The organism is Prauserella aidingensis (assembly GCF_024171865.1).
GTDB lineage: Bacteria > Actinomycetota > Actinomycetes > Mycobacteriales > Pseudonocardiaceae > Prauserella > Prauserella aidingensis.
On the sequence record NZ_JAMTCN010000017.1, the window covers coordinates 1 to 57,442 of the forward strand.

Annotated in this window: 54 protein-coding genes and 1 tRNA gene (1 of these 55 cut by a window edge); 30 read left to right on the plus strand and 25 right to left on the minus strand. The window is 72.4% G+C overall.

Annotated features, from left to right (window positions below; genetic code table 11):
- Positions 1-24: 24 nt before the first annotated feature.
- The 3 genes from LY13_RS16810 to LY13_RS16820 all read right to left on the minus strand — a co-directional run bounded on the left by LY13_RS16810 (position 25) and on the right by LY13_RS16820 (position 2,178).
- Positions 25-315: a transposase gene (locus LY13_RS16810; RefSeq protein WP_253829418.1), complete on the minus strand. Its 291-nt coding sequence runs from the start codon at positions 313-315 to the stop codon at positions 25-27.
- Positions 316-662: 347 nt separating this feature from the next.
- Positions 663-1,160 carry a DnaJ family domain-containing protein gene (locus LY13_RS16815; protein ID WP_253829419.1) on the minus strand — a complete coding sequence of 166 codons (498 nt, stop codon included), beginning with the start codon at positions 1,158-1,160 and terminating at the stop codon, positions 663-665.
- A gap of 52 nt (positions 1,161-1,212) precedes the next feature.
- Positions 1,213-2,178, minus strand: a complete 966-nt coding sequence (locus LY13_RS16820) for a LysR substrate-binding domain-containing protein (protein WP_253829420.1) — start codon at positions 2,176-2,178, stop codon at positions 1,213-1,215.
- Positions 2,179-2,286: 108 nt separating this feature from the next.
- Between LY13_RS16820 and LY13_RS16825 the strand changes: the two genes are divergently transcribed.
- A complete protein-coding gene (locus tag LY13_RS16825; RefSeq protein WP_253829421.1) occupies positions 2,287-2,487 on the plus strand; it encodes a PspC domain-containing protein in 201 nt (66 codons plus the stop codon).
- A gap of 58 nt (positions 2,488-2,545) precedes the next feature.
- Here the strand turns inward: LY13_RS16825 and LY13_RS16830 are convergent, their stop codons facing one another.
- Positions 2,546-3,469, minus strand: coding sequence for a LysR family transcriptional regulator (locus LY13_RS16830; protein WP_183652460.1), 924 nt, complete (start codon positions 3,467-3,469; stop codon positions 2,546-2,548).
- 342 nt (positions 3,470-3,811) lie between these two features.
- Between LY13_RS16830 and LY13_RS16835 the strand changes: the two genes are divergently transcribed.
- Entirely contained in the window at positions 3,812-5,056 is a 1,245-nt protein-coding gene (locus LY13_RS16835; RefSeq protein WP_253829422.1) for a Glu/Leu/Phe/Val dehydrogenase dimerization domain-containing protein, read from the plus strand.
- Between the two features lie 149 nt (positions 5,057-5,205).
- On the opposite strand, the gene LY13_RS16840 is transcribed toward LY13_RS16835, so the two are convergent.
- Complete coding sequence (locus tag LY13_RS16840) at positions 5,206-6,051, minus strand: acyl-CoA thioesterase (protein WP_253829423.1); 846 nt, start codon at positions 6,049-6,051, stop codon at positions 5,206-5,208.
- A 214-nt stretch (positions 6,052-6,265) separates the two neighbouring features.
- Between LY13_RS16840 and LY13_RS16845 the strand changes: the two genes are divergently transcribed.
- Positions 6,266-6,949 (plus strand): YdcF family protein, encoded by a 684-nt coding sequence (locus tag LY13_RS16845; RefSeq protein ID WP_253829424.1) that lies wholly within the window; start codon positions 6,266-6,268, stop codon positions 6,947-6,949.
- A 168-nt stretch (positions 6,950-7,117) separates the two neighbouring features.
- On the opposite strand, the gene LY13_RS16850 is transcribed toward LY13_RS16845, so the two are convergent.
- The gene (locus tag LY13_RS16850) at positions 7,118-7,585 is read right to left on the minus strand and encodes a hypothetical protein (RefSeq protein ID WP_253829425.1); all 468 of its coding nucleotides are present in this window, start codon (positions 7,583-7,585) and stop codon (positions 7,118-7,120) included.
- Positions 7,586-7,945: 360 nt separating this feature from the next.
- On the opposite strand from LY13_RS16850, the gene LY13_RS16855 reads away from it, so the two are divergent.
- Positions 7,946-8,019, plus strand: a tRNA-Pro gene (locus tag LY13_RS16855).
- Between the two features lie 184 nt (positions 8,020-8,203).
- Here LY13_RS16855 and LY13_RS16860 read toward each other — a convergent pair.
- Both LY13_RS16860 and LY13_RS16865 read right to left on the minus strand, forming a co-directional pair.
- The gene (locus LY13_RS16860; protein WP_253829426.1) at positions 8,204-8,491 is read right to left on the minus strand and encodes a hypothetical protein; all 288 of its coding nucleotides are present in this window, start codon (positions 8,489-8,491) and stop codon (positions 8,204-8,206) included.
- Positions 8,492-8,556: 65 nt separating this feature from the next.
- Positions 8,557-9,786, minus strand: coding sequence for a helix-turn-helix domain-containing protein (locus LY13_RS16865; RefSeq protein WP_253829427.1), 1,230 nt, complete (start codon positions 9,784-9,786; stop codon positions 8,557-8,559).
- 464 nt (positions 9,787-10,250) lie between these two features.
- Here LY13_RS16865 and LY13_RS16870 point away from each other — a divergent pair, with 464 nt between their 5' ends.
- On the plus strand, positions 10,251-10,565 hold the full coding sequence (locus tag LY13_RS16870) for a LapA family protein (protein WP_253829428.1): 315 nt from the start codon (positions 10,251-10,253) through the stop codon (positions 10,563-10,565).
- A 70-nt stretch (positions 10,566-10,635) separates the two neighbouring features.
- On the opposite strand, the gene mgtE is transcribed toward LY13_RS16870, so the two are convergent.
- Complete coding sequence (gene mgtE, locus LY13_RS16875) at positions 10,636-11,973, minus strand: magnesium transporter (RefSeq protein WP_253829429.1); 1,338 nt, start codon at positions 11,971-11,973, stop codon at positions 10,636-10,638.
- A gap of 167 nt (positions 11,974-12,140) precedes the next feature.
- Here mgtE and LY13_RS16880 point away from each other — a divergent pair, with 167 nt between their 5' ends.
- The 3 genes from LY13_RS16880 (at position 12,141) to LY13_RS16890 (ending at position 15,235) form a co-directional block, all read left to right on the plus strand.
- Positions 12,141-12,857, plus strand: coding sequence for a YdcF family protein (locus LY13_RS16880; RefSeq protein WP_253829430.1), 717 nt, complete (start codon positions 12,141-12,143; stop codon positions 12,855-12,857).
- Positions 12,858-13,031: 174 nt separating this feature from the next.
- Positions 13,032-13,883, plus strand: a complete 852-nt coding sequence (locus tag LY13_RS16885; RefSeq protein ID WP_253829431.1) for a hypothetical protein — start codon at positions 13,032-13,034, stop codon at positions 13,881-13,883.
- A 173-nt stretch (positions 13,884-14,056) separates the two neighbouring features.
- The gene (locus LY13_RS16890; protein ID WP_253829432.1) at positions 14,057-15,235 is read left to right on the plus strand and encodes a hypothetical protein; all 1,179 of its coding nucleotides are present in this window, start codon (positions 14,057-14,059) and stop codon (positions 15,233-15,235) included.
- Positions 15,236-15,248: 13 nt separating this feature from the next.
- On the opposite strand, the gene LY13_RS16895 is transcribed toward LY13_RS16890, so the two are convergent.
- Positions 15,249-16,475: an RNA polymerase sigma factor gene (locus LY13_RS16895; RefSeq protein ID WP_253829433.1), complete on the minus strand. Its 1,227-nt coding sequence runs from the start codon at positions 16,473-16,475 to the stop codon at positions 15,249-15,251.
- Positions 16,472-16,840, minus strand: coding sequence for a YciI family protein (locus LY13_RS16900; RefSeq protein ID WP_253829434.1), 369 nt, complete (start codon positions 16,838-16,840; stop codon positions 16,472-16,474). Before LY13_RS16900 ends, LY13_RS16895 begins: the two co-directional genes overlap by 4 nt.
- Positions 16,841-17,054: 214 nt before the next feature.
- Here LY13_RS16900 and LY13_RS16905 point away from each other — a divergent pair, with 214 nt between their 5' ends.
- From LY13_RS16905 to crcB, 3 genes are all read left to right on the plus strand, one after another.
- The gene (locus LY13_RS16905) at positions 17,055-17,699 is read left to right on the plus strand and encodes a dihydrofolate reductase family protein (RefSeq protein WP_253829435.1); all 645 of its coding nucleotides are present in this window, start codon (positions 17,055-17,057) and stop codon (positions 17,697-17,699) included.
- A 112-nt stretch (positions 17,700-17,811) separates the two neighbouring features.
- Positions 17,812-18,216 carry a fluoride efflux transporter FluC gene (locus LY13_RS16910; RefSeq protein WP_253829436.1) on the plus strand — a complete coding sequence of 135 codons (405 nt, stop codon included), beginning with the start codon at positions 17,812-17,814 and terminating at the stop codon, positions 18,214-18,216.
- Positions 18,213-18,590: a fluoride efflux transporter CrcB gene (gene crcB, locus LY13_RS16915; RefSeq protein ID WP_253829437.1), complete on the plus strand. Its 378-nt coding sequence runs from the start codon at positions 18,213-18,215 to the stop codon at positions 18,588-18,590. The genes LY13_RS16910 and crcB overlap by 4 nt, the downstream gene beginning before the upstream one ends.
- 28 nt (positions 18,591-18,618) lie before the next feature.
- On the opposite strand, the gene LY13_RS16920 is transcribed toward crcB, so the two are convergent.
- Together LY13_RS16920 and LY13_RS16925 are read right to left on the minus strand one after the other, a co-directional pair.
- Positions 18,619-19,572: an LLM class F420-dependent oxidoreductase gene (locus tag LY13_RS16920; RefSeq protein WP_253829438.1), complete on the minus strand. Its 954-nt coding sequence runs from the start codon at positions 19,570-19,572 to the stop codon at positions 18,619-18,621.
- Positions 19,569-21,665, minus strand: a complete 2,097-nt coding sequence (locus tag LY13_RS16925) for a S9 family peptidase (RefSeq protein WP_253829439.1) — start codon at positions 21,663-21,665, stop codon at positions 19,569-19,571. Before LY13_RS16925 ends, LY13_RS16920 begins: the two co-directional genes overlap by 4 nt.
- 260 nt (positions 21,666-21,925) lie before the next feature.
- On the opposite strand from LY13_RS16925, the gene rocD reads away from it, so the two are divergent.
- Positions 21,926-23,182 (plus strand): ornithine--oxo-acid transaminase, encoded by a 1,257-nt coding sequence (gene rocD, locus LY13_RS16930; RefSeq protein WP_253829440.1) that lies wholly within the window; start codon positions 21,926-21,928, stop codon positions 23,180-23,182.
- Positions 23,183-23,272: 90 nt separating this feature from the next.
- Positions 23,273-24,640: a DUF2252 domain-containing protein gene (locus LY13_RS16935; protein ID WP_253829441.1), complete on the plus strand. Its 1,368-nt coding sequence runs from the start codon at positions 23,273-23,275 to the stop codon at positions 24,638-24,640.
- A 57-nt stretch (positions 24,641-24,697) separates the two neighbouring features.
- Here LY13_RS16935 and LY13_RS16940 read toward each other — a convergent pair whose 3' ends face one another.
- Entirely contained in the window at positions 24,698-26,134 is a 1,437-nt protein-coding gene (locus LY13_RS16940) for an NAD-dependent succinate-semialdehyde dehydrogenase (protein WP_253829442.1), read from the minus strand.
- Between the two features lie 206 nt (positions 26,135-26,340).
- Here LY13_RS16940 and LY13_RS16945 point away from each other — a divergent pair, with 206 nt between their 5' ends.
- The gene (locus LY13_RS16945) at positions 26,341-26,940 is read left to right on the plus strand and encodes a phosphatase PAP2 family protein (protein ID WP_253829443.1); all 600 of its coding nucleotides are present in this window, start codon (positions 26,341-26,343) and stop codon (positions 26,938-26,940) included.
- Here the strand turns inward: LY13_RS16945 and zapE are convergent.
- Complete coding sequence (gene zapE / locus LY13_RS16950) at positions 26,888-27,940, minus strand: cell division protein ZapE (RefSeq protein WP_253829444.1); 1,053 nt, start codon at positions 27,938-27,940, stop codon at positions 26,888-26,890. The two genes, LY13_RS16945 and zapE, sit on opposite strands and share 53 nt — an antisense overlap.
- Before the next feature lie 249 nt (positions 27,941-28,189).
- Between zapE and LY13_RS16955 the strand changes: the two genes are divergently transcribed.
- The 7 genes from LY13_RS16955 (at position 28,190) to msrB (ending at position 35,257) form a co-directional block, all read left to right on the plus strand.
- The gene (locus LY13_RS16955) at positions 28,190-28,897 is read left to right on the plus strand and encodes a pyrimidine reductase family protein (RefSeq protein ID WP_253829529.1); all 708 of its coding nucleotides are present in this window, start codon (positions 28,190-28,192) and stop codon (positions 28,895-28,897) included.
- Between the two features lie 225 nt (positions 28,898-29,122).
- Entirely contained in the window at positions 29,123-30,664 is a 1,542-nt protein-coding gene (locus LY13_RS16960; RefSeq protein ID WP_253829445.1) for an alpha/beta hydrolase, read from the plus strand.
- A 134-nt stretch (positions 30,665-30,798) separates the two neighbouring features.
- Positions 30,799-32,052, plus strand: coding sequence for an AMP-binding protein (locus LY13_RS16965; protein ID WP_253829446.1), 1,254 nt, complete (start codon positions 30,799-30,801; stop codon positions 32,050-32,052).
- 30 nt (positions 32,053-32,082) lie between these two features.
- Positions 32,083-32,766 (plus strand): TVP38/TMEM64 family protein, encoded by a 684-nt coding sequence (locus LY13_RS16970; protein ID WP_253829447.1) that lies wholly within the window; start codon positions 32,083-32,085, stop codon positions 32,764-32,766.
- A gap of 172 nt (positions 32,767-32,938) precedes the next feature.
- Positions 32,939-34,450: a serine/threonine-protein kinase gene (locus tag LY13_RS16975; protein ID WP_301299204.1), complete on the plus strand. Its 1,512-nt coding sequence runs from the start codon at positions 32,939-32,941 to the stop codon at positions 34,448-34,450.
- Positions 34,451-34,509: 59 nt separating this feature from the next.
- Complete coding sequence (locus tag LY13_RS16980) at positions 34,510-34,809, plus strand: hypothetical protein (RefSeq protein WP_253829449.1); 300 nt, start codon at positions 34,510-34,512, stop codon at positions 34,807-34,809.
- Positions 34,810-34,819: 10 nt separating this feature from the next.
- On the plus strand, positions 34,820-35,257 hold the full coding sequence (gene msrB, locus LY13_RS16985) for a peptide-methionine (R)-S-oxide reductase MsrB (RefSeq protein ID WP_253829450.1): 438 nt from the start codon (positions 34,820-34,822) through the stop codon (positions 35,255-35,257).
- 44 nt (positions 35,258-35,301) lie between these two features.
- Here msrB and LY13_RS16990 read toward each other — a convergent pair whose 3' ends face one another.
- From LY13_RS16990 to hemE, 5 genes are read right to left on the minus strand one after another with little or no spacing between them, the layout of a single operon-like run.
- Complete coding sequence (locus LY13_RS16990; RefSeq protein ID WP_253829451.1) at positions 35,302-35,715, minus strand: type II toxin-antitoxin system VapC family toxin; 414 nt, start codon at positions 35,713-35,715, stop codon at positions 35,302-35,304.
- The gene (locus LY13_RS16995) at positions 35,705-35,980 is read right to left on the minus strand and encodes a FitA-like ribbon-helix-helix domain-containing protein (protein ID WP_253829452.1); all 276 of its coding nucleotides are present in this window, start codon (positions 35,978-35,980) and stop codon (positions 35,705-35,707) included. The genes LY13_RS16990 and LY13_RS16995 overlap by 11 nt, the downstream gene beginning before the upstream one ends.
- 46 nt (positions 35,981-36,026) lie before the next feature.
- Positions 36,027-36,722: a hydrogen peroxide-dependent heme synthase gene (gene hemQ / locus LY13_RS17000; RefSeq protein WP_253829453.1), complete on the minus strand. Its 696-nt coding sequence runs from the start codon at positions 36,720-36,722 to the stop codon at positions 36,027-36,029.
- A gap of 4 nt (positions 36,723-36,726) precedes the next feature.
- Positions 36,727-38,151: a protoporphyrinogen oxidase gene (gene hemG, locus LY13_RS17005; protein ID WP_253829454.1), complete on the minus strand. Its 1,425-nt coding sequence runs from the start codon at positions 38,149-38,151 to the stop codon at positions 36,727-36,729.
- A gap of 10 nt (positions 38,152-38,161) precedes the next feature.
- Complete coding sequence (hemE, locus tag LY13_RS17010; protein ID WP_253829455.1) at positions 38,162-39,277, minus strand: uroporphyrinogen decarboxylase; 1,116 nt, start codon at positions 39,275-39,277, stop codon at positions 38,162-38,164.
- Between the two features lie 98 nt (positions 39,278-39,375).
- Here hemE and LY13_RS17015 point away from each other — a divergent pair, with 98 nt between their 5' ends.
- The 5 genes from LY13_RS17015 (at position 39,376) to LY13_RS17035 (ending at position 45,987) form a co-directional block, all read left to right on the plus strand.
- Positions 39,376-39,930, plus strand: coding sequence for a DUF3000 domain-containing protein (locus tag LY13_RS17015; RefSeq protein WP_301299221.1), 555 nt, complete (start codon positions 39,376-39,378; stop codon positions 39,928-39,930).
- A 443-nt stretch (positions 39,931-40,373) separates the two neighbouring features.
- Positions 40,374-41,090 (plus strand): LuxR C-terminal-related transcriptional regulator, encoded by a 717-nt coding sequence (locus LY13_RS17020; RefSeq protein WP_253829457.1) that lies wholly within the window; start codon positions 40,374-40,376, stop codon positions 41,088-41,090.
- A gap of 145 nt (positions 41,091-41,235) precedes the next feature.
- Positions 41,236-42,426 carry a ribonuclease D gene (locus LY13_RS17025; RefSeq protein WP_253829530.1) on the plus strand — a complete coding sequence of 397 codons (1,191 nt, stop codon included), beginning with the start codon at positions 41,236-41,238 and terminating at the stop codon, positions 42,424-42,426.
- Positions 42,427-42,679: 253 nt separating this feature from the next.
- Positions 42,680-43,882, plus strand: a complete 1,203-nt coding sequence (locus LY13_RS17030; protein ID WP_253829458.1) for a thiolase family protein — start codon at positions 42,680-42,682, stop codon at positions 43,880-43,882.
- The gene (locus tag LY13_RS17035; protein WP_253829459.1) at positions 43,879-45,987 is read left to right on the plus strand and encodes a 3-hydroxyacyl-CoA dehydrogenase NAD-binding domain-containing protein; all 2,109 of its coding nucleotides are present in this window, start codon (positions 43,879-43,881) and stop codon (positions 45,985-45,987) included. Before LY13_RS17030 ends, LY13_RS17035 begins: the two co-directional genes overlap by 4 nt.
- A gap of 69 nt (positions 45,988-46,056) precedes the next feature.
- Here LY13_RS17035 and LY13_RS17040 read toward each other — a convergent pair whose 3' ends face one another.
- The 4 genes from LY13_RS17040 to LY13_RS17055 all read right to left on the minus strand — a co-directional run bounded on the left by LY13_RS17040 (position 46,057) and on the right by LY13_RS17055 (position 51,507).
- Complete coding sequence (locus LY13_RS17040; RefSeq protein ID WP_253829460.1) at positions 46,057-47,937, minus strand: C69 family dipeptidase; 1,881 nt, start codon at positions 47,935-47,937, stop codon at positions 46,057-46,059.
- Between the two features lie 112 nt (positions 47,938-48,049).
- Complete coding sequence (locus LY13_RS17045) at positions 48,050-49,186, minus strand: sensor histidine kinase (protein ID WP_372493846.1); 1,137 nt, start codon at positions 49,184-49,186, stop codon at positions 48,050-48,052.
- Positions 49,187-49,927: a response regulator transcription factor gene (locus tag LY13_RS17050; protein ID WP_253829461.1), complete on the minus strand. Its 741-nt coding sequence runs from the start codon at positions 49,925-49,927 to the stop codon at positions 49,187-49,189.
- Between the two features lie 71 nt (positions 49,928-49,998).
- Complete coding sequence (locus LY13_RS17055) at positions 49,999-51,507, minus strand: PucR family transcriptional regulator (protein WP_253829462.1); 1,509 nt, start codon at positions 51,505-51,507, stop codon at positions 49,999-50,001.
- Between the two features lie 89 nt (positions 51,508-51,596).
- On the opposite strand from LY13_RS17055, the gene LY13_RS17060 reads away from it, so the two are divergent.
- The 4 genes from LY13_RS17060 to LY13_RS17075 are packed head-to-tail and all read left to right on the plus strand — an operon-like array spanning position 51,597 to position 57,053.
- Entirely contained in the window at positions 51,597-53,036 is a 1,440-nt protein-coding gene (locus LY13_RS17060) for a sodium:solute symporter family protein (RefSeq protein ID WP_253829463.1), read from the plus strand.
- Positions 53,037-53,087: 51 nt separating this feature from the next.
- Complete coding sequence (gene speB, locus LY13_RS17065) at positions 53,088-54,032, plus strand: agmatinase (RefSeq protein WP_253829464.1); 945 nt, start codon at positions 53,088-53,090, stop codon at positions 54,030-54,032.
- Complete coding sequence (locus tag LY13_RS17070; RefSeq protein ID WP_253829465.1) at positions 54,029-55,657, plus strand: thiamine pyrophosphate-binding protein; 1,629 nt, start codon at positions 54,029-54,031, stop codon at positions 55,655-55,657. The genes speB and LY13_RS17070 overlap by 4 nt, the downstream gene beginning before the upstream one ends.
- Position 55,658: 1 nt before the next feature.
- On the plus strand, positions 55,659-57,053 hold the full coding sequence (locus LY13_RS17075; protein ID WP_253829466.1) for an aminobutyraldehyde dehydrogenase: 1,395 nt from the start codon (positions 55,659-55,661) through the stop codon (positions 57,051-57,053).
- An 87-nt stretch (positions 57,054-57,140) separates the two neighbouring features.
- Here the strand turns inward: LY13_RS17075 and dxs are convergent, their stop codons facing one another.
- On the minus strand, positions 57,141-57,442 hold the 3' portion of the coding sequence (dxs, locus tag LY13_RS17080; RefSeq protein ID WP_253829467.1) for a 1-deoxy-D-xylulose-5-phosphate synthase. It continues 1,615 nt past the right edge of the window; only the last 302 of its 1,917 coding nucleotides appear in the window; its start codon lies beyond the right edge, outside the window; it ends in the stop codon at positions 57,141-57,143.

A 57,442-nucleotide genomic window follows, 5' to 3' on the forward strand; every position in this document is an offset into this window, starting at 1 on the left:
CCTCGATCAGGGCGCAGCGCTGGCTCAGTCCTGCGTCCGGGCGAAGAAGGCCGCTGCTTTTTTCAGGAACTCATTCTCCATCCGCAGCCGCCGGACTTCGTCTTCCAACTCGCTCAACCGCGCACGCTCCACGGGACTCATCTCGGGCTCGGGTTCCGGGTTGTCCCGCCGCCAGGAATTGACCCAGTTACCCAGGGTCCCCTCGTTGATCTGCAGTTCCCGGGCCACCTCAGCCACCGGCCGACCGGTCGTGACGACCAGCTGCACCGCCTCGGCCTTGAACTGCGGACTGAACTTCCGACGCTCCTCCGGCACAGACACATCCTCTCAATCGAGAGGCCCTGTCCAAGATCCTTGGTACACCTCAATACCGATAGCAGGTGGAGATGCCGACGCCATGGGGCTGCTGAAGCAAACTGTGACAAGCGGCCCGGACGACGTCCTCACGGAACTCACGGGGATACGGCTTGGGCACAGTGGCATCCTTCCACGCCCACCTCTCAGCAAGCGAACTCAGATGTCACACATCCATTCGAGCAGCCCCGTCACTCGGAGGACTGGTCCACTCCAGACCCTCCGGCTTCCCGCCTGACACAGGCCCAGCCCTCCCTTACCGCGTCGTTCCCAGCGGTCCATCGGTGTCGACGCCTCGGCCGCGGCGCTCAGTTGCGACGGCGGCGCCACCACCGGCGACGTCGACGTGGCGCGGGCCGCGGCTGCTCCGCGCGCGACTCCTCCCCCGGCGCTTCGGACGTGTCGTCGGTCCCCGAACCGCCGCGGGCCCGGCGCCACTCGTCGAGGACGTCGTCGACGGCGACCGGTGTCAGGCGGATGTGCGGCCCCTCGCCGGAGCGGATCCACGCGGCGATACGCAGGTTCAGCTCGCGGACCAGGTCGCGCACCTCGTGCTCGCTGCGCAGCGCGGCGACCGCCGACGGCAGGTTCTCGACCTCCTTGCGCAGTCGCAACGGTTCCGGCAGCGCCGCGTCGACCGACAGGCCCTCCCGCTCGATGTAGGTGCTCAGCCAGTCGCGATCCAGCCCGGTCAGGGGTTTGCCCGCGCCCGACAACGCGTCGAAATCGCCACGTTCCTGAGCCTCGCGGATCTGCTTCTCGACCCACGACTCGAAGTCGACGCCCGGCGGTTTGCGTTCCGTCATGACCCCACCTCACCGGCGATCATCGCGCCGGACGCCCACCACCCGCAACCGGCTACCCGGACCCGCTCCCCGAGGCGTCACCGACCATGCCCTCTCCCCCGACGGCACACTGCAGCAACAACCGCGCCGCCGAGCTGAGCAGCGAACCCCGGTTCCACGCGACGACGACGCCGACCGGGTCCTGCCGAGGCTCCAGGTCGGTGCGGACGACGACGCCTGTCTCGTCACGACTCCGATCGCGGGGCCTGCTGTGACACGGCGGCGGCACCAGCAGGGTCCACCCCAGCCCGCAGGCGGCGAACGCCCGCGCCGTGGCGACGTTCTGCGTCCGGTACGCCACGCGCGGGGCGAATCCGGCCTGCCGGCACACCTCCACGGCGTGCTCGGCACTCGGCGAGACGTCAACCAGCACCATCGGTTCTTCCGCGAGATCCGCGAGGCGGAGTAGCCCGGAAACACGGGCAAGCGGGTGATCCGTGGCCAGCACCGCGGCGGGCTCGCGGGACTCCAGCGTCGCGACCCGCCAGTCCGGGGGCAGACCGAGGTCGTAGCCGACCGTCAGGTCGAGCTCACCGTCGTCGAGGCTGCTACGCAGACTGTTCCGCGTCGCCTCGTGCAGCTCGACCCGCACGTCGGGGTAACGCCGGGTGAAACCGCGCAGCAACTCCGGCAGCACGGTCGGCCCGAGCGACGAGTCGCAGCCCAGTGCCAGCGGGCCCGCCACGACGCCGTCGTCGCCCGACGGGTCCGCCTGCAGTTCACCCGCCTGCCGCAGCAACGTGCGCGCCCGGCTGAGCACGGCCTCACCCGTCGGCGTCAGCTGCACGCCCCGAGCCCGTTTCCGCACGGTGAGCCGCACGTTCAGCGCCTTCTCGAGATCGGTGACGGCCGCCGCGAGCGCGGACTGCGACAGGTGCAGCCGCTCCGCCGCGCCGCTGATCGTTCCCGTGTCCGCCACCGCCACGAACGCGCCCAGCTGGCGGATCGTGTACGTGGGCAGGTTGTCCGCACGCGACATGCACCGACCGTAGCGCCGGGCGGGCCGGTTCGTCGGACGAGCGATCTCCGGGCCCGCATCGGGGACGTCCCCGATGCCGCACGCGCGCCGCAGGCGCATGGTGGAGGTATGACAACACCGACCACCACGAAGCTCACCCGTTCGCGCCACAACCGCATGCTCGGCGGGGTGTGCGCAGGCCTGGCCCACCGGGTCGGCTGGAAACCGCGGACGATGCGCCTCGCGTTCATCGTCTCGTGCCTGCTGCCCGGACCGCAGTTCCTGCTCTACCTCGTACTCTGGATCGTCATCCCCGTCGGCGACCGCTGAACCGGCCCACACACGGCAGCACCGCGGCACGGCAGCGCCGTGTCAGGGAAGCGCCGTGTCAGGGCAGCGTGGCGCTGGCGCCGAGGCCCTTCTCGGCCGCGGCGGCACGCACCGCCTCGATGACCAACCGCAGCGACGGCCTCGGCGTGCCCTTGGCCCGGTAGGCGATCGACACCCGCCGCATGACCGGCTCGGTCAGCGCGACGATGTCTACGCCGGGCGGCAACAGTGACAGCCCGAGGTCGGACACGAGCGTGACGCCCAGTCCCGAACCGACCATCGCCAGCGCCGTGGCCTGCTCCTCCACCTCGTGCGCGATCTTCGGTTCGAAACCCCGCTGCTGACAGGCGATCCGGACGGCGCGGCCGAAATGCGACCGCGGCCCCGCCAGCACCCACGGGTGTTCCGCCAGATCGGTGAGCGACACCGCCGGCTCGGGCACGACCCCGGTCGGCGCCGCCGCGTGCAACCGCTCCACGGCGACGACCTCGCGCGCCAACGCCGGATCCCACGGCATCGGATAGTCCGAGTAGTCGATCACGAACGAGAAGTCGAGCGTGCCGTCCCGCACCGCGCCCGCCGTCTCCTCGGGCGCCAGTTCCCGCGTGCGCACCTCGATGCCCGGATGGTCGGAGGCCAGCGCCGTGAGCGCGGCCGGCAACAGACCCGACGCCACCGACGCCCACACGCCCGCCGTCAACCGCGCAGACAGGCCGTCCTGCGCGTTCTCGAGGGCGTGCGTCGCCCTGCCCACCGAGTCGAGGATCTCCTCGGCGTGTTCGGCCAGCAGCGTGCCGAGCTCGGTCAGCTGCACCCGCCGTCCCAGTCGTTCGAACAGCTGCACGCCCACGTCACGTTCCAGTTGGGCCAGTTGCTGCGAGACGGCCGACGCCGAGTAGTGCAGGGCACCGGCGGCCGCGGTCACGGTCCCCCTCCGGTGCAGTTCGCGCAGCATGCGCAGGCGGTGCAACGACAGTTCCATGGCCGTCAGCGTAGACACCTGCCCCTGTGCAGGAAGCGTGAACGTTTCCGTGCGTGATCTTTAACTGGACGCAGAGCTACCCCCGGCCCCACGCTGGACACAGCGGGCAGGAAGCGGCGACACGGCCTCACCGCAACCGAGCACCGATCCCTCATCGACGACACGGCAGACCGCCGGGTGGCGGTCGACGCTGCCCTTTTTCGGTGACGGAGCGGTTTTCGGTGGCGGGACACGGCCGGTGACCTGCCCGGTGCGAACGGTCCGGCGGGACGACCCGGCGGCAGGCAGCGACAGCAGGCGACACGAACAACAGGCGACACGATTGGTGGAGGTGGGTTCCAGGTGACCACGATGGAAAACCGTCCGGCGACCGGCGGCACCGCGGCCGGCACTCGGGGCGCGGGCGCGACCGACATCCGCACCAGCGAGCCCCTGCTGCGGCTGACCTGGACCGACCCGGTCACGGGTGCCCAGGGTTTCCTCGTGGTGCACACGCTCGCCTCCGGCCTGGCGACCGGCGGCACGCGGATGCGCGCGGGCTGCACGATGAAGGAGGTCGAGGACCTCGCCCGTGGCATGGCGGCGAAGACCGCGACGTTCGACCTGCCCGTGGGCGGGGCCAAGGGCGGCATCGACTTCGACCCGAAGGACTCCCGGGCGGTCGAGGTCCTGGAGCGGTTCTGCCAGGCGATGCGCCCGTGGCTGGACGCCCACTGGGTGACGGCCGAGGACCTCGGCGTGCCGCAACACCTCATCGACGACGTCTTCGACCGGCTGGGCCTCGAGCAGAGCTACCACGCGGCGATCAGCCGGGCCCCGCACCCGGAGCGCACCCTGCGGCGCGTGCAGGCCGGCCTGAACGCGCCCGTCCCCGGCGGACTGCTGCTCGGCGACGTGATCGGCGGGTACGGCGTGGCGCAGGCGTGCCTCGGCGCGGCGGGCGCCTGGGGCTGGGAGCACGAGACGACCACCGTCGCCATCCAGGGCATCGGCACGATGGGCGGCGGTGCCGCGTTCTACCTGCACGAGGCGGGAATGCCGGTCGTGGCCGTAGCCGACGCCGCCGGCACGCTGTACCGGCCGGAGGGCCTCGACGTGCCCGCGCTGCTCGAACTGCGGGACGCCTACGGCGAGATCGACCGGAGCAGGCTGCCGGAGGACGTACAGCAGCTGCCGCGTGACGCCGTGATCGCGACCGACGCCGACATCCTCGTGCCCGCGGCGATCTCGTATGCGGTCACGCCGGACAACGTGCCCGACGTCGCGGCCAAGGTGGTCGTCGAGGCCGCCAACTCGGCGACCACACCGGAGGCCGAGGCGATGCTGGCGGCCCGCGAGATCCCGGTCATCCCGGACTTCGTCGCCAACGCGGGTGCGGCCGCGTGGGCATGGTGGCTGCTGCTCGGTTACGTCGACGCCGACCCGGCGACGTCGTTCCACCGGCTGCGCACCGAGATGCAGTCGAAGGTCGCCATGCTGCTGGGTTCGTGGGACGTCGACGGGACGCCGCTGCGGGAGACGGCGTGGCAGCTCGCGTCGGCCAACCGGGAGGTGCTCGCCGAGTCGCCGGACGTGTCCATCCCGTAGGTTCCGGCCCCACGGTCGCCTGTCCGATCGTCGCCTGTTCGGTGGGAACCCGTCGGCAAGCGGGCTCCGCACTCGCGTCATGACGTGAGGCGGGGCCCGCTTCGCCTCGTTCGGCCCGGGCGTGGCGACCGCACGGGCCGGGGTCGAGGTCAGCCCTTGAAGTAGACGAGCTGGTGCGTGGTGGCGAGCAGGTCACCGCCGGTGCCCCACAGGCAGGCGGACTGGTCGAAATAGCCGTGTCCGAAGCGATTCGACCGGGCACGGGCCAGCACCGGGCTCGATCCCTGCGCGGCGAGTGCGTCGTCGTCCGCGTGGAAGTAGATCGTGAGCGACACCGTGCCCGCGGGCATCGCCTGGCCGCGGCGCAGGAACACGCGCGGGTAGAACACGTCGCACAACGACGTCAGCGCCGGGAAGTCGAGGGGGCGCAGCGGGGCGTCGCGGACCCACAGCGTGGTCGTCGAATCGGGCGATTCCGGGGCTCCGTCGAGCGCGGGCACGGCGCCGTCGAGGAAGCGCATCTCGTAGTTCTTGGCCCACTCCACGTACTCCGGCATGGCGGTGACGGGCGTGGCCGCGGGCGCGGGCACGTCGGGCATGGCCGTCTCGGTGTCGGCCCACGTGTCACGGCGGACGGCGTACACGGCGGTGGCGGTCGTGACGACCTGGCCGTCCTGGGTCAGCTCGAGCGACCAGTGTTGGGTGGAGCGGTTGGTGCGCGCGGGCCGGGCGGCGACGGTGAACTCGCCGTCGGCGACGGGCCCGGCGTAGTTGACGGTCAGCGACACCGGGACGCCGAGCCGTTCGGGGTGCCGCTGCACGGCCTCGAGCAGCGTGGCCGCCGTGATGCCGCCGTACGGGCCGACCATGTTGGCGTAGGCCGGGTGCGTGTGCCCGATGTACGCGCTGTCGCCGGTGTCGGCCGGTTTCAGCGCGATCGCCGTGTCGAACGGGTGCTCGCGGTTCACCCGCTCCGGGTTCTCGACCTCGCCCATGGGTGCCTCCTCGATCCGCCCGACAGGAACGTCGACATGCTTAGCACGGCGTAACAACGCCCGTCGCCTGCGGGAGTGGCCCGGGCGACGGTCCTCACAGTCCCCGGCCGACGGGACGGGGACCGGCATGACACTCGGTGTCTCCGGGTGGCCGCGAGGGCACGGTGCGTGTGAGCACGAGCGTCGCGCGCCGGTCCGCGCCTACGGTCGGGGTATGCGTGCGACGACGGTGGCCGCCGCCGCGGTGCTCGCCGTTCTGTGCTGGGGCGAGTTCGAGCACTGGCGGTCGTCACGGCGGTGGCTCGGCACGGCCCGCGGCGCCGGTGCCGGGCCCGAGGTCGTCGTCGTGCTCGGCTACGGCAACCGGGGCACGCGGGCGAACGTCGTCAACCGGTGGCGGGTGCGCGCGGGCCTGCGGTCGCGCACGCCGGGGGCACGGCTGATCCTGACGGGCGGTGCGGTCGCGGGACCGGTGCCGGAGGCGACCGTGATGGCCACGTACGCCCGTCGCGCGTGCGGCTACGCCGGGCCGCTGGCCACCGAGACGGCCAGCCGCACGACGTGGGAGAACGTCGTGAACGTCGCCCCGTTGCTGGAAGACGCCGGCCGGATCGCCGTCGTGTCGCATGCGCTGCACGCGGAGAAGGCGAGACTCTGGCTGTGGCGCCTTCGTCCCGACCTCGCCGCCCGGTTGACACGCGGGCGGGAGTACCGGTTCGGCGAGTGGATACTCGCCAAGCCCGCACTCGCCGTCCTCGGTCGGCGCGGCCTGCGAGCGATGCTGCCGCCCCCGGTGACACGCGCCGCCGGCGGTGACACACGCCGTCAGCACGGTCCGATGTGCTGTGTCCGATGTGTCCGGACCATGTGCTGTGCGCTCAGTGGCGTTCGGAGCTGAGCGGTATTCGGACCTCGTGGTGTTCGGAGCTCAGTATCGTGCGGAGTTCGGCGTGGCGTGCGGAGCTGTTTCCGCGGTTCGACGGGGCGTCCCGGGCGACTCGGACCGCTCCGCGCTTCTGTCCGGCCCGCGGCCGGTAAGGGCCGGCCACGGGCCGGGCAGGGCGGATCATTCGGCGTGTTCCTCGATGGACGGGCTCATCTGCGGGTCGCGGCCCCGCTGTCCGGGTACCGGTGCGACGACCGGGCCGGCCTGCCGCCGGGAGCGCCGCTCCCCTGCCCCGGCCCGGGCCGGGGAGTCGAGGCGTTCCTCGACGAGGACGGTTTCGTGCATGTTCGCCAGCACGGTCATCGTCACGGCGTGGGCCGCGGCCAGCAGCAGGAGGAGCACGCCCAGGTTGCCGACGGTCGCGCGGAGCACGCCGCCGCCGAAGCCGAGGTCGAGCACCGCCACCAGCGCGAGCACGCCGAGCATCAGCAGGTGGAACAGCACGCTGGCGAGGCGAGCCTGCGACCCCGCCCTGGCGTCGTCCACATCGGACAGATAGCGCTTCCCGCTGCGGTACAGGATCTGACCGTCCACCGCGATCATCAGCCCACCCAGTACGAGGAAGGCCAGAAAGGCGTCGTCAGGCATGTCGGTCTCCCTTCAGCCTGCGAGAACGGCCTTCATCGGGTAGCCGGGAGCGCTCCGCACGGAAACGGGGCGACCGCCGACTGTGGTCGAGCGCACCGCCGAGACCGCACCGCCCACCCGCGCTTCACCCGCTCGGAGTAGTCGCCGCCGCGGATCGGGACAACGGGGTGGGCCGTCGGCGCAACGGGGTGATCACGAAGGGCCGACCAGGAACACGCAACACATCGGAGCTGGCCACGGCGCCGCCACAGCCACACACCGGCACCGCGACCACCGACATCTCGATCTCGGCGACCCGCTGTCAGGCCGTCGTCGCGGACGCGGTACAGTACCGACATCGCTTCGACGCGAGGCGATGGCCGGGCTGTGGCGCAGTTTGGTAGCGCACTTGACTGGGGGTCAAGGGGTCGCAGGTTCAAATCCTGTCAGCCCGACCGGCAAAACAAGGCCGTGACCTGCACATTTGCGGGTCACGGCCTTGTTTGCGTTCGGCCATATCGCCGACTGAGTGACTATCTGAGTGACTACTCCCTCGGTTTGCGGGCGAAGATGTCGTCCATCGCCCTGGCAGCTTCCTCCATCACCGGCCGGATCTGGTGCCGGTAGATCCGAGGCGTCTTACTCATCGACGCCGAGCCATTCGTGCCAGCAGGCGTGGCAGTCGAACAGGGCCGGCGGCACGCGGCGCCGGCGGCGAGGTACGACGACCTGGCGGCCGCACAGCATCTCGGCCACGGTGTCGGCAGCCGGCGCGTCGACCGTGCCGCCGATGTGGCGCACGCCTTCGACCACCGGGCGCCAGCCCGGCACGGCGTCGAGATCAGGCGTATCGGGGTCGGCCTCGACCGGCCATCCGTCCGGTCCCACGGTCACCAGGCCGCCGTCGGCGTGCTGCACGAGCCACATGGCGGGCAGCATCGCGGGCCGCGAGAGGGGTGGCAGGTACGGCTTGTACCCCTCACCCGGTCAGGTCACGCGGCGACGCCGACCCGTTCGCACAGGTCCCGCACGTCCTCGGCCAGCCCGGTCGGCGGCCGCTTGCGCAGCCCGACGAGCATCTCGCGGGCGTGCCCGTTGTAGCGGATCGTTTCCGAGGCGGTGCGCTCGCTCGAGTTCAGCAGGGCCCACGTTGCGTGCCGGTCGCCGCGCTGCCAGTGCGCCCGCGACACCTCGATCAGGTGCCGCGACCGACGCGCCAACGAGGGGATCGCCTCGGCGTCGAACCGGTCCGCGACCTGCAACGCCTCGCCGGGCCGCTGCAAGTCGACGGCGATCGTGACCGCGTGCGCGCCCATGACCGGCTGCGAGAAACTCGACTGCACATGCCGATACCCGGTGCCCAGATCGCGGGCGATCCGGTCGGCCGTCTCCCAACGCGCCATCGCCTCGCCGTGCCGGCCCCGCCGGGCGTGCACCAGTGCGCATTCGACCTCGAGCGCGCCGGCCATGCCCCGCCAGTCGGCGTGTTGCTGGTCGTAGGGCTGTAGCTGCCGGATCGCGTCCTCGGCCAGCGCGAGCGCCTCGTCCCACCGGCCGGACTCGCGCAGCGCCTGCACCATCGCCCACGCGCCACCTGCCGCGACGAGCGGGTCATCGGCCTCCTGCCCCTCGGTGAGCGCGCGGTCAGCCACCATCCACACCAGCTCGGGCGCCGGCTGGTAGGCGACGTAGAAGTCGGCGAGCTGGTAGACGCCGGAGAGCACGCGCCGCGCCTGGCGCCGATCGTCACCACGCAACGCGCGCACGGCCGCCTGCGCATCGCGAATCAGGTCCGGCAGCACCGCGCCGAGCTGGGTGCGGTGATCCGGCGTCGAGTGGCGCACCCGCCACGCCCGTTCGAGGCGCCGCGCGAGATGCTCGACGTTCGGCGGCGCGGCAGGCATCGCCCCCGCGACGCGGTACTCGGTGATCGCGGCCTGCACCGCAGGCAGGGCGGCGTGCCGGGTGCCGGCGAACATCTCGACCGACACGGCGTCACCGTTGCCGGTCAGCTCGGCCAGGTCGTCGAGCTCGAGCGCATGCGCGAGCTTGAGCAGCATGTTCAGCCGCGGTGTCTGCAACCGCCCGTTCTCCACGGCTTTGAGCCACTCGGCGGACCGTTCCACCAGCCCGGCGAGCACCGGGCGGGACAGTCCCGCGCGCTCGCGGAAGAACTTGATGCGCTGCCCGACGGTCACCTCGTCGTGCGGCTGCGGGTACATAGCACCACACCCTTCGCGGAGTCGATGCCCTTCGCGGACGCCCACGGTGGCCAAACCCGGGGGCGTCACCTCCGCGAAGAGGACGCGGCCAGGGTAGCGCGATCACCACCCCGACAGGATCGGCCAACCGCGCGGCACCGCAAGGCCGGCGACGTCGCCGACGCGACACCCGCCGCAAACACACTCCCGTGGTTGTACAGCGCTACGAGTCCGCGAAGAAAGCGTTGTCGCGGTGCGCTCCTGCCGGACACGGGCGAGGATGAGCCCCCGCCGCTGTTGCCGTTCCCACCGGGCTCGGGCGGCGGTACGCCGTCGCAAATCCCACGCGGCCCGGCGACGCCCACCGACCAGGCATGACGACAACGCGTCGGTCGCAGCCGCACACTCCTCGCGAGTAGCGCACCGTATTCCGGGGAAGTCGACGGTGGAGCGTTCGGAACGTCTCGGTCACACGGGAGGGGACGATGACACACTCACGACCGTCGACCGGCGACCACGTCGGCGACGCCACCACCGTCGGCCGCACCCGCTCCGGCGGGCTGTGGGTCGGCCTGATCGTCGCCGCGATCGTCCTGGTACTGCTGCTGGTCTTCATCCTCCAGAACCTGCAGAGCGTGCAGATCAACCTGCTCGGATTCAACGGCCACCTGCCCTTGGCCGTCGCGATCCTCCTGGGGTTCGCGGCAGGCGCCGTCCTCATCGCCGTCCCCGGGACAGTGCGGATCATGCAGCTGCGCCGCAACGTGCGCCGCGGAGGCAACGGCACGCCCACCACCTGACGACGACCGACGAGCGCCCCGGGCGACACGGCCGCACGCGCGGGCCGGCGTCGGCGGCGCCGGCCCGCGCTCAGACGCCGAGCACGGCGTGGGCGATGAGGAAGTAGATCAACAAGCCCGTGGCGTCAACGAGCGTCGTGACGAGCGGTGCGGAGATCACCGCCGGGTCGATACCGAGCCGCTTGGCCAGCAACGGCATCGTGGCGCCGACCGTGGCGGCCCAACTGCAGATCACCACCAGCGACAGGGCGACGGTCGTGGCCACCGGCACGTCGACCAGCACACTGCCGATCACCAATCCGACCGCGCCGAGCGCCGCGCCGAGCAGCAGGCCCACCCTGCTCTCCCTCCAGGCCACCCGCAACAGATCCCGCGTGCGGACCTCTCCGACGGCGAGCGCGCGCACGGTGGCCGTCGCCGCCTGCGCACCCGCGTTCCCACCCGCACCGGTCAGCAACGGGATGAACAGGGCCAGTGCGGTGACCGCGGTCAACGACGCCTCGAAGAACTGCAACACGTTGACGGTCAGCGTCGCCGCCACGATGAGCAGCAACAGCCATACCACCCGCGACCGGGCCAGCTGCACGACGCTCGCCGACATGTAGTGGCCGCTCCACGGCGCCGCGGCAGCCTGCCTGGCGATGTCCTCGGTGTCGGCCGCCTCGATGACCTCGAACGCGTCGTCGATCGTGAGCAGCCCCAGCACCCGGTTCTCACTGTCGACCACGGGCAGCGCCAGCACGTTCGCCTCCTGCATGAGGCGTGCGGCGTCCTCCGCCTGACCGGTGGCCTCGACCACCGGATAGTCCTCTTTGAGCAGTTCGGTCACGGGCCGGTCCGGGGCGCTCAACACGACGTCGCGCAACGACACGACGCCCACGAAACGCCGCTGGTCGTCGGTGACCGGCAGGGTGTAGACGGTCTCGGCGTCGGCGCCGCGGTCGCGCACCACCTCGAGCGCCTCCCCTGCCGTCCGCCGCTGCCGCAACGCCACGGTCTCCGGACTCATGTACCGGCCGACGGACCCGTCCGGGTAGCCGAGCAGGCCGGCCGTCATCGACCGCTTCCGCGGGCTGAGCCCGGCGAGTACCTGCCTGGCGAACTTCGCCGGTGCCTCACCGAGCAGTCGCGCGCGGTCGTCGGGATCCATCTCCTCGACGACGTCCTGGAACGCCTCGCCGCGCAGTTCGGCGAGCACCTTGTGCTGGTCCGGCGGGTCGAGCTCCTCGAACACCGTCAACGCACGGTCCTTGTCGAGCAGCCGGAACAGCAGCGCGGCTCGGACCCCGTCGGCGCGGGCGAGCTCGTCGGCGACCTCGTGCGGCGGATGGTCGGCGACCCACCTCTCCAGCCCCGGCAGGTCGTGTGCGTCGAACAGGTCGTCCAGCGTGTCCGTGTCCGCGGTCATCCCGCTACTCCTCCGCTGCCTGCTGCCCGAGGCATCTCGGCGCCTGTCGCGTTCCATCATTCGCGATCCCGGCGCACATGCACGCTCGCGACGCGGGCAGGGTGCGGTGAGCCACAGCCGAACGTGTCACACCTGCCGCTCCGGCCCCGATCGGCGAGGATGAACCCGTGACCGACTCACGCCGCCGCGACACCCTCGCCGCCGGCGACGGATGGCCTGCCTCGGTGCGCGCCGACGTCGAGACACTCTGGCACTTCCACCGCATCGACGATCCGTTGCGGCCCGTCGACGTCGCCGTGGGACTCGGCAGTCACGACGCGGGCGTCGCCGTCCGCACCGCCGCGCTGTATCACCGCGGCCTGTTCCCGCTCGTCGTGTTCACCGGCGCCACCACGCCCACGACCGCCGGGCGGTTCCCGCGCGGCGAAGCCGTCCACTTCCGCGAGATCGCCCTGCGCCACGGGGTCCCCGCCGACGCCGTGCGCATTGACACCGAAGCCACCAGCACCGTCGGCAACATCGACAACACCCGCGCCCTGCTCGCAGCCGAGGGCCGCACGCCACGCAGCGTGCTGCTCGTCTCGCGCCCGTACCAGCAACGCCGGGCACGGGCCGTCGCGGCCGCCCGCTGGCCGGACGTCGACGTCCACTGCACCGGCGGCGACCAGGACCTCGACACGTATCTCGCCTCGCTCGGCGACCCGGACCGCGTGGCGACCATGCTCGTCGGCGACACCCAGCGACTCGACCTGCAAGGCCGCTCCGGCGAGATCGCACCCCAGCGCATTCCGGATCACGTCCGCCGCGCCTACGACCGCCTCGTCGCCGCCGGTTACACCGACCGCCTCATCACGCCCCACCCGGAGCTCACCGACCTGAGCTGAACGCGGCCACGGTGGAAAGGCGGCCACAGTGGAAAGGACGCGGCGCCGGAGAGAACGGTGTCCGGACGGGCGGATTCGACGGCCACGCACCCGCGGCCGTTCCCGGCTGTGACCAGTGCCCCGATGCCGACGATCAGGACATCCGGCGACGCCGCGAACACTACGCTGCCGTCCATGCCGCCGACACCGCCCGGCCCGCACGGCACCCCCGGCCCGCCCGGACCGGCGCCCCACGGACAGCCCTCGCGATCCGGACCGCAGGGGCCGCACTGGCCACCGGGACCGTGGCCCCCGAACGCAGCCGCCAACCTGTCGCCCGCACCGCGCCACGACAACCGCCACGCCCCGGCCGGCGATCCGCGATTCCAGGACCGCGTCCCGGGGTGGTGGGCCGACTTCGGCCGCGCGCTGCTGTGCGCCGTCGCCGCCATCGCCATATCCACCGGCCTTCTCGCGCTCGCGCAGACCGGCATGCTCCGCACCCGGAACCGGGACATCATCGCCGGCGGAACCGACTTCGCCGCGGTCCTCGTCACGATGCAGGGCCTGAGCTGGGGCCTGTTCCTGCTCGTACCGAGCCGCGGCGACAACGGGTACCGCACGCGGAGCCTGGCGCCGCTCCTCGTCGCCGGCATCCTCGCGTCCGCGTTCGTGCAACAGGCCATCATGCTGTTCTGGCCGGCCATCATGGGATCGAACGCGACCCCGGGCACGGTCGGCGCCACCGTGGACGGCGACCCCCTGGCCGTCGCCACCACCTTCGCCCTGCTCGTCGCGACGACCTCCTGGTTCGCGGCCACCTGGGTCGCGATGACCTGCTGGGGATGGCGTGCCGCGCTGGGCGCGGTGGTGCCGTTCCTCGGCGCGATCGGGGTGTTCGGCTGGACGGCGGTGACCACCTTCGGCGACGCGCCGACCTCGGCGTCCTTGTTCGGGTGGGCCGCGGCCGCCGCGACGGGGCTCGCGGCCGTGGCACTCACCGGCGCGCTGCTGACCTGCGCGCGCCGCACAGCCCGTCCCGGGTGACCGCGCCCTGGACGACGCCACACGACCGCACCGGCTCACGAATCCGTTTCGTCCCGATCACGGTCGCGAAACGATGCAGCGGGAACACTGTCCGTGAAAACGCGCATCCTAACCGGTGAGTCCTACCTCACCTCTCATGTTCACCAAAACGGAATGTGAGAGCCTCAGCACCCATGCGGACAGCGGAGGTGGCCCTCTGGGCCGCGGTGGGCCTGGCAGCAGTGGCGATCGTCGCCGTGTCGCTCGCCGGCTGGCAGCTCGTCGTCGCGCGCCGGCAGGTACAGCAGATCCGAAGACTGGCCGTCAAGGTCCGCGACCTGTCCGCGGAGACACAGAGTCACGCCGGGCAGGCGGCCGAGGCCGACGAGAGCGCCCGCGACCAGGCGCGCTGGGCGTGGGAACAGGTCAAGCTCGCCAGTACGCAGCTCGAACAGGCCCAGCAGGAGAACCAGGCCAGCGCCCAGGCGGAACAGTGGGAGTGGGCCTACGCCCTGACCATGGCCGCCCGTGAACTCGTCGACACCAGCACCGAACTCATCCGCATCGGCCTCGACACACAGGTGGCGCCGCACTACCGCCAGTCCGCGAACCGGCACTACCGCCAGTCCTGCCAACGCTGGCAGGACACGATGATCAAGGCGTTGTCCCGGACCTCACCGAGCCTGGAGGTGCAGCACCAGCTCATCGCGTTCGGCTATGTGCACCAACGCCTCCACGGCCACATCGACGTCCTGCTGCGCGCCACCGAAACCGGCACCGTGTCCGACAAGGATCCCGTGGCTCAGAGCGTCCACGCACTGCGCCACGAACTGGCCAACGTGCACCGGCAGTTCCAGCGCACGGTCAGCGCCAGTCTCGCCACGGCAGGTGAGACCGAGTTCCACGACAGCGGCGTCGCCGATGCGGGCACCCGCAGCATCCAGGCCGCGCCCACCGACGACCGGTCCCCGCACGTCTCCGCACCGCACACAGCCGCACCGCAGCACTCCCCCGCCCCGACGTCGTCGCCACCGACCGCAACCCCGCAGCCTGCAACCCCACAGACCCCGCCCCCACAGACCGCAGCTCCACAGACCGCAGCTCCGCAGGCCGCAGCCTCGCGGGCCCGGCCCCCGCAGGCAGGAACCCAGCAGAACGGGGTCCGGCAGAACGGCGTCCGGCAGAACGGGGCAGCACCGCCGGTCGCCCAGCGGAACGGCTCTCCGCGGACCGGGACGGACCAGAGCGCGACCCGCCAGATCGCCAACACCGCAGGCGAGTCGCAACGCACCCCGGAGGCGGTCCCCGACGCGGGACCGGCACCGCAGGGTCCGCCCGCCAAAGCCAGGACACCGCAGGCACGCACCGCCTAGCTGTACCCGGCGCTCAGCCGTCGCCGGGCGCGAGCCGCCGCAGCCGGGACCGCAGGTGCCGCTGTTCGGCGAGACCGACCGCATCGGCGATCGCGCGGCGGTAGGCTGCCACCGCCTCCTCGCCGCGGCCCGACCGTTCCAGCAGATGCGCCCGCACGGCCTCCAGCCGCGGCAGCCCGGGGCTGCGCGCCGCCAGCTCGTCGAGCGCGGCCAACCCGGCCGCGTCGCCGTGGACCATGGCCTGCGCGACGATGCGATTCAGCGTGATCGTCGGATTCGCGTGCCCGGTCACCGACTCCAGCAGCCGGTACAGCACGAGGATCTCCTCCCAGTCCGTGCGGTCGGTGTCGGGGGCCTCGGCGTGCAGCGCCGCGATGCACGCCTGCAGCAGGTACGGACCCGGCTCGGCCCCGGCCACGACCCGCTCCACCAGTGCCGTGCCCTCGGCGATCAGCGCGCGGTCCCACAGCGAGCGGTCCTGTTCGTCGAGAGGTCGCAGTGCCCCGCCCGGACCGATGCGCGCGGGCTGGCGCGCCTCCGTCAACAGCATCAGCGCCAGCAGTCCGGCCACCTCGGCCGAATCGGGCACGCTGTCCCGCAACGATCGTGCGAGCCGGATCGCCTCGGCGGCCAGGTCGGCGTCCCGCGGCGGCGCACCGCCGGTGGTGTGGTGGGCTTCGGTGAACATCAGGTACAGCACGTCCAGGACCGACGTGAGCCGCTCCGCCGCGTGTTCCGGCCTCGGCAACGCCCTCCCCGTCGCGGCCAGCGCGCGTTTGGCGCGCGTGATGCGCTGCGCGATCGTCCGCTCGGGCAGCTGGTACACCCCGGCGATCTGCGCCGTCGTCAGGCCCGCCACGGCGCGCAGCGTCAACGCGACCCGGCCCGCCCGCGGCAGCTCCGGATGGCAGCACAGCTGCAGCACCAGCAGCGAGTCGTCCCGCTCCGCCGCCTCCGGATGCACGGGCGGATGCAACCGCGCCGCCCGCTCCTCACGGTCCCTGCGCCGGGCGTCGCTGCGGACCCGGTCCACGAACCGCCTGCGCGCGGTCGCCGTCAACCAGCCCAGCGGGTCGTCCGGCGAGCCGGAGGGCCACTGCCGGTGGGCGTCGAGCAGTGCCTCCTGCACCGCGTCCTCGCACAGATCGAACCGCGCGCTGCCGTAGCCGCGCACCAGGCGGGCGAGGACCCGCGGCGCCGCCTCGCGCCACAGGTCCGCCGCCCGGTTCTCGTCGGTCACCCGTCTCCCAGGTCCGCGAACAGCACCGGCCGCACCTCCAACGCCAGGCCCGGAACGTTCGCGTCGGGGATGCGCTTCGCCAACTCCAACGCACGCGCCTCGTTCTCGACGTCCACCAGGTAGAACCCGCCCAGGTACTCCTTGCTCTCGGCGAACGGGCCGTCGGTCACCTCCGGCCCGTCGGAGCCGCTGCGGACGACCCTGCTGCGGCTCGGGTCGGCGAGCGCCTGCGTCGCCACGAACTCGCCACTCTCCTTGATCTCGGACATGAACGCGCCGTGCCCCTCCCCGATCCGCTGTTGCTGCTCCTCGGTGAGGTTCTCCATCACGGCCGGGTCGACCTGCATCATGATCACGTACTTCACTGTGTCCTCCTCGGTTCGGGTGCCGCCGCCGCGGCGGCACACCTGGGGGTCGTCACCGGACCGGCAGACGCGACACCGTGCGCGAGCGGATCCGCGGAGCATTCTCGTCGAAACGACGCGCGCCGGGATGTCGCGAACCGCCGATCGGTGACGACCACCCGGTGAGCGCCGCAGCCGCGCGCTCACCACGACGACCGACACCCGAGGAGACGACATGACACAGCGAGTCCGGGTCCACTGCATCACCGTCACCGCCGACGGCATCGGAGCGGGCGACGACCCGAGTGTCGACCGGCCTTTCGGCGACGTCGACCCCGGCGACCTGTTCGCCTGGGCGGGCGCGACGGCCAGTTGGGTCAACCGCACCGAACCCGGCGGCCACCGAGGTCTCGACGACTGGCTCACCCGCGACTTCACCCGCGGCATCGGGGCCGAGATCATGGGCCGTGGCAAGTTCGGCCCGCAGACCGGCCCGTGGCCGGATCACGAGTGGCAGGGCTGGTGGGGCGACGAACCGCCGTTCCACACGCCGGTGTTCGTGCTCACCCACCATCCTCGCCCGACGCTGACGCTCGGCGAGACGACGTTCCATTTCCTCGACGCCACGCCGGAGCGCGCCGTGGAGCAGGCGAAGGCGGCCGCCGACGGCGGCGACGTGCGTATCGGCGGCGGCGTCGCCACCCTGCGTTCCTTCCTCGACGCGGATCTGATCGACGACATGCACATCGCCGTCACACCGGACGAACTCGGCACGGGCAAACGGCTCTGGGAATCGCCCGACGAGCTGACCGACCGATTCCACCTGGAACGCGTGCCGAGCTCGAGCGGGATCGTGCACCACTTCTTCTGGCGACGCTGACGCTGAAACGTCCGCGGCGGGCACGTCGGCGGACGCCCGGGGCCACGGCCCGGGGCGGTGCCCGCCGCGGGGTTGCCGGAGTGCGGCGCGGGCGATCGGTGATGATGGGCCCATGACCGGGACCCACCGCTGGGACGTGCTGCTCGCCGTGGCCGCGGGCGGCGCGCTCGGCAGCCTCGCACGTTACGCGCTCGGCGCGGCCCTGCCGTCACCCGCGGGCGTCGCGACACTGCTCGGCAACGTCGCGGGCTGCCTCGCCCTCGGGGCGCTCATGGCCGTCCTGGCCCGGCAGGCGCCGCAGCCCCGGCTGCTGCGGCCGTTCCTGGGGGTCGGCGTGCTCGGCGGATTCACGACGTTCTCGACGTACGTGCTCGACGCACTCGCGACCGCCTACGACGGACATCTCGTCGCCGCGTTCGCGTACGCCGCCGGGTCGGTCCTGGCGTCGCTGCTCGCGGTCGTCGCGGGTGTCACCGGCGCCCGCAGGCTGCTCGACCGGCCGGGGCGCCCGGCATGACGCCCGCGATGGTCATGCTCGGCGGAGCGGGCGGCGCACTCCTGCGGTACCTCATCGACCTACGGGTGCAGCGGGGCCGCACCACCGCGTTCCCGTGGGGCACGCTCGCGGTGAACGTGCTCGGGTCGGCGCTGCTCGGGCTGCTCACCTCGTGGGTGCTGGCCGCGGGCACGGCAGGTGGCGCGGTGTTCGCGCTGGCGGGCGTCGGACTGTGCGGCTCGTTGACGACGTTCTCGACGTTCGGCTACGACACCGTGCAGCTGATCACCCAGCGACGGCACCGGCACGCGGCCGCCAACGTCGTGGTGACCGTCCTCGCCGGGCTCGCCGCCGCGCTCGCCGGCCTGCTCGCCGGCGGCGCCCTGTGGGGCTGACCCAGGCGAACCCGGCCGGTCGTGCGCCTCACGCTGGTGCGAGCGCCCGCACCAGCGCCGCCGGATCGCCGCCCGTGGTCAGCGGCATCAGCACCGGTGTCGTCACCCCGGCCTCCACGTAGGCGCGCACCCCCTCGCGGCACGCCTCCGGTCCACCGTGGACGACCAGCTCGTCCACCACGTCGTCCGGCACCGACTCCACGGCGCGTTTCCGGTCACCCGCCGCCCACGCCTCCTGCATCGCGGCGAGCCGTTCGCCGCGCCCGAGCCAGTCGTGGAACGCGCGGTAGACCGGCACCGTCAGGTAGGCGCAGATGTGCCTGCGGGCCAAGGCCCGCGCCTCGTCGGCGTCCTCGGTCGGGCAGACGAAGATGCGCGCCACCAGCTCGGAGTCGGCACCGAGTTCACCGCGCACCGCGGGCACGTCGGAGGCCGCGAGCCAGTTCGTGATCGCACCGGCCGATTCGCGGCCCGCCATCCGGAGCATGCCCGGCCGCAGCGCGGCGACCATCACCGGCGGCGGCGTCTCGGGTGGGCGGCCGAGGCGGAACCCGCGGACCGTGAACGTCGGGTACTCCTCGGTGACCTTCTCCCCCGCCAGTGCCGCCCGCAGGAACCGCACCGTGTCGCGGGTCCGCGCGTACGGCTCGGCGAACTCGGCCGCGTTCCAGTTCTCCACGATCACCTGCGACGAGGTGCCCACGCCGAGGACGAACCGGCCCGGCGCGCAGTCGGCGGCGCTCGCCGCGCTCATCGCCAGCAGGCCGGGGCCACGGGTGTAGACCGGTGCGATCGCGGTGCCGAGCCGCAGTTCGGGAGCCCACTGCGAGGCCAGCACCAGCGGCGTGAACGCGTCCGCGCCGCTTGCCTCCGCCGACCACAGGTCCGTGTAGCCGAGATCCGGCAGCTGCGCGACGAGCTCGCGATGCTCCGGCAGCGACAGCCCGTCGAGCGGAACGGTCAGGCCCCACCGTCCCGTCATGCGCCCACCTCCACGCCGAGTTGCTCCTTGAGCCACCGCACCTGCGTGAGCATCAGGTTCTCCGCGACCTCCTCGGCCTGCGGGGTCATGTGCGTCGCCCCGGCCAGCGGCAGGAACGTGTGCGCGCGGCCCGCGGCGAGCAGCTCCGACGAGAGCCGCAGCGCGTGGGCGACGAACACGTTGTCGTCGGCGAGCCCGTGCACGATCAGCAACGACCGCTCCAGTTTCGGCGCGTCGGTGATCAGGGAGTTGCGCTCGTACACCTCGGGCGCCTCGTCGGGATGGCCGAGGTAGCGCTCGGTGTAATGCGTGTCGTACAGGCTCCAATCGGTCACCGGGGCGCCCGCGACCCCCGCGGTGAACACGTCCGGTCTGCGCAGCACCGCCGCGGCCGCGAGGTAGCCGCCGAACGACCACCCGCGGACGGCGACCCGGTCGAGGTCGAGGTCGCCGAACCGCTCGGCCGCGGCGTGCAGCGCGTCGACCTGATCGGCCAGCGCGACGTCGCCGAGGTCGCCCGCCATCGCCCGTTCCCACGCGGGCCCGCGACCGGGCGAGCCGCGGCCGTCGACGACGAGCACCGCGAAGCCCTGGTCGGCCAGCCACTGCGGGGTGAGCATCGCGTTCCGGCTGCGCAGCACCCGCTGGGCGTGCGGCCCGCCGTAGGGGTCGAGCAGCACGGGCAACGTCCCGTCGCCCGGTGCGTGTCCGGTCGGCAGCACCAGCGCGGCGCGCAACGCCCGCTCGCCCAGTTCGAGCCAGTGCACGTTCGGCTCGATCCCCGGATCCGCCGCGACGGAGGCGATGCCGGCCACACGCTCGCCGCCGCGCAGTACCGACACGCCGATGCCCGCGTAGTCGGGGCTCCACGACGCCAGCACCGCCGCATCGACCGTGCCAGCTCCGTTGTGGACACCCATGCCCTCCGACAACCGCCGCACCGTGCCGCTGTCGGTGCGGTAGACGTGGATCTGGGTCGGGTCGTCGCCGGAGGCGCTGAACAGCACCTCGTCGCCGACGTCGAGGACGGAGCGCACCTGCAGGTCGGTGCCGGTGACCGCGGTGCCGTCGACGAACAGGCGATACGCCCCGTCGGCCACGCCGACGCGGACGAGCCGCCCGTCGGGGGTCCACGCGGGCACGCCGGTGACGATCTCGACCCAGTCGGGGTCCTGCTCGGTGTGCAGCACCCGCGTCGAGCCGTCGGTGACGTCGAGGGCGCGCACCTCGAGGGTCTTCTGGTCGCGAGACTGCACAGTCAGCAGCGGCGGCCCGCCCGCCGACCAGTGCACCGCGACGAGGTACTCCCACTCGCCCGCCGGAACGTCCACCCGCTCACCGTCGAGCGTGACGACCGCCGCCGACACGGCGACGTTCGTGGTGCCCGCCGCGGGATAGGCGACCGTGTTCACCGGCGACGCAGGGTTCGCCGGATCGGCGATGTGCCAGCGCGGCACCTCCGAGCGGTCGGTGCGCGCAGCGAGCAGGCTACGCCCGTCGGGCGACCACCAGTAGCCGCGTACGCGCCGCATCTCCTCCGCGGCGATGAACTCGGCCAGCCCCCAACCGACGTCCTCGCCCTCGGTGGGCTCCGGCCCCGCCACGACCCGGTCGTCACCGGTCGCCAGCTCCACGACGTGCACTCGCCGGTCCGCCACGTACGCCACGTGCGTGCCCTGCGGATTCGGCCGCGGATCGATCACCGCGGCGTCGACGAGCATCCGCACCGCGCCGGTGGTCAGGTCGGCGGTGTAGAGCCTGCCGGACAGCGAGAACGCGGCGACCGAGCACGCCGCGTCGGTCGCGAACCCGACCACTCCCCCGGACATCTCCCGGGTGCGTTCGCGCCGGGCACGTTCCTCGGCGGGCAGGTCCTCCTCGCCGGGCAACAGCTCGGCCGCGTCGACCAGTTTCGACTCCTCGCCCGTCGTCACGTCCAGCTGCCACAGGCTGTTGCGCCGGTCGACCCCGGACTCGGAGCGGAGGAACAGCACGCGCCCGCCGTCGGGCGTGACCTGGAACTGCCGGGGCGTGCCGAGCGTGAACCGTTGCGTGCGCGCCTGGGCGCGGAGGAAGGAGAGATCGTCTGTCACGGAACGACACTCTGGCAGACCCCGCCGTCGCCCGGCCACGCCGCGCCCGGTGCGCGTGGCACGCGCGCGAGGCGTCCGGCCGCACCGCCGGGAGCGTGGCCGGCCACACCCGCACCGCCGTGGCGCCCGCCCGCCGGCTCACGGTCCGACGTTGGCGCACAACGAATCACCGTTCGGACGCCGCGAGCACGCAATGATCCTCGCTCCTGCGCAACGCATTCCGGCTGATCTCGACACCTGATCGGCCCTAATCTGAACGCATGACGACGTTCGCCGACCGCACCGCCGCCACGTCCAGCCCGTCGCCCGCCGCTCCGGCGGCCACGGCCGACTTCATCGCACTCGACGAGCAGTGGAGCACGCACAACTACCACCCGCTGCCGGTGGTGATCGCAGGCGGCGAGGGCGCCACCGTGACCGACGTCGAGGGAACGACGTACCTGGACTTCCTGTCCGGCTACTCCGCGCTGAACTTCGGCCACCGGCACCCCGACCTGATCGCGGCGGCGACCGAGCAGCTGGAGCGGGTCACCCTGACGTCCCGCGCGTTCCACCACGACCGGTTCGGGCTGTTCTGCCGCGAGCTGGCGGAGCTGACCGGCACCGAGATGGTGCTGCCGATGAACTCCGGCGCCGAGGCCGTCGAGTCCGCGATCAAGGTCGCGCGCAAGTGGGCCCACCGGGTCAAGGGTGTGCCCGACGGGCAGGCGCGCATCGTCGTCGCCTCCGACAACTTCCACGGCCGCACCACGACGATCGTGTCGTTCTCCACCGACGAGGACGCCCGCGCCGACTTCGGCCCGTTCACCCCGGGATTCGACGTCGTGCCCTACGGCGACGCCGACGCGCTCGCCGCGGCGATCACCGACCACACCGCGGCCGTGCTGGTCGAACCCGTCCAGGGTGAGGCCGGCGTCGTCGTACCGCCCGCCGGGTACCTGCCCGAGGTGCGCAGGCTGTGCGACGAGGCGGGCGCGCTGCTGATCGCCGACGAGATCCAGTCGGGCCTGTGCCGCACCGGCACGGTCCTCGCGCTCGAACACGAGGGCGTACGAGCGGATCTGTACACGCTCGGCAAGGCCCTCGGCGGCGGCATCGTGCCGGTGTCGGCCGTCGTCGGCCGCCGCGACGTGCTCGGCGTGCTGCAACCCGGCGAACACGGCTCGACGTTCGGCGGCAACCCGCTCGCCTGCGCCGTCGGCCGCGCCGTGGTGCGGCTGCTGTCGACCGGCGAGTTCGCCCGGCGCGCCACCACACTGGGCGAACACCTGCACACGCGCCTGGCCGGACTCGTCGGCCACGGCGTCAGCGCGGTCCGGGGCCGTGGCCTGTGGGCGGGTGTCGACATCGCCCCCGGCGGGCCGACGGGCCGCCAGGCCTCCGAGGAGCTCCGCGCACGCGGCGTGCTCTGCAAGGAGACCCACGGCTCCACCCTGCGGATCGCGCCGCCGTTGGTGATCACCGAGGCCGAGCTCGACCGTGGGATCGACGCGATCGAAGCGGTCGTCGGAGCGTAGGCCCCTGCACGAGAGGGCAGCGGCGGACGTGTCCGTGCGGATCACCGGAACACCGCACGGACACCGCGGGCCGCCGGGCAGAATGGGCACATGATCGATCTGCGCACGCCGGTGAGCACCGAGGACGTCGTCGCCCGCGGAAAGGCGATGCGGGACGCCACCCCACCCACGTCCCACGACCACGACGCGACGAGCCCGCAGCGACCCGACGTGCTCGCCTACATCGAGGCGAGCAACGCCGGGCGCCTGCCGCACCTGCTGCCGTTGCGGCACGGCCGGATGGCCGCGTCGCCGTTCGCGTTCTACCGCGGCGCCGCCGGGCTGATGGCCGCCGACCTCGCGGGCACGCCGTCCAGCGGTATGCACGCCCAGCTGTGCGGGGACGCCCACGCGGCGAACTTCGGGCTCTTCGGCACGCCCGAGGGCGAGATCGTCATGGACATCAACGATTTCGACGAGACCGTGCCGGGCCCGTGGGAGTGGGACCTCAAACGGCTCGCGACGAGCCTCGTGCTCGCGGGCCGCGAAGGCGACGTGTCGGAGAAGAAGTGCCGCAAGGCGGCCGAGGACGTCGTCAAGTCCTACCGCCGCACGGTGCGCGAGCTCGCCGAGGTGCCGTTCCTCCGGTCGTGGAACGCGCTGCCGGACTCCTCGGTGGTGGAGAAGGCGAAGGCCGACGAACTGATCGACGACTTCGAGAAGGCCGCGGCGAAGGCGCGGAAGAACACGAGCGCCAAGATCGCGGCGAAGCGCACCGAGGAGTACTCCCACGCCTCCGGCGACAGCGCGTGGCGCTTCACCGAGGAACCGCCGAAGCGCACCCGTGTCGACGAGGCCACGGCCGACGCCGTGATCGCTGGGCTGGAGTCCTACGTGGACACGCTCAGGGAGTCGCGCCGCAACCTCATCACGCGCTACTCGGTGTCCGATGTGGCCTTCCGCGTCGTCGGCACCGGCAGCGTGGGCCGCCGCGGCTACATCGCGCTGCTGCGCGGCAACGGCGACGAGGCTCTCGTGCTGCAGCTGAAAGAGGCGTGCCCGTCCGCGTTGGCCGACGTCCTCGATCCCGAACCGTGGGACCACGAGGGACACCGCATCGTCCACGGCGCGCGACTGGTGCAGGCCGAGACCGACATCCTGCTCGGCTGGACGACGATCGAGGGCAGGCCGTACATCGTCCGCCAGTTCCGCAACATGAAGGGCGACATCGACCCGACCGGCCTCGACGGCGGACACCTCGACGACTACGGCAGGCTCGCGGGCGCCCTGCTCGCCCGCGCCCACACGCGCTCGCTCGACCCGCGCCTGTTGGCGGGGTACTTCGCCGAGGACAGCGACATGGACGAGGCCGTCGGCCGCTACGCGGTGCGCTACGCCGACCGGACCGAGGCCGACCACGCCGAACTGGTCGCCGCGATCAAGGCGGGCAAGCTCGAGGCCGAGTTCGAGGAGGACTGATCCGGCCGGTCCGGGCGCGGCGACGGGTGTCACCGTGCCCGGACCGGCCGGGGCGACTCAGTGCGCGATGCTGACCGAGCGCGTGTTCAGGTAGGCCTCCATCGCCTCCGGACCACCCTCGGTCCCGTAGCCGGAGTCCTTCACGCCGCCGAACGGCAGTTCCGCGGACGGCATGGCCGGCATGTTGACCCACAGCATGCCCACCTCGACCTTCCGCGTCAGCGTGTCGGCGGCGGCCAGCGACCGGGTGAAGGCGTAGCCGGCAAGGCCGTACGACAACCGGTTGGCCTCGGTGATCGCCTCGTCGAGGTCGGTGAAGCCGCGGATCGCCGCGACCGGGCCGAACGGCTCCTCGTTGAACAGCCGCGCATCGGAGGGGACCTCGTCGAGCACGGTCGGCGCCCAGAAGTTGCCCGCGTCGCCGATCCGCTCACCGCCGGCGAGTGTCGCCGCACCCCGGCCCACGGCGTCCTCGTGGAGCGAGGCCATGGCGTCGAGACGCCGGCTGTTGGCCAGCGGGCCCATCTCGGTGCCGTCGGCCAGCCCGTCGCCCACCGTCACGCCGGTGGCCGATTCCGCCAGCGCCTTGGCGAAGTCGGGGCGCACGGACTCGTGCACCAGGAACCGCGTCGGCGAGATGCACACCTGGCCCGCGTTGCGGAACTTCGCCTTCGCCATGGTCTTGACCGCGAGCTCCACGTCGGCGTCCTCGCACACGATGACCGGCGCGTGCCCACCCAGCTCCATCGACACGCGCTTCATCTGCCGTCCCGCGAGTTCGGCCAGCTGCTTACCGACCGCGGTCGACCCCGTGAAGGTGATCTTGCGGATCGCCGGGTGCGCGATCAGGTACTCGGAGATCTCCGCCGGGTCGCCGTAGACGAGCGCGAGGACGCCCGCGGGGAGGCCGGCGTCCTGGAACGCGCTCACCAGCGCCGCCGGGCTGGCAGGAGTCTCCTCGGGGGCCTTCACGACCATCGAGCACCCGGTGGCCAGGCAGGCACCGAGCTTGCGCACCACCTGGTTGATCGGGAAGTTCCACGGCGTGAAGGCCGCGACCGGGCCGACCGGGTCCTTCACGACGAGCTGGCGGATCGACGGGTCCGCGCGGTGCGGCACCGTGCGGCCGTAGACGCGCAGTCCCTCGTCGGCGAACCAGTCGATGATGTCCGCGCCCGCCAGGATCTCGCCCTTGGCCTCGACCAGCGGCTTGCCCTGCTCGCGCGTCATCAGCTCGGCGATCTCACCGACGCGCTCGCGCACCAGTGCGGCGGCCCGGTGCATGATCGCGGCGCGCTGCGCGGGCGTGTAGTCGCGCCACACCTCGAATCCCCGGCGCACCGAGTCGGCGGCGGCGTCGAGGTCACGGCGCGAGGCGTGCGCCACACCGCCGATCACCTCGCCGGTCGCGGGGTTGTGGACGTCGATCCGGCGACCGTCCTCCGCATCCCTCCAGTCGTCGTCGATGAAGAGCCGGGTGTCCGGATAGGTCATCTCGGGGAGCCTCCTTGATCGCGTGCGCTCAGTGTCCGGCGAACGGGCCGTCCCACGAACGGCGCTGCGGCAACGGGTGTCGTTCCCGGCCGCCGGGTCGGCGGCCGGCGGGTCGGTGCGGCGGGACGGTTCTGCCGTGGCCTCCGCGGACCGGCCACCGTCGACGGTATCGCGCGGCGGCCGAATCCGGCCCCTACGATGCCGCCATGCCGGTCGCGCTCGCCTGCACCCTCGGCCTCCTCGCGGCGGTCGTCGTCTCGACGGGCGTCGTCGTGGCGGGCGGCCGCGCCCCGGTCGGTCCGGACGTGGCCGTGGCCGCCGTCGCGGACCGGTTCGGCGAGGAAACGCTCACCGGATTCGTCCTGCCCACCGAACCTCCGGTGTGGCTCACGGCGCTGGCTCTGCTCACGGCCGCCTCACTGTGGCGGCGCCGGTGGGACGTCGCCGCCACCGCGGTCGGCGCCCCCACGGTCGCGGTCGCGCTGACCACCTGGGTGGCGAAGCCCCTGTTCGACCGTTGGTACGACGACCACCTCGCCTACCCCAGCGGACACACCGCGGCATTGGTCTCGACCCTGACCGTGCTGGTGCTGACCTCGCCACCGGCATGGCGCCGCGGGCCGGCGGTGGCAGCGGCGGCCGTCTCCGTCCTCGCCGGTCTCGGCCTGGTCGGACTCGACCACCACTACGCGACCGACGTCGTGGGCGGCGCCGCACTCGCCGTCGCCGTGACGCTCGTCGTGGCGCGGCTCGCTAGCCGCGCGACACCGGCGCCGACGCCTCGGCGTCCCGCGCCAGAGCCGTGAGCCTGCTGACCGCCCGCAGGTACTTCTTGCGATACCCGCCCGCCAGCATCTCCGAGGTGAACAGCGTGTCGAGCGAACCGCCCGACACCAGGACCGGAACGGCCCGGTCGTAGAGCCGGTCGGCCAGCGCCACCAGTCGCAGCGCGATGGCCTGGTCGTCGGCCGCCCGGATGCCGCGGACGTGCACCGCCGACAGGCCGTCGACGAGGCGGCCGTACTTCGACGGATGCAGGTTCGCCAGGTGACCGCACAACGCGTCGAAGTCGTCGAGGGTGGCGCCGGGACGCTGCTCGGCAGAGGCGAGGAGCTCGTCGTCGGTCAGCGCGGCGGGCGGTTCGGGCAATCCGCGGTGCCGGTAGTCCGGGCCGTCGACCCGCACGACCTCGAACTTCGCCGACAACGCCTGGATCTCCCGCAGGAAGTCCTCCGCCGCGAACCGGCCCTCGCCGAGCTTGTCGGGCAGCGTGTTCGAGGTGGCGGCGACGAACACGCCCGCGGCGGCCAACTCCTTGAGCAGCCGGCCGACCAGCATCGTGTCGCCCGGGTCGTCGAGTTCGAACTCGTCGATCGCCAGCAACCGGTGTTCCGACAGCCGCCGCACGGCCTCGCCGAACCCGAGCGCACCGACGACGTGGGTCAGCTCGACGAACGTGCCGTACGACTTCGGCCCGGGAACCGCGTGCCAGATCGACGCCAGCAGGTGCGTCTTGCCGACGCCGAACCCGCCGTCCAGGTACAGGCCCTGCTTGCCGTCGCCGTCGGCCCTGCCGCCCTTGCGGCCGAACAACCCGCGCAGGCCGGACCGGGTGCCGCCCGCGGCGCCGACGCGCTCGGCGAACGCACCGCAGGCGGTGACCGCGGCGGCCTGGCTGGGCTCGTCCGGGTTGGGGATGTAGGTCGAGAGCCGCACGTCGTCGAACCGCGGCGGGGGCACGAGCGTCGTGATCAGCTCGTCCGCGCCGATCTCGGGACGACGCTCGGTCAGCTTCTCGACAGGCATGCTCCTCAGGTTAGTCGCCACCCCTGCCGCTCCCGGTTCCGATGTGACCTGGGCCGCCACCGGCGCGACGGACCTGCGTGACCGGTCGGCGCATGCTGGGATGGCGGGGTGCATCAGCTGTGGCCCGTACCGACCGCCTCCGCGTCCACCTCCGCGTCCGCCGCCCCGGACACCGCTTTCCCGGGCACCGTCCCGCCGGGCACCGCTTTCCCGGACACTGCCCCGCCGGAGAACACCGTCCCGCCGGAACTGTCCGACGACGACCTCGAGGCGATCTACGACTACCCCGCCGACCTCGACCGGCCCTGGGTGCAGGCCAACTTCGTCGCCTCCGCCGACGGCGCCGTCAGCGTCGACGAGCGGTCCGAGGGCCTGTCCAGCCCGGCCGACAAGCGCGTGTTCCTGCTGGGACGCGACCTCGCCGACGTCGTCCTCGTGGGAGCGGGCACGGCGCTGGCCGAGACCTACCGCGGCGCCCGCACCACCGAGGCCCGCCGGGAGCGCCGGCGGCGGCACGGCCTGTCGGACGTCCCACCGGTCGCCGTGGTGACCCGCCGCTGTTCGATCCCGCCGGACGCGCCGGTCGTCACCGACACGTCGGTGCCGACCCTGGTCATCACCGCCGCGGACGCGCCGGCCGACCGCAGGGCCGCGCTCACCGACGCGGGCGCCGAGGTGCTGCTCGCCGGCGAGGACACCGTCGATCCGGCCGCGGCGATCCGCCTGCTCGGCGAACGCGGCCTCCTCCGCATCGACTGCGAGGGCGGGCCACACCTGTTCGCCTCCCTCATGGCCGCCGACCTGGTGGACCAGGTGTGCCTGACCTACGCGCCGCTGCTGGCGGGCCCGGGACCGGGCCGTATCGTCGCGGGCCTGCCGTCGACGCCCCGCGACATGACGCTGCGGTCGCTGCTGCACGAGGACGGGTTCCTGCTCGCCCGCTACCGGCGGGCCTGACACCGACTCGCGGCACACCCCGCGCCGCCCGGCGCCCCGCACCACGGGAGACGCGGCGCCCCACCCGGCCCTCACGGCGTGCTCACCGGGACCGTGCGACAGTAACGCCGCGTACCCCGGCAGCCCGCCGCGGCCACCACGGGTGCCGCCCGCGTGAGGACGACGCCGGCCCACCGGTGCCGCCGACCCACGAGTACCGCCGACCGACGAGTGAGGACCTGACCGTTGCCGCGCCGCCATCCGCCCCGTCGCAGCGCCCGGCGGGCCGTGCTGGCCGCCCTGCTGCCCGTCCTCGTCGTGGCCGGGTGCACGGTCGGACCGTCGACGCGGCCCGCCGTGGTCCAGAACGACGCCCCGGCCCCGACCGAGCGGGAGCGGGAGGAGTCGGGACAGCCGCTGCCGCCGCTCGGCGAGCCCGGCCCGTCGACGCTCGACTGGTCCGACTGCGCGAGCGAGACCCGCGACCGGCTCGGCGGCGCCGCGGGCCGGAACCAGAACTACGAGTGCGCGTACCTCACGACCACCCTCGACCCGCCGGGGATGCCCGGGCAGGGCCTGACCCGCATGTCGGTGCTCAAGGCCGGCAACGGCCCCGTCCCGCTGGTCGTCGTCAACGACGTCGACGGCGAACCCGGCACCCTGTACGCGGCGCGGCTCGCGGCGAGCCTGCCCGACGCGCTGTTGGACCGGTTCTCGCTCATCGGCGTGGACCGGCGTGGCACGGGCGGTTCCGACGCCGTGCGCTGCATCCCGCCGAGCGAGCGCGCGACGCTGCTCGACAGCGACCCGTCGGCGGGCATCGACCGTCCGCTGGACGCGGCGCGCACCGCCGGGCAGCAGTGCGCCATCGCGCTCGAGGACGAGCAGGGGGCCATCGACAGCAGGCGCACCACGAGCGACCTCGACACGCTCCGCGAGAGCCTGGGCATGGACCGCCTCCACGCCCTCGGCCACGGTGAGGGCTCGCGGGTCCTGGCGATGTACTCCGCCCGCTTCCCCGGCAAGACGGGGCGCATGGTCCTGGACGGCATGCCGGACCCGTCCGACGACCACGCCCGCGTGCTGGGCGGCGTCGCCGGGGGCGCCGAGGCGACGCTCGACGCGGCGGGCACGGAACTCGGCCGCGACCTGCGCGGCGACGTCACCGCGTTGACCGAACGGCTCGGCCGTGGCGCGCCGTTGACCTCCGACGGCTACCGGCTCACCCCGCAGCTCGCGCTCCGTGCGGTGCTGGTCGGTCTCGCCGACCGCGAGCGCTGGTCCGCACTCGCCGACGCCGTCGCCGCGGCGCGCTCCGGCGACCCGGGCCCCCTGTTCCGGTTCGTCCGCCCGCACGTCGTCGAGGACCAGGTCTCGGCGGCCCGGCTCGACGGCACGATCGCGACCCGGTGCAACGACACCGCGACGCGCCTGCCCGCCGACCGCCTCGCCTCGACCGCCCGCGACCTCGCGCGCGAGCACCCCGTCTTCGGCGCCACGGTGGCCCAGGAGCTCGTGTGGTGCAGTCCGTGGCCCACCCGCTCCGGAGAACGCGGCGCGATCGGCTCCGAGCAGGCCCCGCCCATGGTGGTCGTCAGCACCGAGACCGACCCGGTCACGCCCGGGAAGGGCACGATCCGGGCCGCCGATCAGATGCCGTCGGCCGTGCACGTGGCGTGGAAGGGCGCCGGGCACGGAGCGCTGAGTTCGTCGTGCGTCACCGACGCGGCACGGGCCTTCCTCGTCGACGGCGACGTGCCACGGGACGGCACCCTCTGCCCGGCGTGACCCGTGGCGTCGTGACGGGCCTGCCGGCAGGCGGTCGCCGGCCCATTCGCCGCCGCAACGCCGTTGTCGATCATGCCGAACCCCGGCCACCCGTCACTTGACGGAGGGCATGGGGAATGTTTCGCTGACGCGCGGTGAATCTTCTGTCGTTGCTCTCCGGTCTGACCAAGCACGACCCACACGCCATCATCGCGATCGACGCCGATCCCGTGCAGCCTGCTCACGTGAGCCGCTCAGAACTGTGGCGGCGCACGCTGCAACTGCGCGCGGACCTGGCGACGGCGGGCGTGGGGCGTGGTGACGTCGTCGCCGTGTGCCTGCCGAACTGGTCCGACCTGCTCGGCTGGCAGATCGCGACCGCGTCCCTCGGCGCGTGCGCTCTCGGACTGGACCCTTCGGCCCCGGTCGGCGACCTCGCGGCTGCCGTGACCGACGCGCGACCGCGTGTACTCGCGCTCGACCGGAACGTGCCCGCGGCACTCACCGACCGGCTCCGCGACAGCGGCGCATCGCCCGGCGACCCGCCTCCCGCCGTCGCGGTCGTGCCGGGTCCCTGGTCCGAACCGCCCGTCGATCCGTCGCCGTGGGACCTGGGTGGCGGCGCATGGCAGCCCAGCGCAGCGACCGCAGGCATGCCGATGCCCGCGACCAGCGGCGACGAACCCGCCGTGGCGTTCGCGCCCGGGCTCGCGCGCTACCGCGAGTCGGTCGTCGTGCGGCACGCGACGTCGACGGCGACCGCGCTCGGACTCGGCGACGGCGACCTGGTCGTCTGCACCCGGCCCGCGACTCGGCCCATCGCGTGGTCGTTCGCGCTCGCCGCGCTCGCGGGCGGGGCGACGTACCTGTTCGATCCGCACCTCGACGAGTCCACCCTGCCCGGCGAACTCGTCCGGTTCGGCGCGACCCACCTCGCCACCGACGAGGGAACGGCACTGCGGCTCGCCAAGTCCTGTCACGCCCAGGGCCGCGACGCCGCCGCCTCGCTGCCCGCGCTGCGGTGGGTGGGCATCGCCAACGCCACCACCGCCGACGCCGCGCAGAGCCTCGACGAACTCGGTGTGCCCGCCCGCGGCTTCTACGCACCGGCAGGCGTGCTCGCGCCGTTCGCGGTGTGGGACACCGACCGGCCCACCGCGGACCGCTGGCTCGGCGGCGGACGGCCGGTGTGCAGCGACGTCGACATTCGCGTGACCGACCCCGGCACCGGCGAGGCCGTCCCCGCCGGTGAGACCGGCCTGATCGAGCTGCGCGGCGCGTGCGTGCCCGAAACCCGTGCCGACGCGGACGAGGCCGCGCACTCCGAGTGGTACTCCACCGGCGACCGGGGCGCCCTCACCACTGACGGCGACGTGCGGTTCGACGGCCCCGACCACCACGAGACGTGAGCCCGGCACCGGTCCTCTACGGTTGATCCCGTGCCGCGCCGGACCAAGCTCGTTGTCGGAATCCTGCTTCTCGCGGCGTGCGTCCCGGTGGCCCTGTGGCTGCCGCTCCCGTCCCCGGCCGAGATGCGCGCCTGGGCCGATGAAGCCGGCGCCATGGGCGCCGCGGTGTTCCTGGTCGCCTACGCCGTGTGCACGGTCGCGCCCATCCCCCGCACCGTCTTCAACCTCGCCGCGGGCCTGATGCTCGGGCACGTCGCGGGCGTGGGCGTCGCCATCACCGCCACGATCCTGTCCGGCCTGTGCGGCTTCCTCCTCGCCCGTCTGCTGGGCAGGGAATTCGTCACCCGCCATCTGCACCGCACGCCGGTGCACGCGGTCAACGCCCGCCTGGCCGGCGGCGGTATGCTTGCCGTCGCCTCGCTGCGGCTGATCCCGGTCGTGCCGTTCGCACCGCTGAGCTACTGCTGCGGTGTGTCGTCGATCGCACTTCGGCCGTATCTCGTCGGCACCGCGCTCGGCAGTGTTCCGGGCACGATCGCCGTCGTCGTGCTCGGTGACGCCCTGACCGGCAGTACGCCGCCTGCGCTGCTGGTCTGTTACGCCGTGTTCGCCACGCTCGGCGCGGCGGGCCTGGTGCGGGTCGTCCGAACGGCGGCGCCGGCCGACGGCCGGGTGGCCGACACGGACGCCCGGCCGGACGGCGCAACCGACTAGCCGGCGGACGGTTCGCCTCAGGCGGGCCGGGCCGGGCAGCTACACTCGACACGGGCGCTAGCGGGGTGGCGCACCGGTCCTTCCGAGAACTCGAGCCGTCCCACTCGTAGGCGGCGAGTTCGAGCAGCAGCCGAGCAGTACCCGAGGAGAAGGCGTCATCGACACCGGTCAGTTGGTCGCAGGCCACTATCGCCTCGTAGAGCACGTCGGCAGCGGCGCCATGGGCATCGTGTGGCGCGCCGTCGATGAACGCCTCGAACGGTCGGTCGCCGTCAAGCAGATCCTGACGCAGCCCGGCCTGTCCGAGACCGAGCGCACGACCGTGCGCCAGCGCGCCATGCGCGAGGCGAAGAACGCGGCCCGGTTCCAGCACCCCAACGCCATCGTCGTGTTCGACATCGCCGAGCACGACGGCGACCCGGTACTCGTCATGGAGTACCTGCCGTCGCAGAGCCTGTCGGCGATCCTGGGCGACCGCGGCCCACTGCCGGTTCCCGAGGTGGCACGCATCGGTGAACAGGTCGCGGCCGCGCTGGTCGCCGCCCACCGTGCGGGCATCGTGCACCGCGACATCAAGCCGGGCAACCTGCTGATCGACTCCGCGGGCGTCTGCAAGATCACCGACTTCGGCATCTCGCGGGCCAGCGGCGACCTCACCCTCACGCAGACCGGGCTCATCGGTGGGACACCCGCGTACCTCGCCCCTGAGCTCGCCCGCGGCGCCGACCCCACACCCGCGTCCGACGTGTTCGCCCTCGGCGCGACGCTGTACCACGCGATCGAAGGCCTGCCGCCCTACGGCGACAACACCAACCAGCTCGCACTGCTCTACGCCGCCGCGAACGGCCAGATCAACCCGCCGCAGCACGCCGGACAGGCGACCGCGCTGTTGATGAGCCTGCTGCGCACCGAACCGACCGAACGCCCCACGATGAGCGAGGCGCAGGAGCAGCTCGGCAGGCTGGCGGGTGGCAGCCCGGCGAGCGCTGCGCCGCTCGCGGCGACCGCCGTCTCCCCCGCGGTCTCGGATCACGGCGGAGGCCGCAGGCCCGCCGCGGCGCCGTGGCAGCGCGACAACTCGTCGTCCGGTCCGCATGCGACCGCCACCGGCGCCCCTGCGGCCGCGTCCTCCGGAGCCGCGCCCTCGAACGGTCCGGGCGGTCGTCGGAAGCCACTGCTGCTGGCCGCGGTCGGCGTCGCCGTGCTCGCCCTCACCGCGGTGCTCGTGTTCACGCTCGGCGGGGACGACGAACCCGCCGCGGGCGGGAACCCGTCCCCCACACCGGAGCCGACCTCGTCGTCGGCTCCCCCGTCGTCGAACACGCGGGCCGACGCGAGCGGGCCCGTCGACTGGGGCCAGGCAGGCGCGCTGGTCGGCGAGTTCTACAACGACCCGGACTGGGATCAGCTCACCCGGGACGCGCAGGCGGTGTACGGCTCGGAGGACGAGTTCGACGAGTACTGGGATCAGCACACGCTGCAGAGCTGGTCCGACGCCTCCGCCCCCAACGGCCAGAACGCCGACGGCTCGGTCGACATCCAGGTGCAGCTCGACTTCGGCAACGGCAAGCGGCCCCACACGGTGCGGGTCGTCAACCCCGGCGGCGAACCCAAGCTCGACGGCGAGACCCGCCCGTCGGAACTCGACAGCCGGAACCAGCCGTCGGGCGGCTCGTCACGGTGACGACGGCATGACCGGCGGCGCGCTGGGCAGGCCGTTCGGCATGTCCTACCGTGGGCACCATGCCGGATGACGACACGGCCCGCCGTCGGCGGCTGTTCGACGACGAGCTCGTGGGGCTCGACCCGGACGATCCGGAAGCCCAGGAGTTCGCCGACCACCTGAACCGGATGCAGCGCGCCGAGCCGGCGTTCACCGTCGAAGGATCGCTGCGCGGCGTCGCCGATTTCGCCGAAGGCAGTACCCGCGCGAGCGGCCTGCGCTGGTGGACCGCCGTGGTGATCGTTCTGCTGCTCCTCCTGGGCGTCGTCGTCGGTGCCTGGGACCAGCTGAGCGCCTTCGTCGCACACCTGACGGGGTAATCTGGTGGGTATGGATCCCGCCGCGAACACGACCCCTGCCGAGAACGCTCCCCGCGTCACCAAGTCCGACGACGAATGGCGCGCCGAACTGGGCCCCGAGGCGTACGCGGTGCTGCGCACGTCCGCGACCGAGCGCCCGTTCACCGGCGAGTACACCGACACCACGGCCGAAGGCGTCTACGAATGTCGGGGCTGTGGCGCCGAGCTGTTCCGATCGGCGACGAAGTTCGAGAGCCACTGCGGCTGGCCCTCGTTCTACGACCCGGCCGACTCGGACGCGGTCATCCTGCGCAGGGACACGTCGCTCGGCATGGTGCGCGTCGAGGTGCTGTGCGCCTCGTGTCACGGCCACCTCGGGCACGTCTTCGAAGGCGAGGGCTACGCGACGCCCACCGACCAGCGCTACTGCATCAACTCGGTCGCCCTGCGCCTCGTTCCCGCGGAGTGAACGACGCGGTGCCGTCGGGCCGCCGCTCACCCCGACACCGGGGCTCACGCGCAGCCGGGAACGACCTGGACCTGGCACGGCAGCCCGTGCGCTCTTCCCAGCCGCGCATCCGCGGTGACCAGTGGCAGATCGAGTCGCGCGGCCAGGCTCACGTACAGCCCGTCGTAGAAGCGCACGCGGTCCCGTAGGTCCCAGGCACCCCGGCTCAACGGCCCGGCGTGGGGATAGCGTTCATCCACCACCAGGTCCAGCGCGGCGAGCGCCGCCGACGCGTCCTCGGCCGAGAGCGCTCCCCGCAGCAGATGCTTGCGCAACACGTCGCCTACCTCGGCGTCGACGAGGTGCGGGGCGTGCACCGCGCCGGTGACGAGACGCCTCCCCAGGTCCTCGGCCCGTGATGTGCGCTCGGTCAGCATCACCACCAGGGTCGAGGCGTCCGCCACGACCTCATCCATCATGCTGCGCCGTGTCCCCGTCGGCGGGCCACGGACCCCGGCTGTCGTCCAGATCGGCCAGGGCACTCTCCGCCGTCACACGCGATTCGTCCCGCTCAGCCAACGCCGCGCGCACACGTTCGAATGCCGAACGCTTCCGTGCGACACGTGCCAGGAATCCGGCCTGCTCACGCATGTAGGACTGCAGCGACTTGCCTTCCGCGCTTGCCGCCGCGCGCAGGGCCTCGTACTCCTCGTCCGGAATGTCGCGGATCTGGATGGTCGCCATAGCGCTACTTTAGCGCTACAGCGTGCGGTGCGGCCACCGCGCCGATTCAGGGCAGCGCGTGCACCAGGTCCGCGGGCTCGACGCGCGGGCCCGTGTAGAACGGGATCTCCTCACGCACGTGGCGCCGCGCCTCGGTGCCACGCAGGTGCCGCATGAGGTCGACGATCCGGTGCAGTTCGTCGGCCTCGAACGCGAGGATCCACTCGTAGTCGCCGAGAGCGAAGGCGGGCACGGTGTTGGCGCGCACGTCCGGGTAGTCGCGGGCCTCCTTGCCGTGGTCGGCGAGCATCTTGCGGCGCTCGTCGTCGGGCAGCAGGTACCACTCGTAGGACCGCACGAACGGGTACACGCAGACGTACTTCTTCGGGTCCTCGCCCGCGAGGAACGCCGGGACGTGGCTCTTGTTGAACTCCGCGGGACGGTGCAGCGCGACCTGACTCCACACCGGCGTCGACGCCCGGCCGAGCGGCGTCGTGCGTCGGAACCCGGTGTAGGCCGCCTGCAGCTGCTCGAGCTCCTCGGCGTGCCACCAGATCATGAAGTCGGCGTCCGCGCGCACACCCGCGACGTCGTACACACCCCGGACCACGACTCCCTTGTCGTCGAGCGCGTCGAGGTACTCGGCGGTCGCCCGCGCCGCGGCGTCACGGTCGTCGCCGAGCGTACCGGGCTCGACCCGGAAGACCGACCACATCGTGTAGCGGATCGTGTTGTTCAGTTCGTCGTAGTTCAACCGAGCCATGGCCCTATGATCCCACCGCCACGCGGGCCGCCACGCGGCGGGCCGCGGCGTCCGCCGTGCCGATGCAGGCCGGAATGCCCACACCGTGGAGCGCGGCGCCGGCCACCGCGAGCCCGGGCAGGGCCGACACCGCCTCCTCGATCCGTGCGACCCGGTCGCCGTGCCCGACACCGTACTGCGGCAGACCACCGCCCCAGCGCTGCACGCGGGCCTCGACCGGTTCGGCGGTGATGCCGGTCAGCTCCGCGAGATCCGCACGGACGCGCCGCACGAGTTCGTCGTCGGTGGCGCGCAGTGCGGAGAGGTCACCGAACCGGCCCACCGAGCCACGCAGCAGCACGGGGCCGTCCTGATCGGACTGGTGCGGCCACTTGCGGGCGGAGAAGGTGAACGCCTTGGCGGTGAACCGTCCTCCGTCACGGGTGCGTTCCCCCGCCCCGATCAGCACCCCGGACGAGTCGGGCAGCGCCGTCCCGGGAGGCAGCGCCAGGGCGACCACGGCCACCGACGCGAGCTCGACCTCGCCGTAGGCGGCCGCGGCGGAGGGCGCGACGTCGGCCAGCAGACGTGCCGCGGCCGGTGCCGGCACGGCGAGCACGACGGCGTCGACGTCGAGGTCCGGTGCGGCGGGAGCGTGCGCGGCCGGGACCGCTCCGAAGGTGAGCCGCCACCCGCCGTCCCGGCGGGTCAACGCGCGGACCGGAACACCGAGCCGCACGTCCGCCTCCGCACGGGCGGCGAGTGCGGTGGTCAGTGAGGCGAGCCCACCGGCCAGCGTGCCGAACACCGGCGCCGGATTCGGCGGAGCCGCGGGATCCGGCAGCTGCGCGGCGATCGCGGAGGTGATCGATTCCGCGCCGCCGTCCAGCGCGTGCGCGAGGGCGGGCAGCACGGCACGCAGGCCGAGGCCGTCGGCACCACCCGCGTACACGCCGCCGAGCAGCGGGTCGACGAGCCGGTCCACGACCTCGTCCCCGAGCCGGCTGCGCAGCAGCCCGCCGAGGGACACGTCGGCACCGACCGGTTCGACCGGAGCGAGATTCCGCTCCGCCTCGACCGCGCGGACACCCGCGTCGGACAGCACGTGCGCGACCGCGTCGCCGGCGGCGGGCACACCCATGACGGTGCGTTTCGGCAGGCCCACGGTCACGCCGCCCGCGCGCAGCGACGACGAGGCCCCGGAGGGGTGCCGCAGCCGATCGGTGAGCCCCAGTTCGTGGACCAGGTCGAGCGCCTCCGGCCTGCGCGCCAGGAACGCCTCCGCCCCGACGTCACACGCCTCGCCGCCCACCTCGACCGTGCGCAGCTTCCCGCCGAGGTCGCCGGACGCCTCGCACACGGTGATCGCGGCGTCCGGGCCGAGCAGGGTGCGCAAGCGGTAGGCGGCGGTCAGCCCGGAGACGCCTCCCCCGACGACCGCGACCTTCACCCCGCGCTCCTCACAGACTGTGCACCAGCTCGACCACGCGGGTCAGCACCTCCGGATCGGTGTCCGGCAGCACCCCGTGGCCGAGGTTGAAGACGTGCCCGGCGGCCTCGCGGCCCTCGGTGACGATGCGCCGCACCTCGGCCTCGATCACGGGCCACGACGCCATCAGCAGCGCCGGGTCGAGGTTGCCCTGGACCACCGGCCGGGCCTCGCCCGAGGCCCGCAGCCTGCGGGCGGCCTCGTCCAGCGGCACCCGCCAGTCGACACCGACGACGTCCGCGCCGGCCTCGCGCATCGCGGGCAGCAGCTCGCCCGTGCCGACCCCGAAGTGGATCCGCGGCACGTCGTACTCGGCGACGGCGGACAGCACCCGCGCCGAATGCGGCAGCACGAACTCGCGGTAGTCCCGTTCGGAGAGCGCACCGGCCCACGAGTCGAACAGCTGCACCGCGTCGACGCCGGCTTCGAGCTGAGCCGTCAGGAACGTGGCCGTCACGTCCGCGAGGCGGGAGGCCAGCCGGTGCCACAACTCGGGCTCGGCGTGCATCAGCGCCTTCGTGTGTTCGTGGTTGCGGCTCGGCCCGCCTTCGATGAGATAGGAGGCGAGCGTGAACGGTGCTCCCGCGAACCCGATCAACGGTGTCTCGCCGAGCTCGCGCAGCAACAGGCCGATGCCGTCGGTGATGGGCCGGACCTGCTCGGCCTCGAGCTCCGGGAGCGCGTCGACGTCGACCGCGGTCCGCACCGGATGCGCGACGACGGGTCCCGTGCCGGGCACGATGTCGATGGCCAGCCCCGCCGCGTACAGCGGGACGACGATGTCGCTGAACAGGATCGCGGCGTCGACGCCGTGACGCCGCACCGGCTGCATCGTGATCTCCGCGAGCAGCGCCGGGTCGAAACAGGACTGCAGCATGGGCACGCCCTCGCGCACCGAGCGGTACTCGGGCAGCGACCGCCCGGCCTGGCGCATGAACCACACGGGCGTCCGGGAGGGGGTCCCGCCGCGGGCGGCGACCAGCAGCGGGGCGTCGGGCAGCGCGCGCCGCGCGGCGACCGGGGATCCTGTCCGCGGATCGGGATCGGACGGCGCGGGAACCGACGACGCGGAGAACGAGGCTGTCATCACTGTTCATGGTGCCACGCCCGGATAACCACGCCGCCGTCGGCGCGTCGGACAGCGACCCGCACCACGCGACGGCTTACAGTCTCGGGGTGACCGTGTTGACCCAGGCGCCGGAGGAATTCCGCCAGGCCGTCGCGGCGCTGCAGGCACTGCAGCCGCGACCCGAGGTGAGCCTCGAACCGATCAAGGCTCCGCAACGACTCGCGCCCTGGGCCTACGCACTCAGCTGCGAGACGACCGGACCCGGGGAGGTCGAGGCGTCCGGCAGGCTGGTCCTGCTGCACGATCCCGACGGCCAGGAGACGTGGGACGGCGTGTTCCGCCTCGTGGCCTACGTGCGCGCGGGCATCGACAAGGAACTGGCGACCGATCCGTTCCTCCCGTCGGTCGGCTGGTCCTGGCTCACCGACGCGCTCGAGGCCACCGAGGCCGAGTTCACCGCGCTCGGCGGCACCGTCACCGAGACGTCGTCGGCCCGTTTCGGCGAGATCTCGGGCCCGTCGCGCACCGACGACCTCGAACTGCGTGCGTCGTGGACCCCGCTGACGCCCGAGCTCGGTCCCCACGGGGACGCCTTCTGCCAGCTGATGGCGAGTTACGCGGGCCTGCCGCCCGTCGGCGTCACGATGTTCGGCCAGCGCCGCACGTCCTGACCGCTCCGCACCACCACTGCCCGTCCCCCGACCGGCGGCACCCTCCGAAGGTCGGGTCCTCCGCCGAACGTGCACCCGCCGCGGGACCGCTCACCGACCGGTCGCGGCCACCCGAACGCGTCCTCGTAATCGTGTCGGCATACTGGTCACGGGCAGCTGCACACGGCACATGCACGCCCAGTGTGCGCACCACAACCCGGCGTTATCGCCCGCGGACCCGGGCCCGTTACAGCTTTCGCAAGGATTAATCCCATCGCGCTACAACGGAGCCCCCGAAGTGCAATCCGATCGGGATAGATACCCATTTGATGCCCCCACTACCCCACTCAGGCGGCTACAGTACCTGTCGACGACACCACTTTCGGTCTAAAGCTGGCGCGGCTGAACGGCCGAAAGTCCCGGTGCCGGTCGGGGGGCACGACCGACTCCAGGGAGGTAGTGACGTGGCTGCCGTCGGCTTTTCTCAGGCCGTTCGATCCACGCCAGCCGGCGCCTTGCCGGCGAGCATGGTTCCGCATCCGCGGGAAGAGTTGTTTTCCGTGATGGTGGTCGATGACCACCCGTTGTTGAGGGAGGCGATCGCCGGACGTCTTGCCCAGATGGGCGCAGGCACGGTGCACGAGGCCGCCACGGTGGCCGAGGCCAGGGCGCGCGCGACGGCCACGGGGCCGTGCGACCTCGCCATCCTGGATCTCGGCCTGCCGGACGGCAGCGGCATCGAGCTGGTCACCGAGCTGCGCAGCAACGGCTGGCCCCGTGTCGTGGTCCTGGCGTCGTCGGACGACCCGTACGCGGTCCGTTCGGCGTTCCAGGCCGGGGCGCAGGCCTACCTGCTCAAGTCCGCGTCGCCGGTGGTCGTCACCGACGGCGTGCGCCGGGTGCTCGACGGCGGCGTGTACGCCGACCCGAGCGTGGCACCGGTGCTGGCCACCGGAACCCGCGTTCCCGGCACGGACAACACCCCGCGCGAGCTCTCGGCGCGCGAGGTGGAGGTTCTGCAGCTCGTGGCGGACGGACAGTCCAACAAGGAGATCGGTGACGAGCTCAGCCTCTCCGCGCTCACGGTGAAGTCCCACCTGTCGCGGATCGGCCGCAAGCTCGGCACCGGCGACCGGGCCCAGATGGTGGCGCTGGCCATGCGTGCCGGCGTCATCCGCTAGCGCCGACCTCATCCCTACGGGACGGGCTCGCCGGGGGCAGGCGGCCCGTCCCGTAGGGTTGACACCCGTGCACAACGCAGAACACGCCTCCCCCGCGGCCGCCGCGACCGATGCGCCGGACGGCGGGGAGGCTGCTGCGCCGGAGTTGCTGACCCGGCCCGTCGAGGGCACTCCTCCGGTCATCGAGGACGCCGAGGCACTTCGCGAGGCCTGCGATCGGTTGGCCGCCGGCACCGGCCCCGTGGCCATCGACACCGAGCGCGCGTCGGGCTACCGCTACTGGCCCAAGGCGTACCTCGTGCAGATCCGTCGTCAGGGAGCGGGCACCGTGCTCGTCGACCCGATCCCGCTCGCCGACGAGCTGGCGCCGCTGGCAACCGCACTCGGTGACGCCGAGTGGGTGCTGCACGCCGCGTCTCAGGACCTGCCGTGCCTGGCCGAACTGGGCCTCCACCCCGCCTCCCTGTTCGACACCGAACTCGCGGGCAGGCTCGCGGGCCACGAACGCGTCGCGCTCGGCACCCTCGTGGAGAAGCTGCTCGGCTACACCCTGGAGAAGGGCCACAGCGCCGCCGACTGGTCGCGACGCCCACTGCCCGACGAGTGGCTGGACTACGCCGCACTCGACGTCGAACTCCTCGTGCCACTCCGTGACACCCTCGAGGCCGAGCTGACGGCCCAGGGCAAGCTCGAGTGGGCCAGGCAGGAGTTCGAGGCCGTGCGCACCGCACCGGCGGCGCCACCGCGTGCCGAACCGTGGCGGCGCACCTCGGGCGTGCACAAGGTCCGGACCCCGCGCGGGCTCGCCGCCGTCCGCGCACTCTGGGAGGCGCGGGACGAGATGGCGCGCAAGCGCGACCGCGCGCCGTCCCGGGTGCTGCCCGACAGCGCGATCATCAACGCCGTGCTCGCTGATCCGTCCACGCCGCAGCAGCTGCAGGCGCTGCCGGTCTTCGGTGGCCGAGTGCAGCGCCGCTACAGCGCCCACTGGCTTCGCCGGCTGGAGGCCGCGAGGGAGCTGCCCGCCGAGGAACTCCCGAGCACGTCGACGGGTGGCGACGGACCGCCGCCCGCCAACCGCTGGGGCGACAAGGACCCGGACGCCGCCGCCCGACTGGCCGCCGCCCGCACGGCGCTGACGAAAATCGCCGAGTCGCACACGCTGCCGGTGGAGAACGTCCTGTTGCCCGACCTGCTGCGCCGCACCTGCTGGACTCCGCCCGAGGACCCCTCCCCCGAGGGCGTCGCCGCGGCGCTCGCCGACGGCGGGGCGCGGCCGTGGCAGGTCGACCTCGTCGCCGACGCGCTGAGCACCGCGCTGCACGCCACGGCCTGAGCACGGGACCGGCTCACGGCGCCCTCTCCGCCGTCCGGCGGCGCACGTCTCCGGCCGAGCTCGGCGCCGGTCACGAGGTGTACCCGAAAGCGGCGACACCTGCCCACTCGGTGGAGTGACACACGGTGGGCGAGGCCACCCTGCGAAGCACCCGGACGCGCGACTACTATCGCGGTTACCGGCTGGTAACAACGCTGTACGGGCCGGTATCCGAGTTTCCGACACCGCGAACATCACCTCCGAAGGAGCACCCGTGTCCGCACCCGCGCGCACCGTGGCCTTCGTCGACGGGTTGCGAACCCCGTTCGGCAAGGCAGGCGACAAGGGCATCTACGCCAACACACGGGCCGACGATCTCGTCGTCAAGGTCATCCGCGAACTGCTGCGCCGTCACCCGGAGCTGCCGCCCGAGCGGATCGACGACGTCGCCGTCGCCGCCACGACCCAGACCGGTGACCAGGGCCTGACCATCGGCCGGACGGCCGCGCTGCTGGCGGGCCTGCCGAAGTCCGTTCCCGGTTTCGCCATCGACCGCATGTGCGCGGGCGCCATGACGGCCGTGACCTCGGTCGCGGGCGGCATCGCGTTCGGCGCCTACGACGTGGCCTTCGCGGGCGGCGTCGAGCACATGGGCAGGCACCCGATGGGCGAAGGCGTGGACCCGAACCCGCGGTTCCTGTCCGACAAGCTGGTCGACCCGTCCGCCCTGGTCATGGGCCAGACGGCGGAGAACGTCCACGACCGCTACCCGGCGATCACCAAGGAGCGCTGCGACGCCTTCGCCGTCCGCAGCCAGGAACGCTTCGCCGACGCCGTGAAGACGGGCAAGATCGGCCCGGAGCTGGTGCCGGTCGCCACGCGGCACCCCGAGCTGGGCTGGGACCTCGTCACGGAGGACGAGCCTCCCCGCCCCGGAACCACGATGGAGAACCTCGCGGGCCTGAAGACGCCGTTCCGCCCGCACGGCCGGGTCACCGCGGGCAACGCGGCGGGCCTCAACGACGGCGCGACCGGCGCGCTGCTCGCCGGTGAGGACACGGCGCGGGAGCTGGGCCTGCCCGTGGGCATGCGCCTGGTGGGCTACTCGTTCGCCGGTGTCGAGCCGGAGGTGATGGGTGTCGGCCCCGTGCCTGCGACCGAGAAGGCTCTGACGCGCGCCGGACTGTCCATCTCGGACATCGACCTGTTCGAGATCAACGAGGCGTTCGCCGTGCAGGTCCTGGCCTTCCTCGACCACTTCGGCATCGCCGAGGACGACACCCGCGTCAACGCCTGGGGCGGCGCGATCGCCTGCGGCCACCCGCTCGCCTCGTCCGGCGTCCGGCTGATGACCCAGCTCTCGCGCCGGTTCGCCGAGCGCCCCGACGTGCGCTACGGCATGACGACGATGTGCATCGGTATCGGCATGGGCGGCACCGTCATCTGGGAGAACCCCCACTGGGAGGGCAACAAGTGATCACCGCAGAACAGGCACAGAGCGCATTCCCCGACGAGGTCGTCACCCGTGCGGTGACGCGCGTCGTGACCGTACCCGGCCTCGACAAGCCGGTCGCCCTCATCACGATCGACAACGGCCACGACCACACGCGGCCGTCGACGTTCGGCCCCCAGAGCCTGGTGAGCCTGAACGCGGCGTTCGACGAGGCCGTCGCCGCCGACCCTGCCGCCATCGCCGTCACCGGCAAACCGTTCGTGTTCGCCGTCGGCGCCGACCTGTCCGGTGTGGAGCAGATCTCCGATCCGGAGCTGGCGCGGCAGATCGCGCAGACCGGCCACGACGTGTTCCGCAGGTTCACCGAGTCGGAGATCCCGACGTTCGCGTTCGTCAACGGCGCCGTGATGGGCGGCGGACTCGAACTCGCACTGTCGTGTCACTACCGCACGATGGCCGACAACGTGGCCGCGATCGCGCTGCCCGAGGTGTTCCTCGGGCTGTTCCCGGGCTGGGGCGGTACGCAGTTGCTGCCGAACCTGATCGGCCCGGCCGCCGCGGTGACGGTGATCGTCGAGAACGCGTTGAACCAGAACAAGATGCTCAAGCCGACGCAGGCCGCGGAGCTGGGCATCACCGACGAGCTGCTGCCGTCGGCGGACTACCTGGAGCAGTCGCTGCTGTGGCTGGTGAAGGTCGTCCGCGGTGAGGTCACGCCCGCCCGTCGCGAGATCGACCGCGGCGGCGAGTGGGACGCCGCCATGGGCAGGGCGAAGGCCGTGGTGTCCGGCAAGACCAAGGGCGCCTCGCCGGGCGCGGAGAAGGCGCTGGAACTCCTGGAACTCGCGCGCACCGCCGACCGGGACGCCGGCTACGCCGCCGAGACCGAGGCACTGGCCGAGCTGCTGATGTCCGATCCGCTGCGGTCCGGGCTGTACTCGTTCGACCTCGTCAACAAGCGGGCCAAGAAGCCTGCGGGCGCGCCGGACAAGTCGCTCGCCCGGCAGGTCGGCAAGGTCGGCATCGTCGGCGCGGGCCTGATGGCCAGCCAGCTGGCGCTGCTGTTCGTGCGCAGGCTCAAGGTGCCGGTCGTGCTCACCGACGTCGACCAGGAGCGGGTCGACAAGGGCGTGTCCTATGTGCACGGCGAGATCGACAAACTGCTCGAGAAGAAGCGCATCGGTCCCGACGAGGCCAACCGGCTGCGCGCGCTCGTGTCCGGTTCGCTGGACAAGGCGGCGTTCGCCGACGCGGGCTTCGTCATCGAGGCGGTGTTCGAGGACCTGGGCGTGAAGCGGAAGGTCTTCGCCGAGGTCGAGCAGCACGTGAGCCCCGAGTGCGTGCTGGCGACCAACACGTCGTCGCTGTCGATCACGGCGATGGCCTCCGAGCTGCAGCACCCCGAGCGGGTCGTCGGCTTCCACTTCTTCAACCCGGTGGCGGTGCTGCCGCTGCTGGAGATCGTCCGCGGGGAGCGCACCGACGACGAGACGTTGGCGACGGCGTTCTCGGTGGGCAAGCAGCTGAAGAAGTCGAGCGTGCTCGTCAAGGACGCCCCGGCGTTCGTGGTGAACAGGGTGCTGACCCGTTTCCTGGGCGAGGTGCTGGCCACAGTGGACGAGGGCACGCCGTTCGACGTGGCCGACTCCGCACTCGACCCGCTCGGCCTGCCGATGTCGCCGATGACGCTGCTGCAGCTGGTCGGCCCGCCGGTGGCGCTGCACGTGGCCGAGACGATGCACGAGGCCTTCCCCGAGCGCTACGGCGTGAGCGAGAATCTGAAGCGGTTCGTCGAGGCTGGCAAGTCCGCGGTCTGGCAGTACGACGACTCGGGCAACCCGGCGATCGACCCCGAGGTCGCCGAGCTGTGGCAGCAGGGTGACGCGCCGTCGACGGCCGAGCAGGTGCGTGAGCGCGCCCTGGCCGCGCTGGCCGAGGAGATCCGCATCATGCTCGACGAGGGTGTCGTCGCCGAGGCCCACGACATCGACCTGTGCATGATCCTCGGCGCGGGCTGGCCGTTCTGGCTGGGCGGCATCACGCCGTACCTCGACCGCGCGGGCGTGTCGGAGAAGGTCGCGGGCAAGCCCTTCCTGGCTCCAGGCGTGGCGTCGGTTCCCCCGGCGTGAGGTGACGGCCGTGGCTGGGCCCGGGAGCGCACACTCCCGGGCCCAGCCGTATGGGTCGTTATACGGCGATCAGTCGCCGGTGTCCTGCAGCTGTGCCCAGGCACGCTCGGCCTGCCTGCGCCAGCCGTTCCCGTCGCCGGGGGCGGCCTGTTCCATGGCGCGGAAGAACCGCTCCTTCGACAGCTGCGACACGGGAAGCTGCAGCTCCCCGACCCGGTCGGCATACGCACCGTGCTCACGCGGGAAGTCGCCGAGGCCCTCGCGGTAGCAGAAGGCGATACCGTCGGCGTCGCCGTCGAGACCGCCGCCGCGGTTCATGCTCTGACTCTCCGGCCGCGCGGTCTCCCCCGGCAGGTCGCGCCCCGTGGGCATGCGAATGCCGAACCGCTCACGCGTCTCGTGCTCGACGGCACCGACCAGCCGGTCGCCGAGCCCCAGACTCTCACCGAGCCGGTCCCCGACGTACCGGGTCAGGTACTGCGCGGCCGCGTCCTCACGGCCGGCGTCGTAGTGACGGGCGGCCTTCGCCACGACACGGTCCTGTTCGGACACGAGACCGCGTTCGAATTTCTCGATCTCCGCGGTCACCGGCTCGTAGAACGCCTCCGGGTGCTCACACGTGTGATACATCAACCGCTTGAACGTCCTGGTGGCGTACTCGGTCGCCTCGAGCGGAGCGTAGTCGGCCGCGACGTGCGTCGACGCCGTGCCGCTGGTCAGGTACCGATGCTGCTTGAACTCCGGTGGCACGTCCTCGGCTCCGATGTAGACCGGCACGTACGGTGTCGTGACCGCGCCGGTGACGGCGGTCCACAGCGCGTTGAGGTTCCCGTTGTCCCTGCCGGACAACCGCGCGACCTGTCCGTATCCGGAACGGTCGTGCGACCACCTCGGATCCCGCACGTAGGCGAGCATGTCCTCCAGGGACACCGGCGCGAGCCCGTCGGCCAGCTCGGCTTCCAGCTCCCCCTGCACGTTCGCGCCCCACGGGTGGGTCGGGCTCACCTCGCGCTCGTTGGGCCGCCAACCGCCGTAGACGGCCTGCGGGTCGAAGGTGTCGCGGCCTGCCGGGTCGAACCAACCCTGCTCCACCGCGTAGTCGATGAAGTGGTCGGAGGCGAGGAACTCGTCGGGACGGTCCTGATAGTCCAGGGGCAGCGGCTCCAGGTAGCCGGGGAAGGAGACGCGGGTTTCGTCCGGGCCGAGCCGCTCTGCGGCCCACAGCCCCTGGCTGCCGCCATAGTTGACGAGCACCCAGCCTTCGTTCTCATCGGCGAACAGGTGCGAGTTGCCGCCGTAGGTGGAATAGCCGTACCGGTCGATGAGACCGCCGACGATCTCGACGGCCTCGCGCGCGCTCGTGGCGCGTTCCATGGCTATACGCGAGAGGTCACTGTAGTTCGGACCGGTCTGCACCGCATCGGTCTTGCCCAGCAACCGGTCGCTCGTCGGCGACCAGACGTCGCGGGCCGCGACACCGTGCTCGTTGAGCCCGCCGTTGGTCAGCGGGGCCGGGAAGCCTTCGAACTCGGAGTAGTTCGACGAGATGTACTTGGCAGTCCGGCGTGCCTGCGGGATCTCGGTCAGTTCGCCCGGGTACCCGGCGCGGTCGGTCACGCCGACCGTCGTGGTCGCGTCGTCGGGGAACTCTCGACTCGGCACGATCTCGAGCCAGTGACTGGACGGCTCGTGACCGAACCCGCCGAGCAGCGTCGCACCGTCCTCGGTGAGATTCTTGCCGACGTAGAAGGCGATGCTCTTCGTCGGCGCGTCGGGCCGCAGCACGCTGTCACCGTTCGCGCCCGCAACGGTGTCACCGCCACGGGCGGAGTCACCGGGGCCTGCGGCGGCGCCGGGGACGACGAGCAGGCCCGCTGCCACGAGCAGGCCGAGCGCCGCACCGGAGCCGCGCCTCCACGCTCGGCGATGCCTCGTTCTGGGGATTCGCACGGCGTTCCTTCCTCTCGGGGATCAATCGAGAAGAAGGTTAGCGACGGTAACGATCTGGGTGGAAGTAGTGGTACGTACGTGTGATTCTTCGCCGATCGGACACGGAGTTCGGCTACGCCGCCGCGGGCAGGCGGACGGTGACGGCCAGGCCGCCGCCCACGACCGGTTCGGCGGAGACCGACCCCTCGTGCGCCTCCGCGGCCGCCCGCACGATCGACAGGCCGAGGCCCGCACCGTGCCGCGCCGTCCTGGCCACGCCCGCGCGACGGAACGGTTCGAACAGTCCCGCCACCGTTTCCGGATCCAGCAGCTGCCCGGACGAGCGCACCGTCAGCGTCGTCCACCGGTCCCCTGCGGTGGTGGTGACCTCGATCCAACCGGCGTCGACGTTGTGGCGCACGGCGTTCTCCAGCAGGTTTCCCGCCACGCGTTCCAGCAGCGCCCCGTCGCCGGTCGTCAACGCCGGGGCCAGCCGTAGGTCGACGTTCAGCTCGCGGCGCCGTGCGTCGGGTTCGACGACCTGCCACGCCCGGCCCGCGACGTCGGCCACGTTGACCCGCTCGGTCAGTGCGATCCCGGCACCGTCGGTGCGGGCGAGCAGCAGCAGCGACGTCACGAGCCGTTCGGCACGTTCGGTGGCGTCGCGCACGACGCCGGCCATGCGGCGCAGTTCGGCCTCGTCGGCATCCTCGTCGGGCAGCGTGACATCGAGTTCCGTGCGGATGACGGCCAGTGGCGTGCGCAGCTCGTGGCTCGCGTTGGCCACGAACTGCCGCTGCGTGTCGAACGCCGACTGAAGCCGGTCCAGCATCGCGTCGATCGTGCGCGCCAACTCGGCGAGTTCGTCCCGTGTGGACACGTCGCCGATGCGCTCCCCCATCGACTCGCCGGAGAGCCGCTGCGCCGTGCCCGTGATGTCCCGGAGCGGCTGCAACACCCGCGAGGTGAACGTCCACGCGAGAATGCCCGCCGCGGCGACCACGAAGCAGAACGCGATGCCCCCGGCGACCACGACCCGTTCGCGCGCCGCGTCGCGCAGGTGCTCGGCCAGGTCCTCGGCCTTGACGTGCACGCCGTCGACCTCGACGACCGTTCCCGGCGGCAGCTGCGGCACGCCGCCCACCGCGTCGCCGACGAGCGTCCAGGCCAGCCACAGCAGCAGCGCGCTGACGGCCGCGACGAGCGCCGTCGCGAGAATGGTGATGCGGGCGCGCAGGCTGCGCGCCGGAATACCCGTACGCCGGATCACTTACGTCAGGGAACCGGACTCCGAGGATCCGCGCGCACCCGGGGTACCGCCGGCCTCCTCCGCGGCGTCCTCCGTGGACCCCGCGCCGGGCACGCGGTAGCCCGAGCCGACGACCGTCTCGATCACACCGGGTTCGCCGAGCTTCTTCCGCAGGGTCATCACGGTGACGCGCACCGTCGTGGTGAACGGGTCGGCGTTCTCGTCCCACACGCGTTCGAGCAGGTCCTCACTGCTGACGACGGCACCGCCCGCGGACAACAGCACCTCGAGGACGCCGAACTCCTTGCGGGTCAGGTCCACGGGCTCGCCGCCGCGATGCACCGTCCGGCGCGACGGGTCGAGCTCGATGTCGCCCGCGGTCAGCACCGGCGGTGCGGCGGGCGTGGCACGCCTGCCCAGCGCCCTGACGCGCGCCACCAGCTCGGGAAACGCGAACGGCTTCGCCACGTAGTCGTCGGCGCCGAGTGAGAGCCCTTCGACCCGCTCGGAGACCGCGGTGCTGGCCGTCAGCATCAGCACCCTGGTCAGCTCGCCGGAACGCACGATCTCGCGGCACAGTTCGTCGCCCGGCATCCCGGGCAGGTCGCGGTCGAGCACCACGACGTCGTACCGCGTCACCGACGCCTTCTCGTGTCCGTCGTCGCCGTCCAGCGCGACGTCCACGGCCATACCTTCGCGACGCAGACCCCGTGCGATCGCCTCCGCGAGCGGGGCCTCGTCCTCAACTACCAACACGCGCACGTCACCCACGGTGACACAGAAAGCTGAGAAGCACCTATGTGAACCCGCTGTTCGCATCGGCCCCGGGGCCCTCAGGATGTGTCCCAGCGCAGCGCGAACCACAGTCGCATCCGGACGTCCGGGTCGGTCAGATCGAGCCCGAGCGCGCGTTCGGCCTGCCGGATCCGGTGCCGCACGCTGTTGCGGTGCACGCCGAGTGCCGCCGCCGTCCGATCCCAGCCGCCGTGGCATGCCAACCAGGTGTGCAGGGTGTCGAGCAGGGAACCGGCACCGCGGTCGCGCAGCGGCGCAAGCAGCCGGCGTGCGAACTCGGCCGCGGCCTCGTGCGACACGACACCGGCGAGCCCGTCCTCAACACCTGCCTCGCCGCCGGCGACGACCGGCTCCCCACGCGCCCGAGCCCTCGCGAGCAGCGACGCCACCTCCGCATCGGCGTGCGGGAGCCGGTCGGCGGGCAGCGGGCCGGTCACGGCGACGAGCCAGCCGCCCGCCCCGAGCGCGTCGAGGACGTCGCGGCCGGGTACGACGGTGCAGACGGCCGTGAACCGCCGTCCCTCCAGCCGCACGAGCGGGGTCGCGAGCCCGGCCCGTAACCGGCCGAGTTCGATGTCCACAGCCTCCTCCCCGCCGCCGTCGGCGGCCCCCTGCAGGCGTTCCCCGGCCACGATGCGGTAGTCGCCGGACGGAAGCAGACCGGTCAGCACATCCGTGGGCGTCGCTCCGCGCAGCAGCGCGGTGACCGCGGCCCCGAGCCTGCCCGCGCCGGCCCCGGCCCCGGTGGCGATGCCGAGCAACGCTGCCCCGGCGGCCATGATCGCCCGGTCGGTGGTGGAGAGCCGGGCCGCACGTCCCACCACGAGCAGGTACGGAGCGCTGGCCTGCGGCGAGACCGGCTGTGCCACGACCACCGTGCCGTCGGCAAGCTCCGTAGTCGCACTGCGGATACCCTGGCCCGCCCGGAGCCGGGCAAGCATGTCCCGCACCCGGCGCGGCAGCGGCCGCGGCGCCCGGCGTTCGGCGACGGGCTCGTCGGTGGCGCCGACCAGTGCCACCCACGCCGAGAGCCTGCCGGCGAGCTCCCTGGTGACCTCCCCCAGTTCGCCCGTCGCGGCCCTGGTCAGCGCCTCACGGGCCTCGTCGACGCGATGTTGCTCGTGCCTGCGCGCCTCGTCGAGGGTGAGCGAGACGGCGCGGCTGACCGCGATGAACGGCGTCTGCGGTGGCACGACCAGCAACGGCAGGCGGTGGCGGGCGCAGGCGTGCCGCAACCGGGGCGGGAGCGAGGAATGCAGCGGCGGGGTCACCCCGAATCCGAGCGCGGTGACACCCGCTCCGGCGATACCCCGCACGTAGGCGTCGACGGCCTCCCGGCCCGGCGCCAGGTTGACGCCCGCACTCAACAACAACTCCTGGCCCGTCAGGTACGGCGCGGGATCGTGCAGCTCGCTGACGTGTGCCCAGCGCACGGGTTCGTCGAGGGCACCGGGAGGCACCGTCTCGGGCACCAGCTCGAGTGCCAGTTCCGAGTGCTCGGCGACCGCTCGTAACGGCACCGACACATCGTTGTTCACATCATCCATGATTGGCCGCCTTTTGGGATGGATCATCCCATTCAATCACTCTCGGCGCAGGCCTACGGTTGCCGAAATCCGACGAGAAGGAGGCAGCTGTGGCCGGTGACTACACGGTGATCGCGCTCTACATCGCCACCATGATCGGGATCGGCTGGTACAGCCTGCGCCTGGCGAGAACACGTAACGACTACCTCGTCGCCGGGCGCAGGCTCGGCGGGTTCATGTACGCGGGCACGATGTCGGCCGTCGTGTTGGGCGGGGCCTCCACGATCGGCGGCGTCGGGTTGGGCTACACCCACGGCGTCTCGGGTGCCTGGCTCGTGCTCACCATCGGCCTGGGCATCCTCGTGCTGCACGCGGTGTTCGCCAGACGGCTCGTGCGCCTGCGCATCACCACGGTCTCGGAGCTGCTCGACCTCCGCTACGGCGGCAGAACGAGCGCCATCTCCGGCGTGGTGATGTGGGGCTACACGCTGATGCTGACCGTGACGTCGACGCTGGCGTTCGCGACGATCTTCAGTGTCCTTTACGGACTGCCCACCGCGGTGTCGGTGGTGATCGGCGGTGGCATCGTCGTCACCTACGCGGCGCTGGGCGGCATGTGGTCGATCACGCTCACCGATCTTGCGCAGTTCCTCGTCATGACCGTCGGATTCCTCCTGATCCTGCTGCCGGTCGCCCTCGGCGAGACCGGCGGATTCGCGGGGTTGTCGGAGAAGCTGGACGCGAGCTTCTTCTCGTTCGGCTCCATCGGTGCCGGCACGATCGTCACCTACGTGCTGATCTACGGGTTCGGACTGCTCATCGGCCAGGACATCTGGCAGCGCGTGTTCACCGCGCGCAGCCCACGTGTGTCCACCTACGGTGGCATCGGAGCCGCGGTGTACTGCGCGCTGTACGCGCTGGCGGGTGCAGTCATCGGCATGGCCGCGAAGTCGCTGTACCCCGACCTCGACAACGCGGACGACGCGTTCGCCACGAACGTGCGCGACCTGCTGCCGTCCGGTCTGCGGGGGCTCGTGCTGGCCGCAGCACTGTCGGCACTCATGTCGACGGCGAGCGGTGCGCTCATCGCGTGTTCCACGGTCAGCACCAACGACATCCTGCCAAGGCTGCTGCGCCGCGAGCTCCGCGGCGGTGTGGGTGCCAACCGGATCACCACCCTCGTGCTGGGCCTGGTCGCCATCGCCATGGCGATGATCGTCACCGACGTCGTCGCGGCCCTGACTGTGGCCTACAACATCCTGGTCGGAGGCCTGCTCGTGGCGATCCTCGGCGGGCTGCTGTGGCGGCGCGGCACGCGTGCGGGCGCGCTCGCCTCGATGATCACCGGTTCCGTCGTCGTGGTCGTGTCCATGATCACCGAGGGACTGCTGGCCAACGAGCCGATCTACTACGGACTGGGCGCGAGCCTGGTCGTCTACGTCGTGGTCGGTCTGGCCACGCCCCGCACGCCCGAGTCCGTGATGGCCGCGTGGGACCGGCGTGTCTCGGGCGCCGAACCGGAACCGGAGACCGCAGGCCGGGACTCGTGAGTGCCCGCGGGACGCTCACGAGCAGCTCATCGAGAACAAGGAGTGCGTGTTTTGCCTGTACCACCCGTTGACTCGTCGCAGGTACCGCGGTTCGCGGGCTTCGCGACCTTCGCCAGACTGCCCCGCCTCGACGAGGTGTCGCGCGCCGACATCGCCGTCGTCGGGGTCCCGTTCGACGCCGGTGTGTCGTACCGGCCCGGCGCGCGGTTCGGGCCCGCGGGCGTCCGGGAGGCGAGCAGGCTCCTCCGGCCGTACCACCCGGGGCTCGACGTCTCGCCGTTCGCGTCGCGGCAGGTGGCCGACGCGGGCGACATCGCGCTGAACCCGTTCGACATCGGCGAGGCCATCGCGACGCTGCAGGACGCCGCGCGCGACTTCGGCCGCGGCGGCACCCGGTTGGTGACCGTGGGCGGCGACCACACGATCGCGTTGCCGCTGCTGCGTGCGGCCGCCGCCGAGCACGGACCCGTCGCGCTGCTGCACTTCGACGCCCACCTGGACACATGGGACACGTACTTCGGCGAGCCGTACACCCACGGCACACCGTTCCGCCGCGCGTCCGAGGAGGGCGTGCTCGACACGAGCGCACTGTGCCACGTCGGCACCCGCGGGCCGCTGTACGGCAAGGCGGACCTCAGCGAGGACGAACGTCTCGGCTTCGGCATCGTGACGTCGGCGGACGTGCTGCACCGCGGCGTGCCGGAGACGGTGGCCGCACTGCGCGAACGCATCGGCGACCGGCCGCTGTACGTCTCGGTCGACATCGACGTGCTCGACCCCGCGCACGCACCGGGCACCGGAACCCCGGAGGCGGGCGGCATGACCAGCCGCGAGCTGCTGGAGATCCTGCGAGGCCTGCGGGATCTCCACCTGGTGGGTGCGGACGTCGTCGAGGTCGCACCGGCCTACGACCACGCCGAGATCACGGCGATCGCCGCCTCGCACGTGGCCTACGATCTCGTGAGCCTGCTCGCGCTGTGCGAGGAACCGGCATGACACGCATCGGCGGTGACCTCGTCGTCGAGACTCTCCGGGCGCTCGGCATGGACACGGTGTTCGGACTGCCCGGCCAGCACGCGCTCGGCATCTTCGACGCGTTGCGCCGCGCGCCCGACCTGCGCGTCGTCGGTGCCCGGGTCGAGAACAACCTCGCGTTCGCCGCGGACGGGCACGCGCGCGTGACCGGTCGGGTCACCCCCATGGTCGTGTCCACGGGCCCGGGCGCGCTGCTGACGCTGTCGTCGCTGCAGGAGTCTCGGGCGGCCTCGGTGCCGGTACTGGGCATCGGCAGCCAGGTGCCGCTCGCCGGGATGGACGGCGGCCACCACGGGTACCTGCACGAGCTGCCCGACCAGCAGGCCTCGTTCCGCGGGATCGTCAAGTCGGTGCACGTCGCGCGCACCGCGTCACAGATTCCCTCGGCGCTGCGGGAGGCGTGGGCCTCGGCGGCCACCGCGCCGCGGGGTCCGGTGTGGGTGGAGATCCCCCAGGACGTCCTCATGGCACCCGCGGAGTTGCCGCCGGTCACGACGGCGGGTGTGCGTGTGCCGGAGCTCGAGCCCTCACCGGAGCTGCTCGACACCGCCGCGGAGCTGCTGGCGGCCGCGACCGACCCGGTGATCCTCGCGGGCGGGGGTGTCGTGCGCGCGGAGGCCCACGAGGACCTGCGCGCGCTCGCGGAGGCACTGCGGGCACCGGTGCTCACGACGTTCGGCGGCAAGGGCGCGTTCGGCTGGCAGCACCCGTTGTCCGGGCAGTCGTGGCTGGAGGACCGCCATGCCACGGAGTTCCTGGAGAGCGCGGACGTGCTGCTCGTCGTCGGTTCCGGCCTCGGTGAGCTGTCCAGCAACTATCACACGCTCGCCCCGCGCGGACGGATCGTGCAGGTCGAGGCCGATGCGGGCACACTCGGCGCCAACCACCCGGTGCTCGGCATCCACGGCGACGCGCGGGCGGCGCTGGTGGGCCTTGCCGCACGCGTGCCCCGCCGGGAACCCGACGGCCGCGCCGAGGCCGCCGTCACCGATCTCGTCGCACGGGTCCGGGAACGCCTCGACGGCCAGGACCTCGCACGGGAACGACAGGTGCTCGCGGACGTCCGGGCGGCAGTGGCCGGGGCGGGCGAGGACACGCCGAGCTTCTGGGACATGACGATTCTCGGCTATTGGGCCTGGTCGGCGTGGAACCCGGACGGCGCGCCGATCCACACGGCCCAGGGCGCGGGTGGGCTGGGTTTCGGCCTTCCCGCGGCGCTCGGCGCCGCGGCCGCGACGGGTGGTCCGGTCCTGGCGGTCTCCGGCGACGGCGGCGCCATGTACGGCGTGGCCGAGTTGGCCACGGCCGCCCAGCACGGCCTCGACGTGACGTGGCTCGTCGTCGACGACGGCGGCTACGGCATCCTCCGCGAGTACCAGACCGGCGCGTTCGGTGAGACGACCGCGACCGAGCTCGCCCGTCCCGACTTCGCCGCGCTGGCACGCTCGTTCGGCGTTCCCGCAACGGTGTCCACCGTGGACACACTCCGCGACGACCTGACCGAGGCGCTGCGCTCGCCGGGGCCACGGGTCGTGGTGCTGCCGGCGGTACTGCGCCTGTTCGAACCGACCCACCTGGAGTCCTGACGTGCTCACCAACTTCGTCGCGGGCGAACGCACCGCGGGTCACGACGCGACACTCGACCTCGTCGATCCCGGCACCGGCGAGGTCAGCGGCCACACCGTGAACTCGGACGCCGCGGCCGTCGACGTCGCCATGACGGCCGCGGCCACGGCATTCCGCACGTGGCGCCGCACCACACCTGCCGAACGCCAGCGAGCCCTCCTCGCCCTGGCCGACGCACTCGAAACGCGGGCAGGGGAGTTCGCCGACGCGGAGGTTCGCGAGACGGGTAAGCCACGTGCCGTGGTGCTCGACGAGGAGATCCCCGAGTCGGTGAGCGCGCTGCGGTTCTTCGCGGGCGCCGCACGCGTGCTCGAGGGCACGGCCGCCGCCGAGTACACGCCTGGCCACACGTCGTTCGTCCGCCGCGAACCGGTGGGGGTGTGCGCCCAGATCGCGCCGTGGAACTACCCGCTGATGATGGCGGTGTGGAAGATCGCGCCCGCGCTCGCCGCAGGCAACGCGGTCGTGCTCAAACCCGCCGAGACCACACCCAGCACCGCGGTGCTGCTCGCCGAGGCCGCGGCGGAGCACCTGCCCGCGGGCGTGTTCAACGTGGTCCTCGGCGACCGGGACACCGGCAGGGCACTCGTGGCACACCCGGCGACCGAGCTGGTGTCGATCACCGGCTCCACGCGCGCCGGCATCGACGTGGCCACCACGGCCGCTGCCGACCTCACGCGCACGCACCTCGAACTCGGTGGCAACGCACCGCTGCTGGTCTTCGACGACGTCGACGTCACCGCGGCCGCCGAGCGCATCGCGGCCGCCGCGTTCTACAACGCGGGCCAGGATTGCACGGCGGGCAGCCGGGTGATCGCCCACGAGTCGGTCCACGACGACCTCGTCGCCGCCCTCACCGACGTCGCCGAGCGCACCCGCGCCGGTGTCGACTTCGGACCGCTCAACAGCGCCGCCCAACTGGCCAGGGTCGAACGCCTCGTCGAAGGGCTCGCCCGCCACGCCGAGATCCGGACCGGCGCCGCGCGCGTCGGTGAGCGCGGGTTCTTCTTCTCCCCCACCGTGATCGCGAACGTCGGCCAGGAGGACGAGATCGTGCAGGAGGAGATCTTCGCACCGGTGATCACGGTGCAGCGCTTCACCGACGAGGCCCACGGAATCGCCCTGGCCAACGGCGTCCGGTACGGACTGGCCTCGTCGGTGTGGACGCGCGACCACGCTCGCGCGATGCGCGTGTCGGCCGAGCTCGACTTCGGCTGCGTGTGGCTCAACACCCACGGCCCACTGGTACCGGAGATGCCGCACGGCGGGTTCGGCCGCTCCGGGCACGGCAAGGACCTCTCGGCCTACTCGCTCGCCGACTACACCCGCATCAAGCACGTCATGAGCCACCTCTGACCGGAGACCACACCCGCCGACGCGGCACCCTCGCCGGCCGTGCCCGTCCCGCGGTCCACGGGGGACCGAGGACGGGCACCCGTCCGCTCAGGCGCGGGGTGTCGGATCCGCCTCGGCGTCGTCGCGGGAATCGCCGATGCGGCCTGCGGCCCACTCGGTGACGGTGCGGGCCACGTCCTGTGCCGTCAGCCCGACGTCGGCGAGCACCTCGTCGCGCGATCCGTGCGCGTGGAAGGCCTGCGGCACGGCCAGGTCGCGCAGCGGCACGTCGCAGTCGGCGTCCCGCAGCGCGGCCGCGAGTGCCGACCCGACACCGCCGTGCCGCCCGCTGTCCTCCACGGTGACGACCAGCCGGTGCCTGCGCGCCAGCGCGGCGAGCTCGCCGGGCA

Bases quoted from the DNA above. Each gene is read 5' to 3' on its own strand.
- LY13_RS17070 (WP_253829465.1), top strand. From the start codon at position 54,029: ATGACACGCATCGGCGGTGACCTCGTCGTCGAGACTCTCCGGGCGCTC.
- LY13_RS16840 (WP_253829423.1), bottom strand. From the start codon at position 6,051: ATGGGCGAGGTCGAGAACCCGGAGCGGGTGAACCGCGAGCACCCGTTC.
- LY13_RS16860 (WP_253829426.1), bottom strand. From the start codon at position 8,491: ATGTGGCTCGTGCAGCACGCCGACGGCGGCCTGGTGACCGTGGGACCG.
- LY13_RS17055 (WP_253829462.1), bottom strand. From the start codon at position 51,507: ATGGATGATGTGAACAACGATGTGTCGGTGCCGTTACGAGCGGTCGCC.
- LY13_RS16910 (WP_253829436.1), top strand. From the start codon at position 17,812: ATGACCGGGACCCACCGCTGGGACGTGCTGCTCGCCGTGGCCGCGGGC.
- LY13_RS16845 (WP_253829424.1), top strand. From the start codon at position 6,266: ATGCGTGCGACGACGGTGGCCGCCGCCGCGGTGCTCGCCGTTCTGTGC.
- hemE (WP_253829455.1), bottom strand. From the start codon at position 39,277: ATGACAGCCTCGTTCTCCGCGTCGTCGGTTCCCGCGCCGTCCGATCCC.
- LY13_RS16820 (WP_253829420.1), bottom strand. From the start codon at position 2,178: ATGTCGCGTGCGGACAACCTGCCCACGTACACGATCCGCCAGCTGGGC.
- LY13_RS16885 (WP_253829431.1), top strand. From the start codon at position 13,032: ATGCCGCCGACACCGCCCGGCCCGCACGGCACCCCCGGCCCGCCCGGA.
- rocD (WP_253829440.1), top strand. From the start codon at position 21,926: ATGACGACGTTCGCCGACCGCACCGCCGCCACGTCCAGCCCGTCGCCC.
- mgtE (WP_253829429.1), bottom strand. From the start codon at position 11,973: ATGACCGCGGACACGGACACGCTGGACGACCTGTTCGACGCACACGAC.
- LY13_RS16825 (WP_253829421.1), top strand. From the start codon at position 2,287: ATGACAACACCGACCACCACGAAGCTCACCCGTTCGCGCCACAACCGC.
- LY13_RS16940 (WP_253829442.1), bottom strand. From the start codon at position 26,134: ATGACCTATCCGGACACCCGGCTCTTCATCGACGACGACTGGAGGGAT.
- LY13_RS16990 (WP_253829451.1), bottom strand. From the start codon at position 35,715: ATGATGGATGAGGTCGTGGCGGACGCCTCGACCCTGGTGGTGATGCTG.
- msrB (WP_253829450.1), top strand. From the start codon at position 34,820: ATGGATCCCGCCGCGAACACGACCCCTGCCGAGAACGCTCCCCGCGTC.
- zapE (WP_253829444.1), bottom strand. From the start codon at position 27,940: ATGCCTGTCGAGAAGCTGACCGAGCGTCGTCCCGAGATCGGCGCGGAC.
- LY13_RS16995 (WP_253829452.1), bottom strand. From the start codon at position 35,980: ATGGCGACCATCCAGATCCGCGACATTCCGGACGAGGAGTACGAGGCC.
- LY13_RS16920 (WP_253829438.1), bottom strand. From the start codon at position 19,572: ATGACGGGACGGTGGGGCCTGACCGTTCCGCTCGACGGGCTGTCGCTG.
- LY13_RS16815 (WP_253829419.1), bottom strand. From the start codon at position 1,160: ATGACGGAACGCAAACCGCCGGGCGTCGACTTCGAGTCGTGGGTCGAG.
- hemQ (WP_253829453.1), bottom strand. From the start codon at position 36,722: ATGGCTCGGTTGAACTACGACGAACTGAACAACACGATCCGCTACACG.
- LY13_RS16850 (WP_253829425.1), bottom strand. From the start codon at position 7,585: ATGCCTGACGACGCCTTTCTGGCCTTCCTCGTACTGGGTGGGCTGATG.
- LY13_RS16830 (WP_183652460.1), bottom strand. From the start codon at position 3,469: ATGGAACTGTCGTTGCACCGCCTGCGCATGCTGCGCGAACTGCACCGG.
- LY13_RS16980 (WP_253829449.1), top strand. From the start codon at position 34,510: ATGCCGGATGACGACACGGCCCGCCGTCGGCGGCTGTTCGACGACGAG.
- LY13_RS16865 (WP_253829427.1), bottom strand. From the start codon at position 9,786: ATGTACCCGCAGCCGCACGACGAGGTGACCGTCGGGCAGCGCATCAAG.
- LY13_RS16890 (WP_253829432.1), top strand. From the start codon at position 14,057: ATGCGGACAGCGGAGGTGGCCCTCTGGGCCGCGGTGGGCCTGGCAGCA.
- LY13_RS16905 (WP_253829435.1), top strand. From the start codon at position 17,055: ATGACACAGCGAGTCCGGGTCCACTGCATCACCGTCACCGCCGACGGC.
- LY13_RS16870 (WP_253829428.1), top strand. From the start codon at position 10,251: ATGACACACTCACGACCGTCGACCGGCGACCACGTCGGCGACGCCACC.
- LY13_RS16935 (WP_253829441.1), top strand. From the start codon at position 23,273: ATGATCGATCTGCGCACGCCGGTGAGCACCGAGGACGTCGTCGCCCGC.
- crcB (WP_253829437.1), top strand. From the start codon at position 18,213: ATGACGCCCGCGATGGTCATGCTCGGCGGAGCGGGCGGCGCACTCCTG.
- LY13_RS16945 (WP_253829443.1), top strand. From the start codon at position 26,341: ATGCCGGTCGCGCTCGCCTGCACCCTCGGCCTCCTCGCGGCGGTCGTC.